The 57671-nt window shown below is 38.9% G+C and carries 40 protein-coding genes (2 of these 40 cut by a window edge); 16 read left to right on the plus strand and 24 right to left on the minus strand.

Annotated features, from left to right (window positions below; genetic code table 11):
• The 13 genes from IE867_RS01555 to IE867_RS01615 form a co-directional block, all read right to left on the minus strand.
• Positions 1 to 1594 carry the 5' portion of an RHS repeat-associated core domain-containing protein gene (locus tag IE867_RS01555; protein ID WP_192483022.1) on the minus strand. It extends 3575 nt beyond the left edge of the window, so 1594 of the gene's 5169 nt are visible here — the first part of the coding sequence; its start codon is at positions 1592 to 1594; the stop codon falls past the left edge of the window.
• Between the two features lie 3 nt (positions 1595 to 1597).
• Positions 1598 to 3340 carry a hypothetical protein gene (locus IE867_RS01560; protein WP_192483023.1) on the minus strand — a complete coding sequence of 581 codons (1743 nt, stop codon included), beginning with the start codon at positions 3338 to 3340 and terminating at the stop codon, positions 1598 to 1600.
• A gap of 654 nt (positions 3341 to 3994) precedes the next feature.
• The gene (locus IE867_RS01565) at positions 3995 to 5119 is read right to left on the minus strand and encodes a transposase (RefSeq protein WP_192483024.1); all 1125 of its coding nucleotides are present in this window, start codon (positions 5117 to 5119) and stop codon (positions 3995 to 3997) included.
• A 165-nt stretch (positions 5120 to 5284) separates the two neighbouring features.
• Positions 5285 to 8191 (minus strand): lactonase family protein, encoded by a 2907-nt coding sequence (locus IE867_RS01570; RefSeq protein ID WP_192483025.1) that lies wholly within the window; start codon positions 8189 to 8191, stop codon positions 5285 to 5287.
• Positions 8192 to 8313: 122 nt separating this feature from the next.
• Positions 8314 to 8562 (minus strand): hypothetical protein, encoded by a 249-nt coding sequence (locus IE867_RS01575; RefSeq protein ID WP_192483026.1) that lies wholly within the window; start codon positions 8560 to 8562, stop codon positions 8314 to 8316.
• Positions 8559 to 8780 (minus strand): DUF3943 domain-containing protein, encoded by a 222-nt coding sequence (locus tag IE867_RS01580; protein ID WP_203249645.1) that lies wholly within the window; start codon positions 8778 to 8780, stop codon positions 8559 to 8561. Before IE867_RS01580 ends, IE867_RS01575 begins: the two co-directional genes overlap by 4 nt.
• Before the next feature lie 306 nt (positions 8781 to 9086).
• A complete protein-coding gene (locus IE867_RS01585) occupies positions 9087 to 13163 on the minus strand; it encodes an Lcl C-terminal domain-containing protein (protein WP_192483028.1) in 4077 nt (1358 codons plus the stop codon).
• Between the two features lie 595 nt (positions 13164 to 13758).
• A complete protein-coding gene (locus IE867_RS01590) occupies positions 13759 to 14961 on the minus strand; it encodes a Hint domain-containing protein (RefSeq protein WP_192483029.1) in 1203 nt (400 codons plus the stop codon).
• Positions 14962 to 14966: 5 nt separating this feature from the next.
• Positions 14967 to 16163 (minus strand): ISKra4 family transposase, encoded by a 1197-nt coding sequence (locus IE867_RS01595; RefSeq protein WP_192483030.1) that lies wholly within the window; start codon positions 16161 to 16163, stop codon positions 14967 to 14969.
• Between the two features lie 111 nt (positions 16164 to 16274).
• On the minus strand, positions 16275 to 17522 hold the full coding sequence (locus IE867_RS01600; protein WP_192483031.1) for a hypothetical protein: 1248 nt from the start codon (positions 17520 to 17522) through the stop codon (positions 16275 to 16277).
• Complete coding sequence (locus tag IE867_RS01605) at positions 17516 to 19969, minus strand: TcfC E-set like domain-containing protein (RefSeq protein WP_192483032.1); 2454 nt, start codon at positions 19967 to 19969, stop codon at positions 17516 to 17518. The genes IE867_RS01600 and IE867_RS01605 overlap by 7 nt, the downstream gene beginning before the upstream one ends.
• 301 nt (positions 19970 to 20270) lie before the next feature.
• Positions 20271 to 21044 carry a hypothetical protein gene (locus IE867_RS01610; RefSeq protein ID WP_192483033.1) on the minus strand — a complete coding sequence of 258 codons (774 nt, stop codon included), beginning with the start codon at positions 21042 to 21044 and terminating at the stop codon, positions 20271 to 20273.
• Positions 21045 to 21080: 36 nt separating this feature from the next.
• Positions 21081 to 21902, minus strand: a complete 822-nt coding sequence (locus IE867_RS01615; RefSeq protein ID WP_192483034.1) for a fimbrial biogenesis chaperone — start codon at positions 21900 to 21902, stop codon at positions 21081 to 21083.
• A 235-nt stretch (positions 21903 to 22137) separates the two neighbouring features.
• On the opposite strand from IE867_RS01615, the gene IE867_RS01620 reads away from it, so the two are divergent.
• Positions 22138 to 22833 carry a response regulator transcription factor gene (locus IE867_RS01620; RefSeq protein WP_192483035.1) on the plus strand — a complete coding sequence of 232 codons (696 nt, stop codon included), beginning with the start codon at positions 22138 to 22140 and terminating at the stop codon, positions 22831 to 22833.
• A gap of 183 nt (positions 22834 to 23016) precedes the next feature.
• On the opposite strand, the gene IE867_RS01625 is transcribed toward IE867_RS01620, so the two are convergent.
• Together IE867_RS01625 and hrpA are read right to left on the minus strand one after the other, a co-directional pair.
• Positions 23017 to 24264 carry an ATP-binding protein gene (locus IE867_RS01625; protein ID WP_192483036.1) on the minus strand — a complete coding sequence of 416 codons (1248 nt, stop codon included), beginning with the start codon at positions 24262 to 24264 and terminating at the stop codon, positions 23017 to 23019.
• Between the two features lie 66 nt (positions 24265 to 24330).
• Positions 24331 to 28188: an ATP-dependent RNA helicase HrpA gene (hrpA, locus tag IE867_RS01630; protein ID WP_192483037.1), complete on the minus strand. Its 3858-nt coding sequence runs from the start codon at positions 28186 to 28188 to the stop codon at positions 24331 to 24333.
• A gap of 137 nt (positions 28189 to 28325) precedes the next feature.
• Here hrpA and IE867_RS01635 point away from each other — a divergent pair, with 137 nt between their 5' ends.
• Together IE867_RS01635 and IE867_RS01640 are read left to right on the plus strand one after the other, a co-directional pair.
• A complete protein-coding gene (locus IE867_RS01635) occupies positions 28326 to 28643 on the plus strand; it encodes a type II toxin-antitoxin system RelE/ParE family toxin (protein ID WP_192483038.1) in 318 nt (105 codons plus the stop codon).
• A gap of 1 nt (position 28644) precedes the next feature.
• On the plus strand, positions 28645 to 28956 hold the full coding sequence (locus IE867_RS01640; RefSeq protein ID WP_192483039.1) for a helix-turn-helix domain-containing protein: 312 nt from the start codon (positions 28645 to 28647) through the stop codon (positions 28954 to 28956).
• Here the strand turns inward: IE867_RS01640 and IE867_RS01645 are convergent.
• Positions 28953 to 30776, minus strand: a complete 1824-nt coding sequence (locus IE867_RS01645; RefSeq protein WP_192483040.1) for an RNB domain-containing ribonuclease — start codon at positions 30774 to 30776, stop codon at positions 28953 to 28955. The two genes, IE867_RS01640 and IE867_RS01645, sit on opposite strands and share 4 nt — an antisense overlap.
• Positions 30777 to 30907: 131 nt before the next feature.
• On the opposite strand from IE867_RS01645, the gene IE867_RS01650 reads away from it, so the two are divergent.
• Positions 30908 to 31699 (plus strand): SDR family NAD(P)-dependent oxidoreductase, encoded by a 792-nt coding sequence (locus IE867_RS01650; RefSeq protein WP_192483041.1) that lies wholly within the window; start codon positions 30908 to 30910, stop codon positions 31697 to 31699.
• Between the two features lie 78 nt (positions 31700 to 31777).
• Entirely contained in the window at positions 31778 to 32662 is an 885-nt protein-coding gene (locus IE867_RS01655) for a DMT family transporter (protein ID WP_192483042.1), read from the plus strand.
• Between the two features lie 122 nt (positions 32663 to 32784).
• On the opposite strand, the gene IE867_RS01660 is transcribed toward IE867_RS01655, so the two are convergent.
• The 3 genes from IE867_RS01660 to IE867_RS01670 all read right to left on the minus strand — a co-directional run bounded on the left by IE867_RS01660 (position 32785) and on the right by IE867_RS01670 (position 36709).
• A complete protein-coding gene (locus IE867_RS01660; protein WP_192483043.1) occupies positions 32785 to 34197 on the minus strand; it encodes a peptide MFS transporter in 1413 nt (470 codons plus the stop codon).
• Positions 34198 to 34452: 255 nt separating this feature from the next.
• A complete protein-coding gene (gene tdh / locus IE867_RS01665) occupies positions 34453 to 35502 on the minus strand; it encodes an L-threonine 3-dehydrogenase (protein ID WP_192483212.1) in 1050 nt (349 codons plus the stop codon).
• A 13-nt stretch (positions 35503 to 35515) separates the two neighbouring features.
• Complete coding sequence (locus tag IE867_RS01670) at positions 35516 to 36709, minus strand: glycine C-acetyltransferase (RefSeq protein WP_192483044.1); 1194 nt, start codon at positions 36707 to 36709, stop codon at positions 35516 to 35518.
• A gap of 373 nt (positions 36710 to 37082) precedes the next feature.
• On the opposite strand from IE867_RS01670, the gene IE867_RS01675 reads away from it, so the two are divergent.
• From IE867_RS01675 to IE867_RS01690, 4 genes are all read left to right on the plus strand, one after another.
• Positions 37083 to 39482 carry a DNA translocase FtsK gene (locus IE867_RS01675; RefSeq protein ID WP_192483213.1) on the plus strand — a complete coding sequence of 800 codons (2400 nt, stop codon included), beginning with the start codon at positions 37083 to 37085 and terminating at the stop codon, positions 39480 to 39482.
• A gap of 3 nt (positions 39483 to 39485) precedes the next feature.
• A complete protein-coding gene (lolA, locus tag IE867_RS01680; protein WP_192483045.1) occupies positions 39486 to 40223 on the plus strand; it encodes an outer membrane lipoprotein chaperone LolA in 738 nt (245 codons plus the stop codon).
• A 78-nt stretch (positions 40224 to 40301) separates the two neighbouring features.
• The gene (locus IE867_RS01685; RefSeq protein WP_192483046.1) at positions 40302 to 41516 is read left to right on the plus strand and encodes a cation:proton antiporter; all 1215 of its coding nucleotides are present in this window, start codon (positions 40302 to 40304) and stop codon (positions 41514 to 41516) included.
• Position 41517: 1 nt separating this feature from the next.
• Positions 41518 to 42681 (plus strand): M20 metallopeptidase family protein, encoded by a 1164-nt coding sequence (locus IE867_RS01690; protein ID WP_404826246.1) that lies wholly within the window; start codon positions 41518 to 41520, stop codon positions 42679 to 42681.
• On the opposite strand, the gene IE867_RS01695 is transcribed toward IE867_RS01690, so the two are convergent.
• Positions 42664 to 44448, minus strand: coding sequence for a glycosyltransferase (locus tag IE867_RS01695; protein ID WP_192483048.1), 1785 nt, complete (start codon positions 44446 to 44448; stop codon positions 42664 to 42666). The two genes, IE867_RS01690 and IE867_RS01695, sit on opposite strands and share 18 nt — an antisense overlap.
• A gap of 178 nt (positions 44449 to 44626) precedes the next feature.
• On the minus strand, positions 44627 to 45010 hold the full coding sequence (locus IE867_RS01700; protein ID WP_192483049.1) for a hypothetical protein: 384 nt from the start codon (positions 45008 to 45010) through the stop codon (positions 44627 to 44629).
• A gap of 211 nt (positions 45011 to 45221) precedes the next feature.
• Here IE867_RS01700 and ettA point away from each other — a divergent pair, with 211 nt between their 5' ends.
• Complete coding sequence (gene ettA, locus IE867_RS01705) at positions 45222 to 46898, plus strand: energy-dependent translational throttle protein EttA (RefSeq protein ID WP_192483050.1); 1677 nt, start codon at positions 45222 to 45224, stop codon at positions 46896 to 46898.
• Here the strand turns inward: ettA and IE867_RS01710 are convergent.
• Both IE867_RS01710 and glpD read right to left on the minus strand, forming a co-directional pair.
• Complete coding sequence (locus IE867_RS01710) at positions 46888 to 48129, minus strand: pyridoxal phosphate-dependent aminotransferase (RefSeq protein ID WP_192483051.1); 1242 nt, start codon at positions 48127 to 48129, stop codon at positions 46888 to 46890. The two genes, ettA and IE867_RS01710, sit on opposite strands and share 11 nt — an antisense overlap.
• Before the next feature lie 157 nt (positions 48130 to 48286).
• Positions 48287 to 49846 carry a glycerol-3-phosphate dehydrogenase gene (gene glpD, locus IE867_RS01715; RefSeq protein ID WP_192483052.1) on the minus strand — a complete coding sequence of 520 codons (1560 nt, stop codon included), beginning with the start codon at positions 49844 to 49846 and terminating at the stop codon, positions 48287 to 48289.
• A gap of 229 nt (positions 49847 to 50075) precedes the next feature.
• On the opposite strand from glpD, the gene rpsT reads away from it, so the two are divergent.
• The 6 genes from rpsT to IE867_RS01745 all read left to right on the plus strand — a co-directional run bounded on the left by rpsT (position 50076) and on the right by IE867_RS01745 (position 54674).
• A complete protein-coding gene (gene rpsT, locus IE867_RS01720; protein WP_151194416.1) occupies positions 50076 to 50351 on the plus strand; it encodes a 30S ribosomal protein S20 in 276 nt (91 codons plus the stop codon).
• 72 nt (positions 50352 to 50423) lie between these two features.
• A complete protein-coding gene (lpxD, locus tag IE867_RS01725) occupies positions 50424 to 51446 on the plus strand; it encodes a UDP-3-O-(3-hydroxymyristoyl)glucosamine N-acyltransferase (RefSeq protein WP_192483053.1) in 1023 nt (340 codons plus the stop codon).
• A 22-nt stretch (positions 51447 to 51468) separates the two neighbouring features.
• Positions 51469 to 51921 (plus strand): 3-hydroxyacyl-ACP dehydratase FabZ, encoded by a 453-nt coding sequence (fabZ, locus tag IE867_RS01730; RefSeq protein ID WP_192483054.1) that lies wholly within the window; start codon positions 51469 to 51471, stop codon positions 51919 to 51921.
• A gap of 2 nt (positions 51922 to 51923) precedes the next feature.
• A complete protein-coding gene (lpxA, locus tag IE867_RS01735) occupies positions 51924 to 52697 on the plus strand; it encodes an acyl-ACP--UDP-N-acetylglucosamine O-acyltransferase (protein WP_192483055.1) in 774 nt (257 codons plus the stop codon).
• Complete coding sequence (gene lpxB, locus IE867_RS01740) at positions 52697 to 53833, plus strand: lipid-A-disaccharide synthase (RefSeq protein ID WP_192483056.1); 1137 nt, start codon at positions 52697 to 52699, stop codon at positions 53831 to 53833. The genes lpxA and lpxB overlap by 1 nt, the downstream gene beginning before the upstream one ends.
• A 76-nt stretch (positions 53834 to 53909) precedes the next feature.
• On the plus strand, positions 53910 to 54674 hold the full coding sequence (locus IE867_RS01745) for a cell division protein ZipA C-terminal FtsZ-binding domain-containing protein (protein ID WP_192483057.1): 765 nt from the start codon (positions 53910 to 53912) through the stop codon (positions 54672 to 54674).
• A gap of 17 nt (positions 54675 to 54691) precedes the next feature.
• On the opposite strand, the gene IE867_RS01750 is transcribed toward IE867_RS01745, so the two are convergent.
• Positions 54692 to 57671, minus strand: the 3' portion of a protein-coding gene (locus IE867_RS01750; RefSeq protein WP_192483058.1) for a hypothetical protein. The gene runs 1451 nt beyond the window's last position; the window shows 2980 of its 4431 coding nt (coding positions 1452-4431); its start codon lies beyond the right edge, outside the window; the stop codon is at positions 54692 to 54694.

The following is a 57671-nucleotide window of genomic DNA, read 5'->3' on the forward strand; positions in this document are numbered from 1 at the left end:
CTTTTGGATAAATAATCTCCTTAGAAATATATTGCTTAAAGCCATTGGGATCAGCAACACATCCGTCTGAGTTACTATTACTTGCGCAATAGATAATCTCCTTTTTTATCCCATAGGCATCTGTTGTTTCTAGTAAATTACCATAGTCGTCGTATTTACTGGTCACCACCAAGGAGCTACGTGAAGACTTAGTCTGCAAGTTTGCACGCTGATCCGCCAAGTTAAAGTAGCTTGTTGTCTCACTAATCGGGTATTGGTAGTTATTTGGCAATTGATCAAAAGTGGCATAAGGTGAAAAGTCATATTTCTTTTCTTCTTTAGTTAACAAACTGCCCTTGACATCAAAGGTTTCTGACTTTTCCAGTAAATGGAATTTATTATAGGTATATACGGTAGATACACCACCAGTAATCACTTTAACAGAGTAATTAAATTTATCACCCATCTCTGCTAGAGCATCTTTGCCCTGCACGTAACTTGCTGTTGGATAGCCTGTATAATTATTTAAATTACCATTACTTTGATCGCCAAATTGATAACGTGTTTGCATGGTGGGTTGACCATATCCTGGTACGATCTTATGCACATTGACAGCATAGACTTCACCACTATTTTGTGGGCGCAATAATCGCTGATACGTGATTTCCTCGGCGGCACCCGTTGGTGAAATCACTTTCTCAATCAAGCCTTTATTATCATAGAAAAACTGTGTCTTATAATCCTGCTCAGCTTGATAGGTAATGTTGTCTAAATATCCTTGGTTATCCTTATTAACCATTACTTTGCGCTCAACACCATGATGAGATCGACTACTAATGACCACTTGATTCTTTTCATAGCTTATAAAGATACTATTTTTACCTGTTTGTACTTGGGCAAGCCTGTCACCGTTGTAGTAAAACGAGGTTTTTTTACCATCTACACCAAAGGATGACTTAATCCGCCCATCGCTACCGATAATCTCATACGACCCGTCTTTAAAGACTACTTTAAACAAGTCGTCACCCGATAATGGCAGAATTTTAATATCTTTCAACTTATAGTATTGCGGCTTGTTGGTTGGATATTCGATGCGTTGCGAGAAGCCACCTGCCAAAGTCAAAGTCTGTGTATTTTGATCATAAAAAGACACACCAAGCGACCAACCTTTGCCAAAACCGCTATCGAATTTGTTACCTTGGCGATAATGCAGTCGTAATTGAAATGCTTGATTTAAAGAAGCGTTATCGATCGTTTGTCCAACGACATAGTTAAAATCATATGTCCCTGTACGCGCATCAACCCTGCCTAAAGTGGCGAAGCTAAAAGCATCCGACACGAGATCATCGCTTTGACCAGACGAACGCAATGATTTGCTTAGTAAATTATTATTTTCACCCTCTTTAAAATCACTGCTCTGACCACTTAACATATTTTGTTTTTCTGGGAGCTTGCCTAACGCGGCGACTTGCTGCAACAAATCATCATTATCTGCAGCATTTGTGATTGAAGCTGTCGCTTTGCCATTGACTTGTTTTGTATCATCTGACACTAAATCTTGGGCATAGGCCGGTGATAGCAATAAAAATATTGCTGATATTCTAAATTTAGACATAAATTAATTCCATACGTTTAAACAACGATAATCACTTAAGGGTTTACCTTGTTCCATTACCCAGTGATAAAGCTGCCCATAACCGAAATCAATGTCGACCTTTGATGTGTTACCATACTCATCCTCAACAACGAGTGGCGAATACTGATCATAACAGCCCCACATTGTTTGTAATGCACTGTTGTAAATACTAACATCACTTTTTTCCAACATAATTGTTCCGGGGCCTCTTGATCCTCCATATATGCTAAATTTTGTCACAGCTTCCTCAAATCGTTGTCGTGGTAACGGGTCATTAGGTTTCTCACCGTTTATTGAAGCATTTGGATTATAGATTGACTTAATTTTTACAGACGCATCAGTTAATCTATATATGTTTTCAGTCAAGTAATATGCACTAGCCCATCGCCAAAACATTTGCCACTGAAAGCTTGAGCGTGAAAACTGCAATGGCGCCTTTCCTTCCACCAGAGTTGTCTGTTTATTGCAAGTCCCACCATTTGATCGGTCTTGATCTTCCATATATTTAATACAAAGATTATATAAGTGATATTGCTCTGCTGCAGAAGTAAAATAAATATAACCAGATTTTTCAATCTTATCTGACGATTTTAATTCATAATTAACCAACTCACCTAACTCAACAGTCGAAGAGAGCGCTCGCGTTTGATTAAATGTGCCTAAAAGATAGTCATTGCGCTGCAACGAGAAGTGTTGAGGTTTCATGTCATCTTGCTGATCATACAACGTTAAAGCGCCCATTAACTGATTCATATCAAACTCATAATAAGTTCGATCATAATATTCATTTTCGCTATAGACACTTGCCTTAACTTTTAATCTCGCTTGGTTTTTGCTGTTATTATAAATTTTATATGTCCCGCCTAATAAACTCATATCATGTTCTAATGATAGGTCCACTTTTAAGCCATCGGCCAACCTAGGATAACTTGGTTCTTGATAAATACTATTTAGAGAAGCTTTCTTAAACTGCCACTGCACTGAAGTAGATCCAATCTTATATTGGGAACCATCTGCAAAAATAAAATAAATTTGATTAGATTGCTTATCGGGAGACTGATATGCAGCTATAGGAACACCCTTATCTGTTGGGTAATCTGGCGCATTCTTAATATTGCCGCCAACAAGATCTGGGTCTGCCTCAAACTTCCAATCCTTATTAAACCGATAAACACTACCATCTGCTAAGATAATCATGCGCCAAGAATTACCTGCTTTACTCCACTCAAATGCTGCAACAGGAAGACCTTTTGCAAGTGGATAACCCTCCATATCATAGATATTTTTTTGAGTATCAGACCACTCATGACCATAAAACGCCCATGCCTTATATATGGAGCCATCGGGAAAAACATAATATACATATAAATTATTTCCAGCAAAACCTGGCATTGCAAAACCTGCTACAGGAATTCCTTTTTCCTTAGGGTAACCAGTCATATTTTTAAAACTACCATGATAATTAAAGTTCCAAGAAGTATTAAACTCATAAGTAGAGCCGTCACGCATAACAATAATAGGATGTGACCACACATCATACCCATGCATATATGTAGAAGCCATAACTGGCACTCCTTTACCCAACTGAGCAATTGCAGTTGATACTGTTTGCCCCCCACTCATTGACTGACTATTTAAATCTACAGCATATCCATATCCATATCCATAGCAATTTACAAATCCCATCACTGCTATTGCTGTAACTATCTTCTTTAACCCTTTCATTTTGACTCCTACTTTGTTGATATTTAATAAAATCACGATGACAATGCATTGAAGTCACTGTGATCATAATGAAAATATTGTGATTAATTGAGCTTGGTATAAGTGCTCGTTTTATTTAATGTTTTTCAGGTAGAAACATATAACATTGGCAGATGGCATAAACCCATTAACAGTTGTTTAGCTAACAGGCGGTGGCAAGTAAACTCGTGATCCGTCTCCAATGTTTGCATTCACATTAAAGGGAGTAAAAGCAAAACATAATACCCCCACCCTCTCCACTTTCTTAATTACTTTATCGAAATTTAAACGCCCCATACGATCCCAAAAAGTTTGTACTATAAATTTCACTGATATGCTCAAGCCATGATGTAAGCATATCAATTAAAATTATAATATAAAGACAGATTAGGTTAATCACTGTTTACTTATCAACAAATTAGAGACAAATGAGCCACTTGCAAAATTAGGACATAAAGATTTGCTCTAACTGTGGATAACTCTATTTCAGCTGAAATAATATTCCTAGCTGAGATCAGCAAGAGACTTATAGCTAGGTATGATTTTATTTTGACCTAATTTACTGAAATCAAGACGTGATCAGTTTGTCTGAGTTAACAGAAGATTGCTATTTATTCATGTTTAGCTTGCTTTAATCTACCCCGGTTTTAAAAGACGAAAAATTTGCTTCACTGTTAAAGCAATGATACCAAACATTAAATGACACATGACCTTAGCATGTCCTCTGACACGCACACAACGCCCACCTAGATTATCCTTCAAATCAGAATTAACACGCTCAGCTGCACTTCTGTGTTTATAACGTTCTTTTTCAAATGACTCAAATTGTCGCTGATCATTTGAGCTACGACGATTAAAGTCAATAATTGGGACATGACCTAAATTCAAGCAATATTGGCGCAGTTGAATACTATCATATGCTGAATCCATTAATTCATAACAATACATTACCTGCTCATCTGTCATCTTTGCCAATGGGATGCTGACCTGACTATCATGTAATGATGCTGAAGTAAGGATACAGGATATCGGAATATCACCATCCGCCGTATCAATATGCAGCTTGTAACCGCACCATGTAAGCATATGACATTTACTGTTTGTCTTAGCGCCGACATCACATGATTTTGGCAGGTCATCTAACATTTCACCAGTGGAGGACATTTTAAGTTGTTTATCAATGCGAGTTAAGGCTTTTTCCACGGGAGGGTCATCTTTTTTAGGACGACCACGCTTGCGTTTAGGGTTAGTATTTCCTGCTTCTTCGATTGGTTTCTTTTTTGGCTTTTCTCTGGCAGAGATTGCCGTTGAATCACGAGAAATATGCTCAATAAGGCGGTCAGACTGATAGCTGTGTATCAATTTCTCATGAATTTTCTCGGTGAGTTTAGATTCGGCAAATTCAGCAAACACCCTTGAAAAAGTTGCTTCATCAGGTAAGGAGTCGTAATATTCCCAGCCACATAATTGCCTAAGTTGAGTATCCGCATTTAAACGCTCTATCAGTGAGCGTGTTGTTGGTAGATTATGAATTGCTTTAGCAATAGAAGCTCTAGCAATTGCTTGACGGTTGCATCGAGGTCTTCCTACTGATGGTTTTGGTGTGGGAATGAAGTGTTCAAGCTTGATCATTTCTAGAATGGTTACGAGTTGTTGATTCTTTTCGGTAAGCCTACCGATAGCAACTTCAATCCAAGGGAAAAGATTATATTGAATATGTTGCCATGAATGTGTTAATGTTTGCTTCAACTTAGCGCTCATGCTGCTGTCACCTGTTGTTTTTTTGCAAATATATTCTGACAGAATAAAGCAGCAAACTGTGCGCTAAGTCTCAATTAAATGCTAAAAACTCATGGATTTAGGTAATTTTGCAAGTGGCTCAAATGAAATATTATGACTGCTGAGCAAAATAATACTTAAAATATTTTATAAGCCATATAAGGAGTTACTGATCGGTTGAATTAAACCATCAACTACCGAAAGTTTTGTTTTACAGTTTATAAAGCCACCATCAATATTGACATCGCATCTTTGCAAGGTTGCTGTATATGAATTAGTTAGAAAAACTTGATTACCTTGTTTGTTAAATGCAAGATCAAAGATACCATTTTGAGAAGTAAGCACATCGATACAATTTTGCAACTGCCCATTACCTGAATCAACTTCACATTTTTTTACCACACCAGCGTCTGAGTCTGCAAAATACAAATATCCTAAGCTACTATTAAACTTAACACCTACAACTTTAGACAGACTCATACCTTGACTTGCATTCATACAGCTTACTATACCACCAAGCTCAAGATCTAATTCGCAAACAGCAATACTTCTACGAGCTGCATCAAAGACACTCGTACTCGAGTTTGCAACATACAAACGCTGATTATTTTTATCATATGTCAGCGATAAAGGTTCAGAAAAATAGCTTTTGACAGAGTTATTTTCAATACATGACGTAAACTGACCAGACGGATCAATCGTGCAGCTGAAAATGTTATTGGCGTTTACGTCACTTATATAAACCTTATCATTTATTATTAAAACATCGCTAGGCTGATCAAACGTAACACCTATTGTATTTAAAGTTACACAACCTTCAATATCACCTAGCCCAGCATATTGACAACTTTTTATATTTGCATTGCCAACTTCTAGAAGATAGACATTTGCTTTATCAAATATAAACCTAAACCCACTAGTAACAACACCTGACATAATTTTACAACCATAAAAATCATTACCATTCTGTTGGATATAACATTGACTAAAATTTGCTTGGTTAAAATGGCTAACAATTATAGTCCGCAGTTTCACATCTACTGTTTCACTTACCTCAACATTAGCCCCCTCTGCATAACTTAAACGATATACTATCGAAAAACTCCCTTGTTCTTTGGGAGTAAAAATGCCACTTATGCCACATGAAGCTTGAGGCATTAACGTATCAGATGTGCAGCTATTTTGTTGCTCAACAAACGCCCCATTTGACATTGATATTGGCAATAAATTCACACGGGAGGCAGATAAAAAACCATTAGTATTGGTAAACTCAAAAGTCAAAGGATAAGATTCAGTTAATAAAATCTCATCAGGCAACCCATTACTAACGCTACCGGTAACAATAACTGTAGTAGCAGTTGCAGTAGTACTTAACAGAATGTCAACTCCTTCTTTATATGATAAATTAACAGAAGCACTAATGTTTCCATCACTATTTGCAACTAACTTACCACTTACATAACATTTAGCTAATGGCGCTAGCTCGTTTGCATTACAGGTATTTTGTTGCAACTGAAAACCAGATGGCAGATTTAAAATGACAGTAACATCAGTTGCCCCAAACTGATCACTTTGATTCTCAAATTCAAAACTTACAGGATACTCAACACCTACTGCAATATTCTCAGGAAGACTTGTTAATACTTTGCCTATAATGTTTATATCAGCAACATGAGATGCTGTGCTGACCTGTACAGCTTGCCCCTGATCATACACCATAGCATAACTGACTGTATTCAATCCTTGAGCCTTCGGCAAATACTCGCCAATTATCTGACATGATTGAAGAGGTGATAATTCATTGATGTTACATGAATTACTTATTTCAACATAACCGTCGGGAAGGCTTTTAATTAAAACCACTCCAGTTGCTGCCAAAACATCATTTGTATTTACAAAAGATACACCCACAGGTAAAGGATCAATAATATCCTTTTCAATATTAATTGGTAAACCTTGTAGTAATGCCCCCACAACCACAACATCAGTAATATTTGCGTTTGTGACCAAGTTTACGTCAGAGCCCTCATCATAAGATAGCGTATATTTAACGCTAATAGCACCCTTGTCAATATTTGCCTTAAACCAGCCATTAATCTGACACGATTCACCTTGATTTAGTACGCTAATTAAGCTGCAAGTATTTGATGTTTCGACAAAGCCTAAAGGCAGTTGACTATTCACAACAATAGCGTTTGCTTTTGCATCTGCAGCTTGGCTACTATTACTAAACAATATGCTATATTGATAAACTGTATCTTTCTCAAGATTACTTGGTAAATCTTGCAAAATTCGCCCTATCACAGAAACAGATGTAATATAGGTTTCCAAGTTTGAAATAATTGGCTGCCCCTCATTATAAAGAAGCTCATAGCCTAAATGAATGGAGCCGATTTCTTCCGCTATAAAGCTACCGATGATCTGGCAACTTGATAAGGGTTTAATTTCATCAACACAGGTGTTCTCTTCCTCAATAAAGCCATTTGGAACGTCTGCTTTAGTCGTAACATCTGTCATGGAATGGTTTGGGTTAGTATTAACAAAGTTAAAGATAACCGGATATTTTTTACCGAGCGTTGCATTACGGGGTAAATTACTATTTCCAGTGCTCGGTATAATTGGTTCAAACTTAGAAAGTATAATGGTTTGCGATTCAGCTGATATAACGGTACCAGAATCATCGGTAACAACAATAGACATTACATGTGTTTCATCAGTCATTAAATCTTGAGCATTATTAACGCAAGTAAATTCTTGTGAAGGCATATTTACAGAAACTTGAAGGGCTTCTGGCGTACAAACGATAGGGTTATTAGCATTTTGATCTATCATACTGATAGTGTAACGCTGATTACTGAAACTTAGTGAGTCTTGATTTGATGAGGCTAATCCTATAAACACACTCATTTCCTTCCCAAGGCCCATTACTTGTGGAGCATTAATATTTAACCTTAGTCTGCCATCAGTGAGTGAAGCATTCTCACCACCTGATCCACCACATGAGCTGACCATAAAACAAAGCCAAACAAATAGAAAACTAAAAATTCCTTTCATCAAAAAAACCTAAAAAAGACTTACAAACAAACGAGTGCATTATCTAAAATATGTTTGTTAATATAAACAATCCAATAGTTAACTATAATTTACATGACAACGACGTTATTGCGTGACGCGAATTAAAAATTCATCGAAAAAGTTGCTTTGATATAACGATCATCCTGCGTTTTATCCAAATAAGAATTAGTATTGCTCGATTTATTAAATAGCGCTGTTTCAAGCTTCAGATAGCTTTTGGTATTAAATCCAAACAGGTGTGATAAATCAAGCATGGGATTTATGACAAACTTGATAATGCTACCAAATGTTTGTGACCCCATGAGTTCACCATTATGCTCCTCAATATAGCGATACAAAGGCATACTCACCCAACACCCAACAACCAACCATCAACAGGTGTCACAATCAAATCTTGAATTGATGGTACTTCGGCAAACGCCTCCACACCATACTCCCAAAAAAACGTTGAAATAAAAGCTGAATATAAAAATGACTCAAACTCACCAAAGCCTGAGTCACGTGCAGCCATATAATAAATCGCTCCAGCATACGGGTGACCAATATACTGGTATCGGATTCTCAGCAATATATGTATGATTTATTTGAGGCTTTGCCACACCAACCACCTTTTGATCAGAAACCAACGTCATAGTATCGGTACTATTTGGCAATTGGTTCAAGTTATTAGCGTATGAGTGTGTTGAAAAGAGAGTGAATAGATATACAAAAATAATTTGAATATATCGCATAATGGAAACCTTATAGAATTTAGTAAGAGTCATAAATTTCTTCATGATAGATATAGCCTCTGGCGAATATCTAAAATACTTTATCTCCTGACATCTTCCCTGATGTAAAACTCTAAAAGTAAGAAGTATTTATGTTTATAGTTCTATTTCTTTTTAACCCACATGCTTGCGCAGTTATTACTTGTTCCATACCCCAACCAGTTATATCTTACATCTGTTGTTGAGCTAACACCTGCGTTATCGGTCACAGTCAAACAGTAAGCTTGTCTATTATCTTTATCCGAGTAAGAAGGGTTAATCTCAGTCTCTCGATATGCCGGTAAATAAAGACTAGGGCTTTTACCATTATGACCATAAGTTCCCATCAACTGGTTAGAACCATAATCATGTGAAAAAGGTGGCTTATGCCAATGATATTTCACTATAGACCTGTTAAATTTATTAGCTTTAGCATGAGGCGTTATTGAATAATTCTTTGGCGTCCACCTACTTCCTTCTACACCACTATCATCACGTACAGAAACTGTAGGTTTTACTGTGTGATCCGGATTGATAGTGACTGTGATCTTAGATGGCTGACTTGAAATACCATAATCATCCGTTACAACCAAAGTCAATTCATATGCTTTCTCTTCAACGCTAGTATACACAGGAGCATTAAAAATTGGAGATTGGCTATTGACATCATTTAAATACTTTGCTCCATTGCCGCTCCAATGATAGCTCACAATTTTGTGCTCCCCTTCAGGAGTTCCAGAACCATTTACTTGAACTTTTTCTAATTCAGTTACTGCTTTACTGCTACCTGCATTTGCTACAGGAACGTATAAGGTTGCATCATATGTAACTTCATAAATAACAACTGATTGCTCACTGCGAATACCTGCACTATCGACAACCTCGAGAATCAATTCATAGCTATCATTTATTCCAGTATGTGACGGTGCAGTAAAAGTTGGTTTTAAGATATTCTTATTATTTAAATAAGCAGCACCATTACCGCTCCAGTGATAACTCTTAATAGTTCGCCCCCCAAGGGCTTCAGCACTTGCGTTAACAACAAAACTACTTTGTTCTGCTACTTGCTGATTATTCCCTGCGTTCGCTATTGGCACAATACTAACATCAACATCAACTGAATATTGTATTGTTGAGCCTTGACTTACAATGCCAACACTATCAGTAACGTGTAATGTTAGATCATAATTATTACTCTTATTAAGATCAAAGGCTGGTGCAGTGAATTGAGGGGTTGCAATATTTTTATTATTTAAATATTGCGCACCATTACCACTCCATTTATAGCTACTAATGACTCGCTGACCTTTGGCTTCTCCCTGACCATTTAACTGAGCGGATTGCCCTTCGGTTACGCGTCCATTTGCACCTGCATTTGCCACGGGTATTAACGCTTGATCTGGCGATACAGTATATGTTGCCACTGAAGAAGCGCTACTAATACCCGAGCTATCGACAACTACTAAGTTAAGCTCATAAACATCATTTGTACCACCGTAAGCCGGTGCCGTGAAACGAGGCGTTTGACTTGCTTTATTATCCAAGTATTGAGCACCAGAGCCAGTCCATTCATAACCAATAATCGTTCTATTACCCTTACTTTCTCCTTTAGCAGTTACGGTGATAGCATCACCTTCAGTGATTACTTGATCTGGTCCCGCATTAGCTATTGGTGTAAGCTCTGGATTTGCCGTAACAGTATATTGATATTGAATCTGATTCACTCTACCAAGAGCATCTTCAACTTTTGCGACAATAACGTATTCATTATTGCCATTGATATAGTCAGGCGCTATAAAGGTTGCACGCGATTGATCCTGAGTATTAACCTCAATTCCAGAAGCTCCTGACCAAGAATAGGTATATGGCTCAGCGCCTCCGGACACATTAACGCGCATAGTAGATTGCTCACCTTCTTGCAAGGCACCTTCCGAAGTACCATCAGCAACAATAAATAATTTAGCGTCATCTCTTTCAACTTCATAGATCACACTCGAAGTACCAGTATTACCTAAATTATCAGTTACTACCACTGTAAACTCATAGGTATTATTAGTTTCTTGATACTCTGGTGCTATAAAATCAGCTTGTGCCTGATCTGCATTATTAATGGTTATACCACGATCATTTGTCCACTTATAAGTATATGGCGCTTGACCATTTTCCACTGTCACAGAAAGATTAGCTGCTCTGTCTTCTACCACTTTCCCACCGATACCTGCATCCAATACTAAGCTTTCTACACTTTTTTGAGTCACTGTATAAGTGGTTGTCGTTGTTTGCTGTCTTTGTGCTGCATCTGTCACCATTACAGTGAAAGTGTATTCATTACTCTGACCTTCTTTGTAATCAGGCGCTACAAAGCTAGCTTCTCCTTTACTGTCATCAACATGCTTTATTGGAACGTCATCACTACTTAACCACGAATACTTATATGGCTCATCACCACCACTTGCTGTTGCGTTTAAAGCACCAGTTTCACCTTCAATTAACTCACCGCCATTATCAACATCGATCGCCAACAAATCATTATTTGGAGTGATCGTATAGCTTGTTATATCTCTACCGGTTATCCCATGGTTATCAGTTGCAATCAATACAAGCCCGTACTCATTATCACCATCAACGCTATATGCAGGTGCTGTAATGGTAGGTTCAATACTATTTACATCATCAAGGAACTTACTACCTACGCCAGTCCACAAGTTTGATTCAATTATTTTACCCTCGGCTGCCGTGATTTTAGAGCCCACAATTTGCTGACTTCTACCTTCTTCAATTTCTAATACAGCAGAACCTATCGCTACGATTGGGCGAGTACTCTCTGGTACGTTGGTATCATTTATCGGCAGATATGCATAAGGGGTTAATTTAGGATACGAGCTCCAAACACCCGTCATCATATTTAAGACTTCAGCATTATTAGGATTTCCTTGACTCTCAGTAGCACTCCAAGAATGCTGGGCTAAATCACTAAAACCTTGAGACTCCAGATACTCATTTGGCTGTTTGTAGCTCCCATCATTCCACCCTAAAATCAACTGACTTAAAGCAGCTTGCTCAGGTAACCGCCATCCAGTTAATCCGCAAACGCTCTCACTTGAGCTTGCATCATATGGAAACTTAGTCATTGCATCCACCCAGCTTCCTGCATATAAAGAACCATTTTTATGCCAGATCAAGCCAGTTTGGGTATCGAGCAAGCAATCTGTATCCTTGTACTGCACAAATCGATCTGTTGCCTCACTAGATATAGATAGACCACCTTCAGTCGCTGCATATGCCACATCTGACAGTATTGAGATATCATTAATTTTTGAACTTGCTAGACCATTATCAGCATTGTGATATTTCCAGTTATTTCCTAAATTATTCGATAATGCAACACCTGCATCCGTTGCCACAATAACCTGACCATTACTAGCAAATACACTGGCAATATTATTGCTAGGTAAACCACTATTTGTATCCTTTAGCACCCATTTAATATCATCTTCTTCATCTTCTTCTAACTTGCGATACTCAAATACGTAAAGTCCACTTGTGCTCGCTCCATATATGACACTTGCGTCTGCGCTAAAGGTGTTGATTAGAGTATTTGGTTGTCTAAGCATTTTTTCACAGCTTGCCCCTTGATAACAAGCCCATACATTCCCTGTTTGCCCAGAGGAGGCAAACTCCAGACCATTTACCATATCTGGATAGTACTCAATAATACCTGTATCCTTTAATCCTTGGCGCGACCCAATCGCTTTCCAACTTTGCCCACCATCTTGAGACCATTTAGCTACACCAGAGCTTGTCACAGCATAAAAATGAACGGCTGAAGTAACATGTATGCGTGAAATACCCTCATTTCCAAGTTGAGAGAATAGACTCCAGTCATCTCCAAAATTACTTGACACAAATAATCCCGCATTCGTTGCCAGATAGATATTCTGCTGAAAACTTGTTATATGGTTTATATTAGTAACACTACTTGATATATCAGAGAATGCTTTATCAGACCAACTTTCCCCATTGTTTTGCGAAATAGAAATACCCATTTGTGTCGTGACATAAAGCGCATTGTGCTCAGTATTAACATGATTTGTCTGCCCTTCTTTAATCGTACTCCATATTGTAGTAGCCGATGCTGGCACTCCCCCTGAAAGCCCTAACGAGACACACATAAATGCAGTCAGCTTCTTCATCTTATTCATTATTTACCCCTTTTTTTAGCTTGTGCTAATTGAATCACTGAAAGTTGCAACACCCAAATTTTGATTTAATTTGGATTGTTTGCAGCTCAAATAATACCCAGAATTATTTTTTTTAAAACCCTATGCGTGTTAATAGGCATTTACACATACCTATTCTATTTATGTGCTAAGACTGAATATTCACCCATAAGTGCTCACCGTGCACTGAGCGTCAGTCGAAGTGTGGTAGCTTGGGAAAACCATATCTCATAGAGGCTTCGACTTACGCTCAGCCAACGCTTACATAATCAAAATGGGTAGGAATATGGTCATAGCCCATTGATGAAAATCATGTAGAGAATATAAATGGGGTAGCTATATAAACACCCCTCACCCGCGCAGCTTATGCTGCACGACCTCTCCCACAAGGGGAGAGGTGAGAAATAGATCCCCTGCCTCGCAAGCTTAAGCACTCCTTTTGAAAGAATGGAATATAAAATTATCGTTGCCTAATTCCCCTCTTTTCAAGAGGGGTGGCAGTCGTAGGCTGACGGGGTGTTTATAAAGTCATAGTTTTTCTAAGGTGCGTAACGGGTATAGCCTTTAATTAATGTTGTTAGAGCCATTCCCAAGGTCTCCATATTGGCTTTACATAAACATTAATATTGCTGCCACTCCACTCTGCTCTTAAAGGTATTAAATCAAAGTCTCTAAGCATATATGAGGTATTCTTTCCATTTGGCGTTTCTTCCAAAAAAGTTTTTAAAAATTCACCAGTATTAGACTCTAATCTTGATAATTTTGAGAGTGTTATTTGATTTTGTATGCCATCACGAACTATAACATTTGGAACTATACCAACAAATCCTCCTTCTTTTGAAGCCAGTAAATACTGTTCCCTAATGATGTCATTTGCATGAAATTTTAGACTAGGAGACCTATTGTTATAGATCATTACCCATTCATCTGGAGAAAAGAAATTTTCAAATTGAGACACTCCGTCTGCATGCTTTGATATAACCCCTACAAATCCGCCTCCTTGATGCACTATTTCATGATTAAATTGTCCTAACTCAGTTTTGCTATCAATTGGCAACCCTTGAGAAATTGATTTTAGTTTCATTTCACAGATATTATGTACCAATAGTCTATAATCTCCGACAAAGTAAACATGCCTCTGATAAACCTCTAAATTATAAACAGCAACAGGCTTGCCATTTGTGTTATATGACTTGCCACACTGACTGCTTTTACCTTTGTCACAAATTAGTTTAACGGTTTGCCCACGATCATTAACCAATTGATCTGTTGATGTAACATCATCAATAGGCACAAACTTATCTTTATTCTTCACATAAAAAGGATGATTAGGCGTGGCATTAATGGTGTTAATTTCATCTGTTGCTATATCTTTAAAGGTATAGGTTTTGACCACTGAAGCATAACGTTTAAACTTCCCTATCACTGGTCTTGAGTCCATCTTTGACCAATCTATTTTTGAGGTATCTAATGTGGTAGGCTTAATTGCAGTAACAATTGCTTTGACATTGACTACACCAAACTCAGGGATCGATAAATTAACTTCATTTCTAACTTTGTCCATACCATTTTCTTCAAGCCATTCAATTGGTCGGAGTAGCTTAATCTCAGCAGGATATGATTTACCTTTGATTATATCTGTGTAGCTTAAATCAACCTCTTGCCATGTTCTTGATGTGATGGGAATCTTATCATATGAGGGAGCTTTAAAGTCTATTGCATATACAAGTGTTGATAATATAAATAATAGGATAACTGATACAACCTTATTCATCATCATAAATCCTATGCAGCTTTAATCTTAGCAAGGCCAGATAAGCCAGTCACATTTATTCTTTCCCAAAACTGATCAAATCTACTCGGCGTACATACTAAGGCGCGTAAGCATAAAAGTAATCTTGCGCCTTTCTCTCCGCATTTCATACCAGATTGGCATAGCCTTTGTTTTACTAACGTTTTACATGCAGCTTCAGTAACGCCTGAGCCAATGGGTATATTCATTTCACGATACTGATTGTAATACATGCGTGATTTCTGATTTGTAAAATAGCTAATAGCTGCTTTTAACTTATCTTTATTTTCACAGCTTAAGCCCTTTATTGAGATATCAGTTATTTCTTTAAGTAATGTGGTAGCTGCATTTTCCTCATGTTTAAGTGAATGACAAGCATCATCTAGCCATTCCTTGCGCTTAGCATCATCAGAGAACCCAGGAAATTTAGCTTTAGCCGCTTTAGCTAAATATTCAGTTGCATGATAAAAGTCTAAAATTTGGTATCTAGTATGCTTTTCTAAAAACTTTTGCTTTCCATATTCTGGAGCTGCACCAATATATATCGTGTGTAAACGCTCACCTTGTTTATTATATAAGGAAATATTGCCCGTCATTGCTTCTCTATAGCCATCTTTCCGCATTAAAACACACGTGCCATCTAAGCTAATTGCTACAGTAGCAACAGGTTCTTTTTGCGCAGGTGTAGCATACATCCATTCTTCTTCTGTTGCTTCTGCTATGCTGCCAATAACTTCAACCACATTTTGCAAAAAAGAACGAGCAACGTGACGGCCATGGTTGTTTGATAAATCGTCAGCAACTGATTTAGCACTTTCTTTGGCGTATTTATGACTAATTATCTTTGCAAATCTAGGCGTAGAGCTTGTAATTATTCGTGCTTTTTCATCTAGGGGACAATAAGTTTTACCACCTGTTGATGTTTGATATACATGCCTTTCTAGATCAACAGCACCATAAGGCGTTTCATAACGTTTTTTAACTTTTCCCTTTGATGTCATTTTAATGTTGCCTATCTGAATTGGCGCACCATTGGTATCAAAACAAGCTAAAGCTTGCTCAGTTGCTAATGTACCAACTTCATTCACGGCATCTTGAATGGATTGCTCCATTTCTAGCAGTGAACCTTTTAAATCGACTTCAATTTGTACTGTAATTTTACTTCCATCATTTTTAATTACGTTTGCCATCTAAACATCCTATTAATCTTGGTGTTATTGATTGTTATTATGGCAGGGTTTTGACATTAATATGAGGCTTTACCCTGCGTAACTTCAGTTACATATTGAAGTTTATTGAAATTAAAACTCTGCCTTTGCCATGATAGTGACTGTGCTTACATAGTCTCCCGAGGCATTTTTAGCTAATCCAGGCGCTAACATATTTAGCTCAAAAAAAGATGTATCAAGATGATTTAATCGTACTGTTTTGTGCGGGGATAGCCATTGCCCTTGACCATCAGCACAAACACCTAAAGCGTCACACTCATTTACTTCCAGAAGTAGTTTATTATAAGTATCTTTTTCCTTATTGTATAAGCCACACAACAGATCTTCATCATCTTCTATTTTTGTATCACATTCAACCATGATATTGACACCAATAATTGATTGATTGGTTTTAAAGTGTAGTAACCGATTTCCGGATAAACCACCTGTATAGTCTCCCTCGTTATTTAGCGAATTGATTAACTCTATCTGTGGTTGACTTTCACCTGATAAGGTTTGCAAAGTAGCAAAGTATGGAATATTAAGCGTTAAACTGTTCGGTGGAAAGTGAAAGCTAAATTGCATATTATTACCATCTGCTAACTTGGCACTTAGTTCCTTGCTATGTCTATTTATAATACTTTTTACTGCCAATGATATCCTTGGTGAGACGATTGCACTGACTAAACGCCATTGCCCTCCTTTTAGCTGCTTTATACCTTCTGTGCTCATACCAAAATAGATACCTTTTAATGCCTTTTTCCAGCCTTTATCACCACGTATCATCGCACTTTCAGATGCACATCCTGCCTTAAATGCAACTTGTATTTTTCCTTGCTGTTTCTGCTGCCATAGCACACAACTGCGCTCTTCAATATCGACCATGATCGATGAATGATCTGTACTGGAAAATTCCATAATATAGCCCAGTAATAAAATATCCAGATCTTTAATCTGGGCGCCATATCCAAAACGTGCGTTTAATTTTACTTTCTGTAATGTTTTGGTTTTTAGTGCTTGCCTTATCTCATCTTTGCCAAAGAAATCTGGTACTGATTTTAATAGTGGGTAAGCACTAACGTATTGCTTTTTCCACACGACATAACGGCCATTTTCTGTTAATGCTTGCTCACTGTTGCTTAGCATACTCACGTTTTGACCTGATACATTGGTAATTTGATCCATCGATTCAGAAAAATAAACAGTCGCAGGGTGCTGCATATCAACAATCTCTGGCGTAACAACTCGCACAGCCAAATAGCTCTTTTTAACATTGAGCATCAAAAAGACAAAAACGATCATAAAACAAATATACTTCATACGCGCTTCTTTATTCAACATCCGATTTCTCCAATCCACTGACCATTAACAATGGCATCACCATTAACTTTATCTTTAATGGAGATTTCACAACTAAAGCCATCTCCTGATATATTTAATACAGGATTTTCTTTATCTATACGTAGTAAAAAATAGCCATTCTCATCACTGTATGTCTTTAACCTGTCATCGCTTTGTAACTTTCCAAAAGCATATGGCTGATCGTTTCTCATTAACTGCCCGCTAACTTGCGTAACACGACGAATCTTTTTAACCACTGAGTAGATATTCCCAGGATAAAGTGCAAATGATTCTTTGGCATTATCCCAGTCATAGTTTGAACCATTTATCGTCGCTTGTAATACATAGGTTTCGTAGCTTTGATATGGGGCAAGTGAGATAAAGTTCGCACCAGAAGATACATTATACGTCGTATCATTCACTATCAATCGCATCTTAACCTCTTCGGGACTATCTAAATAGAATAAAAGTCCAGCTTCACCTGCCGACTCACTCAATGCCACACCTGCATTTTGAGCATATACCATACTACCATTTAAAGTAGCAGATAAACTTTGACCCACACCCTCTAAATGATCACTCGCTGTTGCATTAATGCTTCCTGAGATAAGTTGCGTACTAAAGTTTGCACCTAAATTTATCATTTCCAAATCAGGGCTTTCCATATAGCCGATATTTATTGAATCAAAGATAAACTCATTAGTTGTATGGTTATGTGTATAGTTAATATTATTGGCAAGCGTTTCACTTTTTGGCGTATATTGAGAACTAAGTCCAATGATACCGGCTTGATCTATTGTATATGATAAATTCAGACCAAATGAGTAATTAAACTCATCGATAACAATACTTCCTAAATGTTGCGAGTTTTGCCAGTCTAAATTGACATAGCCACTGATATTTAAGCCATATCGATTAAATAATGATAAGTTATAGCCAAGCGTATAATAGAAAACATCACTCATAAAATCATAATTGATTGAACCTGAAAAATCACCAAAACGTCCAAGTGCGACATTCGCTGCAAGGCCAATAGAACCAGACTTATAGCCTACGGCAAAAGGAGAGTCTTGTAGTTCACTTTGATATTGACTATATGAAATACCAATATTAGAACCATTGATAAAAGATGTATTTAAACTAGCTTGCAAACCGTAACCCAAGCTATTATCGATACCTAAACTTAAATTACCAAAGAGTGACCAGGGGAGCTTAAACTGATTGTTTAGTTCAAGCACAGTCAAGCTACCTGCTTGATATGCTGCCACATTTGAAAGCATATAACGATTCATCACCTTACTCATGCTACCACCTAAATAAGGTCTATCAAAATACGTCCCTCCAGTTGCCGAAGATGCAATACCTCCCCATACCGCATAGGCAAAGCCCAGTGTTGGATCCAGTCCCGATATAACAAATGGTTTTTCAATCAACTTATTTACTGTTGAAACATGCGTACTCCCTTGATAGATCTCTATTTTCACATTATAAACACCAACAGGAAAATCTTGCGTACTTAAGTCATACATCCCTGCATTAAAATTTTGCACACTAATAAGCTTATTATCTTTGTAAACACGCACCGTAGACTGCGCTGGAAAAAACAGTGTAATAGGATGAAGTGTATCACTCTCACTCGAGGTTGATAATCGACTATTAGAGTATAAAGATGCAGCGATCACACTGCCTGAATAGCCAAAATTTATTCTAGATAAAGCGCCTGCACCTAACAATCCACCACCATAACCAAGTGACACTGAGTTACTTTTAAGATCATGGGCTATTTGAATTTGATTCAAGATCGCATCAAAACCATTGCCATCATCATATGAAAAACCAAAAGAACTGGTGATATTGGTTTGCTCAAAACTCACTGTATTGCCCACGCCGAAATATAGTGATGAGTTACTATTGGTATAGGATGAGAAGTCCTGTGCAACATTAAGGCTATAGTTAAAAATTGATGAAAACCTATTAACACTTGGCTTTATAAAGCCATCATCAAAATAAATACTTTCCTTCGATCCACTGTTTATCAGTGCATCTGGGTTAATATCAATCGTTAAGGTTAATGCTTCAATATCTAGAACCGAACGCAATAACCATCTATTGTCACCTGGAAACAAGATCACTTCATTCAATGTGAGCCCCTCTTTCCCTAGCTTCGTTATAAGATAAGCTTTTAACGATGGCTTTACCTTCCATTGATTAAGTAACTTTGTAAGATCTATTATATATTTATCAGCATTGATAAATTGAACGCTATATTCATCAATGCTCTCCCCTTGATAAATAAGATCGACAACCAGCCCACTAGTATAGAGCATGTTCTCAAAACCAGATGGGACAAGCTCAATGAGTGATGCATTAGCCTTATTATTTCCTTCTGCATAAACCGCTAATGAGATACTCAGTCCAATGACACATGTTATAAACTTTCTTTTCAACTTCAGAGAATAATTCACTTTATTTACACTCACTCATATAAATAGTAATAAACAGCAACCCCAAAATGATCTATCACCCTGAATATATACCGCTCAAAACCCAAGAAAAAACCGCATAAAATATTTTTCACTATCTGGCAGCGAAGCGAGATGCATTGTCATGAATCAACAATAAGTTAAACTGTAGCCCCCACTCGTACAGCTTAAATGACATGACCTCTCTTACCAGAGGAGAGGTCCTACTAATGCAACTTATTTACAAATCATGACATTACAAAGTCATAGCCCTTTCTAATTCGCTCTAAGAAAAGGTTGCTTGTATTTGTATATTAATACCAGTAAAACTATAAGCGGCCGCATTCCCAAAAGCATTCATATACTCAATTTCCGTACTAACATCTTGACTACCCACAAGAAATGCCACTGGAATATATGCCACCTTGTCACTTGCTATTGAACTAGAAAGAGTCATCGTATCATCTGCTGATGCTGGATTCCAAGCATCAGCTTGTTTCGCTGCATTAATAGCTGTAGCAGGAACATCATCTGTACCTAAGGTTACTGCTGCTTTATCCTCAATGGTAACAACTGAACCATCATATGGGTAAAGTACATCAGTTTCTAAAGTTTTCCCATTAACAGTCTTTTTACTAGTATCTAGTCCAGTAAATTTTACTTTTAGTTGTGATATATTTTTCGCACTTTGCTCTTCATACACAGCAAGCCATTTTAGTGCTTCTGTATCAAAATGATTTATTGAGACAGCATCAGCATCTGTTAATGGTAATTTTAAACCTGTATAAACACCTTTAAGATTTGAACCAGCTTGATCATTAGCTATACTGACACTTGCGTTAGCACCTAGTGTCAATGGAAATGATGCAGCATTTTTCTGTGGGTTTTGCCCTAAACCATCATATAAAACAAAAGCCACATTTGACGAAAATGTAACTGGAACAGAAGCTGAAACAGTTGTTGTCATGCTAGCCGTTGGATTTTCAATAGCATTTACCTGCCCTGTTAAAACGATTGCCATCATTGATGAATACAAGGATAGTTTAATTGTTTTTTTCATATTTAGACCTTACTTATTTTAGATTAAACAACGTTATCAAAGGTAAAATGTTTTCTTGATGGATGAGCTTCCTGTTTTTATAAAAAGAAACACCTCCCCTTGATAACCCAAGAGACGGATGTCTCTAAGCTGATTTGGATATACTCTAATATCCTGATTACCACCCACAGCACACGGTATAACTGCATTATCTTCCGCATCTTGCGCTTCAGGTCGAAAACTACATTTTCCACTAATATCCAAAATAATGAGTGCATTACCTTGGTTTTGTAACGTAACTTTCTCACCCTCAACCACCTGTAAATCATACGTATAATCAGGGTTCTTTGGCTCAACGACAATTGCTGTGGAGACACCTAAGTTAAGTGTTGCTTCTGCTACGACCTTTTCATCAACATCAAAGCCATATTTTTTCTGCGGCAAAACCGGAGTAAATTTTAATCGATAGAACGAAAGCTTATCTGCACTGTTGATCTCTCTATTTATAATGAAATTAACATCTTCCTTACGCTTTGGACCTAAAATCATTTTTTGCGGTGAAACCAACAGCCCTGACAAAGCCATATCTTTAATTGTCATTTCTTCTTCAGCTGGCATGTTGTTTTTGTCTGCCTTATCATTACCTTTAGCAAACGGTTGATTAACCTTTTCTAGATTAATTAAATAATAACTGGTTTTACATGAGCTATTCGTAATACGCTTTACGAGCCCTAATTCATTTTTCTCATTCTTATAAACATAATCAAACATACCGCTAACTGTCACACCGCCATTGCAATCTTTAAATGGCACCGCATATGCCATGCTACCCACGACTAGTGACAACGTACTTAATATATGTTTTGCGAAAAATCTCATATCAATTCACCCACATTGTTTGTTATGCATCAAGCACTCCCCGAAACGCTTGGGCACATAATACCCAGTTAACGCATCTTTTAAACCCTCTCTTCGTTAACAGCCATTAACATAACCTGCGTTTTGATTGCTAACTATTCTCGCCAAAATACCGATATAATCATGCTTCACGAATCAAGTAAAAATGGCTAAACTTGGGTAACAAGCCATGGATATAAATGGGGCAAAAAAAGAAATGAATATTAATAAAGTGCTGATAATTGATGATGACAATGGGATCGCTGATGCAATAGCGCATTTCTTCGAGCAAAAACTCTTATTTAGCTCACATGCTAGTTGCGGGCAAGATGCTTTGGAGATGCTACAAAAAGAGCGCTTCTCGGCAGTCATACTAGATCTTAATTTACCTGATGTATATGGTATTGAGCTATGCAAAAGTATTCGCAAAGAGTTACCAGATATCCCGATTTTGATTCTTTCTGCCAACACTGGCGAGGTTAATCGTATTATCGGTCTTGAAGCTGAGGCCAATGATTATATGGAAAAACCGTTTAACATTCATGAGCTGTATGCGCGCGTTAATAATCTGATTAAATTCAGCATGAACAATACATCAAATCAAACAAAAGCCATAATCTTTAATTCATTAAGTTATCACTTACATGATAAGACACTGTCAAGCTTAAGTAATAAAATTAATCTCACACAAACCGAGCAGCGTCTGCTTGAGCTCTTTCTAACACGCCCAGGGCAAGTGATATCCAAGCATGAAATTGCCGATAAGTTTGGCATGGCGGATCAATCTGATAGCCGATCCCTTGATGTTATTATCAGTCGTCTACGTACCAAGATTGATGACAAACAAGCCAATCTCTTACAAACCATTCGTGGACATGGTTATGTTTTTGTCGGGCGTTTGCAGTATAAATAACTGAAGTTACGCACTTTAGAAAAACTATGATTTTACAAACACCCCGTCAGCCTACGGCTGCCACCCCTCTTGAAAAGAGGGGAATGGGGCGACAGTGATTTTAATTCCCCTCTTTTCAAGAGGGGTGGCGAGCTTGCGAGGCGGGGTGTTGAAATAGCAAAAGTTTGTAACTCCAGTAAATAATTACAAATATGATACAGGAATATATGAAACGGACTCTGATAGCAATCCATCACTTTCTTTTAGACAAATAACCGCACCTTCAGCAACCTTCTTATCCAGATTTTTAAGTACCGAAAAATGTTTTGATGCCGTTCGTGATGGCGTTGCTGTTTTTTTGAACTCCACAGGGTATAACTGATTATTTTGCTCTATCAATAAATCAACTTCTCTTTGATCTGCATCACGATAAAAATAAAATGGTGCTTGCTTGCCGTTATGCCAGTAACTTTTTAATATCTCGCTTAACATATACGTTTCTAGTATAGCGCCAGACATTGCACCTAACTCTAATGTTTCAGGAGAAGTCCAATTCGTAAGATAGGCACACAACCCTGTATCAAGCATATAGACCTTAGGCGTTTTAATCAGTCGCTTGGTGATATTATTGTAATAAGGTGGCAAAAGGTAAACAATTCCTGATGCCTCAAGAATAGATAGCCATGACTTAGCCGTCTTCTGGTCAATACCAACATCTCTAGCAATATCTGCATAATTCAATAACTGACTTGTTCGTGCTGCAACCGCTTTTAAGAATTTGTTAAATGATAAGATATCACCGACTTGCGTTAAATCCTGAACATCTCTTTGTAAATACGTTTGGACATAAGCGCTGTAGAACATATCTCTATCCATAGCACTTGCACTTAACGTCTGATTATCACCATTTTGCTGCCATAAACGAGGAAACGAACCTCGCCAAATATGCTGATAAACCTCCATTAGATCCTTTTTAACTGCATGAGCTCTCGCATATTCAATCCATGCCACACTGGGTAAAAAAGGTTGTGATTGATCTGCTTGATTATTTATCTCTGCTTGCGAGAAACCCAGCATATCAATAATAGCCACACGCCCTGCTAAGCTCTCAGTCACATTTTTCATTAAGTGAAACTTTTGTGAACCTGTCAGCCAAAACATGCCCGCTTTTTTCTCGCGATCAACAACGATCTTAATATAACTAAATAGCTCTGGTGCGTACTGCACTTCATCAATAATTAATGGTGGTTTATAACGCTGTAAAAAAAGGGCTGGATCACGCGTTGCTAATTCACGCAAATCTAAATCATCTAAGGTGACATAGGCATACTTATCTGTGCATGACTGAAGTAAAGTTGTTTTACCGATCTGACGCGCTCCTGTCACTAAAATAACAGGGAAACTTTGCGCGGCGTTATGTACCACATCATGTAACGTTCGCTGAACAATCATATATTTTCGTATAATCTGGAATTTGAATCCATATTATACGAAAATATATGATATTCAATAATTATATTACAATGATTGAATTCTTTTTCTCAATCGCGTTGTTGACACCGTTTCAATGGTTTTAACATCCTGACTATACCATGAGATCCATAGCTCATACATAAGCCAACGGATCTCATCAATCTCAAGGGTATTAATCACACCCTTTTGTTGCATTTTTTGTTTCAGCAGATGAGTGAGCTCCTCCTGTTCAATTTGATACTGGCGATCTTGCTTTGCTGCTCTTGGCGCCTTATCCAAGCGATTACTAAGTGCTTGTAGATAGAGTGAAATACGCTGTACCCAATGATAAGGCGTTTTAACAATAAATCCTTTATAAACCAAACCATCAACAATAGTACGCACTTCTTGGTAAAGTGCTAATAAATCAAAAGGCAACTTCTTGCGATTAAGTAACTTATGCAAGCTTTGATAGCTTAACATCAAGGCTTCAATATCACTGCATAGATTTTCGATCGTTGATACTAATTGCCCTCGTCCTGAGTCATACATTGCATTAAACTGCCCGCGCGTACGTACGACAGGCTTTTTCTCAATCGCAAAAGCAATATCATAAGCTTTGACAATTAACTCATCCTGCCATTTCGTCTCTTTGATAAGACTAAATAATAAATGTAAGTTCTTATTATGCGCGATACGTTCAACTAACGTGCGATTGATATGTGCGCATGAAAGCATCAATAACTTACGTGTTGCAAGCCTTGTTGCGATTTCGGCTTCCACTAGAGTTGATTTATGTGTCAACAGCACACCATCCTCACGTGTCTCAACACATGGATAAACACTTAGTTTAATGCCGTGTTCTGTGACATTACGCGTTAATGCAATCTCACCAAAATCCCACGTTTGATAAAGTGTATCATTGTTCTTTTTAGCCACGCTTACCTGTGGACGCTCAACACCACGCAATTTATCACGAATCACACTTAGGTCACGCCCTTCAGCTAGCACCTTATTTTGCGGATCAACCACACGATAATTCATATATAAATGCGCCTCAATTGCCGCATCCTGCCAAACACTTGAGTCAAATGAAATACCGGTAATACGCACTAATTGACGCACTAGAATATCATAGAAGTTAGCCGCTAGATCAATATCAATCGCCTCAATGACCGCTTGTGCATAATGTGGCACTGGCACACAGGCTTTACGAATATTCTTAGGAAGTGCACGCATCAAAGCAATAACTTTGTTCTCGAGCAATCCAGGCACAAGCCAGTCACACTGATTAGCATCGATTTGATCTAATAGCACTAATGGCACGGTCATCGTGACACCATCATCTTTCGCTGTGGGATCAAAATGATAACTCAAAGGTAATTGAAACCTGCCAAAATCAAAGAAATCAGGATAGGCATTGTCGGTGACATCACATGCTTCATGTTGCATCAGACTTTTTTTGTCAAAGATCAGCTGCTCACGCTCAAGCTTTGATAAGGATTGATACCATTTTTCAAATACCACACCATTATTAATATCTACTGGAATCAATTTATCGTAATAGCTAAATAAGGTTTCTTCATCAATGACAATATCGCGTTTACGCGCCTTATGCTCCAAGTCTTCAACTTCTTCTAATAGACTCAAGTTCTTTTGGAAAAACGCAGCATTCGTTGCAAACTCACCATACACCAAAGCATGACGAATAAATAACTCCCGCGAGACTTGTGGATCAACGTCACTGTATTGCACCTTGCGATTAACCACAATATCCAAGCCATATAATGTAATACGCAAGCTTGCCATCACTGCTTTGCGTTTTTGACTCCAATGCGGCTCGCTATAGTGCTTTTTGGTTAAGTGCTCAGCAATAGATTCTAACCAAGCAGGATCGATTTTAGCGATCATTCGCCCATAGAGTTTCGTCGTTTCAGTAATTTCAGCGGCACATAACCACTTTGGTGTGCGTTTGAATTGCGATGAGCCAGGAAATATATAAAACTTCATGCCGCGAGCGCCTAAGTATTCCTTAAGCTCATAATTAAAACCAATATAACCCAACAATCCTGATAATAACGCTTGATGAACTTGCGCATAGCTTGATTCGCTTTCTGAGATTGTCCATTTAAAGGTCTTAGCAAGATTCAGCAGTTGAAAATAAACCTCTCGCCATTCACGCATTCGCAAAGGAGATAAGAAATTCTTTTTGCAATATTCACGTGTTAAGCGATGAGACAAGCTTTTAGTTTCAGTATTAAAACGTTGCCATAGATTAACCACGCCCAGAAAATCTGAATCCTGATGATGGTCTTGTTTATGCATTTCATCTGATTTTTGTTGAAACTGCATCGGTCGCTCACGCGGATCTTGAATACTTAAAAAACTGACAATAATCAGAATCTCACGCAAAACACCAAGTTTGGCACCACTGACAAGCATGCGCGCCAATCGTGGATCCAATGGAAACTTGGCAATTTGTCGCCCTATTGGCGTGATTTGCAGATAATGTTTTTTCGTGTGCTCAGTTAATGCACCTATCTCATGCAGTAAGCGATAGCCGTCTTTGACCATGCGTGAATCAGGTTTCTCTAAAAAGGGAAACTTCTCGATATTGCCAAGCTTTAAGGTTTCCATTTGTAAAATGACTGATGCTAAGTTCGTACGTAAAATCTCAGGATCAGTGAATGCCGCACGCGATAGAAAGTCTTCTTCTGAATAAAATCGAATACAAATCCCCTCAGCGACGCGTCCACAGCGCCCCGCTCTTTGATTGGCACTGGCTTGTGAGATTGGCTCAATCGGCAAATGCTGCACTTTAGTGCGATAACTATAGCGACTAATACGCACATCGCCACTATCGATCACATAGCGAATACCAGGCACCGTTAATGAGGTCTCGGCAACGTTTGTTGATAAAATAATACGCCTACCAACACCGCGTGGGTTAAATATCTTATCTTGATCAGCATTCGACAATCGCGCAAATAATGGCAAAACTTCGGTATGTCTTAATTGCGCTTTTCTTAATACTTCTGCGGTTTCATGAATATCACGCTCCGTTGCAAGAAACACTAAAATATCACCTGGCTTTTCGTGATGTAGACTATGCACAGCACGCAAAATTTGATCCGCTTGTGATAACTCATCCTCAAAGTCCAATGGGTCTTGATAACGAATCTCAACCGGATAAGTCCGACCCGAGACTTCAATAATTGGTGCATTAAAATGCTCAGCAAAACGTGCCTGATCAATTGTGGCCGAGGTAATAATAAGCTTTAAATCGGGACGCTTTTTTAATATCTGATGGATATGTCCTAATAGAAAATCAATATTCAAACTGCGCTCATGCGCCTCATCGATAATAATCACTTCATATTGCGAAAGATATTTATCATTTTGAATTTCCGCTAACAAAATACCATCGGTCATCACCTTGATAAAAGTATTGTCATTGGTTTGATCACTAAAACGAATCTTAAAACCAATGCCTTGTCCCAGTGGCATATTGGTTTCTTCACTTAAACGATTGGCAATTGAGCGTGCAGCAAGGCGCCTTGGTTGCGTGTGTCCAATAAGCCCTTTGGCACCTAACCCTAAATCAAGACAAATTTTGGGTAATTGGGTTGATTTACCGGAACCAGTTTCACCGGCGATAATCACCACTTGGTTATCACAAATGGCTTTTTTAATCTCATCAACCCGCTGACTAACTGGCAAATCAGGATAATTAATCTTAGGCATACTCGTGCGATGCAGTGCCACCTTTTCTTTGGATTGATCGGCATCAGTGAGCAATTTTTGCCATTTATCATTATCCGTATGATGCACTTTGACAAGCTCGCTGAAGCGCATCATTAATCGCGCACGATCTTTTGTTTGTACATCATTGATGACATTGGTTAATGAATCAGTGAATTTCATAGTCTAAGGCATATTATTTTAATTTTTCTCACAAATGGGATCATAGCACATTTACCCATTCATAAAAACATTGAAAAGTACCAATTTTGGAACTATTATAAGTTACAATTCTTTTGGTTTATTTTGGTAAATAGTCAATGAATTATAAATACAAGGTTGAACTTGAAGTTGAGGTAGTTAAATACCTTAAAGCACTTAGCAAAAGTGAGCTGATAAAAGCCTACAAAGTAATAGACCTGCTACGAATGTTTGGACATGAGCTAAGCTTACCTTATAAAAAAGATATTCAAGGTAACAAGCATTTAAAAGAGTTGAGAACGCCAACAGGTACCAGAATCTACTACTTTTATTTCGATGGCAAAACTTACCGTTGTATATGGGCTGGTAGCAAGAAAACACAGACAAAAGATATCGAGAAAGCAAAACGCATTCTTAAAGATTTAATTGGAGGCTAAAATGAGTAAATATAACTTTGTTGATTCAGAAACCCTAAAAAAAGAACTCCTTTCAAAAGAAGAAATTGCAGCAATTGAAATAGATACTACTATCGAAAGCCAAGCAATTATTGCCCGTCAAGAGCTTGCTAATGATGTTATGGAATATAAAAACTCACAAGGTTTAACGCTTGAAGGCTTAGCAGAAAAACTAGGGACTAGTAAATCTCAAACCAATCGAATTTTAAAGGCAAAAGCATCCTATAGCTTGGAAACCATTTATAGGATTTGTCGCATTATTGGCAAAAAAGAACTTACTTTAAAAATATTTTAAACCCGAAAATAAATATCCTGTGCTGCAAGCTTTACATCACTTAAGGTCACTGTGATTGTTGTATCTAGCTCTGCAGACTCCGCCAATGTTAATTTCTTGGTCAATGACAAACCAGGGATAAACACCGTGACGCGATTGCCTTGTTGTTTCTCAATCACTACCGCCTCGCCTTGCCAATTAGGGTTTTGCATTAAATAGACACATTTCCAGTGATTATTGCTAAAACTCTCTGCTTGACGCGCAGCCTTTATACCTGACTCACTCTCACCAATCCGCATGAGAATCTCTTCACCTGAGAACAAAGTTTCAGATTTTAAAAATCGTCTTAACTGCTGATGCACCACCATATCCAAATAGCGTCTTAATGGACTAGTTGCTTGTACATAGGCATTAAGTCCCATACCTGCATGTCTATCAGCACTACTTTTGTATTGTCCTTTTTGTAAGCGTCTTCTAGTAGCAAACATTTCTGACATCAATTGAGGTGTTTGTTCTTCTTCGCTTAAATCATGCTCTGGTTGTGTTGAGAAAGGCAATGGGATTTCATGCTGATCAGCAAAAGTGGCAACTGCCACACCCGCCATTAACATCGCATCGCGTACGATATTGCGACTTTGTAATGTTGCCAAAGGAATGAGATCAACTTTCTTATCACGCAATTTGAGCTTCACCTCTGAAAACTGCAGCTCAACTGCACCATGCATTCGACGATAGCCGCTAAATTCATTAGAAAAACGTACAAAATGATTAAATGGTACCTCAGTTAATTTGTGCTCAGCTTCTTGATAACTTAAGCGTGTTACCTTGATGGTTGATAATACGATTTCAATATCTTTAACCTCTCCATCGATCAGCTTAAAGCCAATTGATAAAGCCGGAGATGTCGGATGAAGACCCAGTGCCAAGTCCTCGGTAATCTGATTTGGCAGCATAGGAATGACACCTTCAGGTAAGTAAAGATTGCTCCCTCGAGCGCGTGCTTCTTTGTCAATCTCACCATCAACACCCACCAAACTCGCAGGATCAGCAACATGCACCCATAGTTTTTGCGTTGTTTCATCAAAACTTAATGCATCATCCGGATCATGACTGCCCTCATCATCAATCGCATAACTGGCTAAATGCGTTAAATCAACACGCGACTCAGATTGCATTTCAGGCAAATCAAAAACAGGCGCTTGCAAAGCCGCATCTAAACGCATAGGGTAAGGATTAACAAACTCGTCCCAATAGCCAATTTCAAGCAGCAATACATGGGCATTAACTGGCGTCTCTTCTTTGTCAATTAATTTAAAAAAACGACAGCCTGTGGCTTGCCCTAAAGCATATGACTCAAGCTCTTTAATAAAAGGTTCATCCTCTGGAGCATAGGTTTTTTGCTTTAAGCGCGTGATAAAGTTCTCTAATGCTTGCGCTTTTTGTGCTTTCTCTTGTGCTTGCTTGATAATGTCATCTACCGCCTCAGGCGTATTAACCCCAATCTCATTCTCAAGGGAGAAGAAATGTAAGCCTTTTTGCACAATTTGCCATGTGCCATAGACTGTTGTGCAATTGTACTCACCATAAATAAGCTCACTCAACTCACTGTAATTGGTTTTAGTACCTTGTAATAAGCCCCAAGCATCAATGAGCTCACCTTCACCTAAATCCGGTGTTAATACTTCAAATTTCTTAAAGCCACCATCATGCAGCAGCAATAAATTTTTCTCAGGCAATTTAACGGTTTTCTCATCTTCTAATTGAATTTCAACTTTCTTATCAACAAACCCAATGACACGTGCTGGGCGATTTTTAAAAATTACTAAACTATCAAGCTGCATTAATACGACTAAACAAAGCTAATGATTCATTCTCGCTATGGTATCAAAAAAGCTGATCAACAGGGATGATTGTTGCACTTTTTTTTCGTACACTTTGTCTCTACTCACCGACAAACCAAGGTCGACACACCATGCATGACAAACCTACTAAATCATCTATTACCAACATTAAACCCGTTGTGTTTATCACAGGAGCAAGCTCGGGCTTCGGTGCTGAAATGGCACGCAAGTATAATGCCAACGGTCACCCCGTCATTTTAACCGCGCGCCGCTTTGGGCATTTGCAAGCATTAGCTAAAACACTCAATCAAGACTACCCCATTCATGTTGCTGAGCTGAATGTCACCGATAAAAATGCCATTGATCAAGTCATTGTTGCACTACCTAAACAGATGAAAAACATTGGCATTTTGATTAATAATGCAGGCTTAGCATTGGGGTTATCTTCTTTCCAAGATGCCGATGAGCTTGATTTTGAAACCATGATTAATACCAATATTAATGGTCTGTTATATGTTACCAAGCGCATATTGCCATTGATGCTTGATAACAACCATGGTCATATTATTAACATCGGCTCGATTGCTGCTAATTGGCCCTATCCTGGTGGGCATGTCTATTGTGCCAGCAAAGCATTTGTTCAACAGTTTTCACGTGCATTACGCTCTGATCTTCAGGGCAAAAATATTCGTGTCACCGATATTGAACCTGGACTTGCGCAAACTGAGTTTTCCGTAGTGCGCTTTAAGGGAGATGCTCAAAAAGCTAATCAAGTGTATGACCAAACTGAACCATTGCTTGCGCATGATATTGCTGAGATTGTTTATTTCACGACATCATTGCCTCAACATATCAACATCAACACACTTGAGGTAATGCCAACCTGCCAAAGTTGGGCACCATTAAATGTCACTAGATCATAACAATCGCTAGCATTACGCTCTTTGTGAGGTTTATACTTATTTTCTATAATATTTACAACGGGCACGGGAAAAGAGTTTATGTGGAGCATCTTATCATTAATCGTTGCGCAAATGGTGACAGGGATCAACATCACCGGCTCTAAATTTTTGGTGTCACACTTATCGATTATTGCCTTACTTGAAATACGTTTTGTTGTTGGCAGCCTTGTTCTTTTGGCATGTATCCCCTTTATCAAAAAAACCAATAATGCACAAAGCACCATTTCATCACTTAACAAGAAAGATTGGCTGATTGTGATTGCCCAAGCGCTATGTGCCGGCATGTTTTTTAATCTTTTGATGCTCTCGGGGATTCAATTCACCAGTGCCAGTATGGCAGGACTTATCAGCAGCACATTGCCGGCAATGATCATTATCTTATCTTTTATTATTTTCCGCCAACGCATTACTCGTTTTAAAGCACTATGTATTCTCTTTGCCACCATTGGCTTAATTGCGATTAATGGTTCAAGTCTATCAGGCAGTGACTTTTCAGCCTTATCTATTATTGGAGATATGATCATTTTTTTAGCGATGATTCCCGAGGCACTTTATTATGTCATTAGCAAATTTAAAAACGCTCAATTACCCGCAGTGAAATCAGCCTTTTTGATGAACCTCATTAATGCGATTGCAATGATTCCATTGTTGTTTTTTGCTAATTGGCACGAGCTCATTGGTTTAAGTTTCAATGCTTATTTTATTTTACTCTTAGTATCTGTTGCCTCTGCTTTATTCTATCTGTTCTGGTTTATGGGATGCGATCAGGTCAGCTCAAGTACCGCAGGGCTTGTGACTGCGGCAATGCCAATCTCAACATTGGCATTTTCATTTATTTTCTTAGGCGAGCATATCACCCTAGTACAAGGCATCGGTACTTTGCTGATTTTACTATCTATCGTATTTGGCGCCAGAAAAGGTTAATTATCGCTTAGTAACGATGTATAAACAAATTGCACCAGCTAGTACCTCTCCCCTTGCGGGATCGCTCGTGCGGCTTAAGCTGCACGGGTGAGGGGGAAATTAAAATACAAGCTATTCTTGATTCATCGCTTAGCAATCACAAATCGTCTTAACAATAAACATAAAAAAGCGCCGACTATCGTTAAGACAATAAACAACTGTAAACCTTCAGACATTCCAGTTTTAATACTATGGATATCACCAGTCACAGGTGCCCACTGAGCAATGACACCGGCAAGTTTACCGCCAATACCAAGGGTTACCAACCAGATCCCCATGTATAAAGAGACATAATTAGGTGGTGCTAACTTTGTGATAAGTGACAAACCAATTGCTGATAGTGATAGCTCACTGATTGCCATAATCAAAAAGGCGATGATCATGTATACTGCAGGAACGCCTTGACCTTTAGATGTTAACTGAATACCAACCCAAATAACTAGGAAAACAACGGCGAGTAAGATAAAACCGATATTAAATTTATCAATATCCTGCACTGCTTTGCCTTTGCGTTCTAATGACAACCACAGTTTCCCCATAAAGAAACCAAAGATGAGCACACCTGCTGATTCAAAGCTTAAAAACTGCGAGTCTAAAATATGCAACCCAAAGAAATCATTACTTACTCCTTTTGAGATAAATAACAACACTGAAATAAAGATCTGAAAAAATAGCGCCCAATATAAAATTGACAACACAAAAAAGATAAAGGCAACAATGACATTGCGCCAATATTTTTTTTGCGCTGAGACAAGCATAACAATAAAGCACCCCAATCCCGCAACTGTAATGGCAACATTGGCAATGATTGGGTTTTTCAACACCAAAAAGACCACCACAAAATACACTGCTAAGATTAGAGTGGTTTTAGCAACAATGGCTAAATTGATTCTCACTTCTTTGATATGCTTTGCCAAAATAAAAAAGCCGACGATCAAATTGATAAGCACCAACATTGATACGATCAAACTTGAGTAAAAAGGTGCGGCAAAGCCATAGGTTTCACTTAAGTAAGAGGCGACAAATAATGCGGCAAAGCCCCCTAAATTAATGCCAACATAAAAGATATTGAAGCCAAAATCACGCTGCCCTTCTGTCGCATTGGTCTTATCGTAAAAACGTCCGATAAATGAGCTTATATTTGATTTAATCAATCCCGTACTAATTGAAATAAATGAAAGACCCAGAAAAAGTAAGTTTTCAGAGCTTGCAATGGCTAGCACTAAGCTGCCAGCAATCATAAACATCACACCAAGTGTTGCCGCACGGTAATAGCTGATGAGCTTATCGGCAATATACCCACCAACGAGTGCTGAGATATATACCATGCTAAGCACCGTACCAACAAGAGAGGCACCCTTTGCCTCAGGTAAATTAAATTTATGAATCAAAAAGAAGATAAGTAATGACTGAATCACATAGTAGCTATAGCGCTCACCAAATTCAGTTAAGCTTGCGATGGTTAGGACACTACCTTGCCCTTTTAATACGTTCATATATTTCTCTAATTGTTTTCCCTAGAAAGGATAACATTCGATAACAAAAGTAAGTAAAAGGCAAGAAATATATACCCAGCACAAACCATTTTACAGAATTGCTTGCTTTGCACTTCCCGCGCTTTTACCAAGTTGAATTTTGGCAATAGTCCTAGCTATTACCTGCAATCCAACTTGGCAAAATCCTCACAAACTGCTTTGCAACTAAACACCGCAAAATGATTTATGATGGGTATAAAATATAAATTATTAGACTTATGCCCAGTTCAAAATAACTTTACCGCACTGCCCTGATTTCATCAGTTCAAACCCTTCTAAGAAATCATCAACATGAAATTGATGTGTGATTACAGGGTTTACATTTAAGCCTGAGCCAACCATGCTTGCCATCTTGTACCAAGTTTCATAGATCTCACGCCCGTAGATACCCTTTAAGTGCAAGCCTTTAAAAACGATATCATTCCATGGCACGGTGACTTCAGCACCACCAATACCTAACAAAGCAATGTTACCACCATTATTCATTGTCTGAATCATCGCATTAATTGCTGCTTGATGCCCTGACATCTCAAGACCAACATCAAAGCCTTCGGTCATACCAAGATCGTTCATTGTCTCTTGTAACGCATTAGCTTGCTCAGTTGCTGTTTTATAGTCTTTGACATTTAGGGCAACACTCGCCCCCATTTGCCTTGCCAGCTCTAAGCGATAATCATTAATATCAGTAATCACAATATGCTTAGCACCGACGTGACGCGCAATTGCCACTGCCATAATGCCAATGGGACCGGCACCTGTAATCAGTACATCTTCACCGGTAAGATCAAAAGATAGCGCGGTATGTACGGCATTACCAAAAGGATCAAACATGCTAGCAATATCATCACTGACATAATGAGGTACTTTAAAGGTATTCTCCGCAGGAATCGCTAAATACTCAGCAAACGCACCTTGACGATCAACACCAACACCGACAGTATTGCGACATAGATGACGCTTACCGGCACGGCAATTGCGACAAAACCCACAAGTGATATGCCCTTCACCTGAAACGCGATCACCAATTTTAAAGCCCTTAACCTCACAGCCTACGTCAACAATCTCACCAACAAACTCATGCCCAACTGCCATCGGTACTGGGATTGTTTTTTGCGACCACTCATCCCATAGATAAATATGCAAGTCCGTACCACAAATTGCTGTTTTCTTGACTTTGATCAACACATCATTATGCCCAACTTCAGGAATAGGTAGCTCAGTCATCCAAATACCCGGCTCAGCTTTGAGCTTAGATAATGCCTTCATTGTTTTGTGCATTTTAAATAATCCCCATTTCCTTACCAACTTCAGTAAATGCCTGAACGGTTCTATCAATTTGCTCAAGCGTATGTGCAGCTGACATTTGTGTACGAATACGCGCTAAACCTTTAGGAACCACAGGATAGGAAAATGCAATCACATAAATACCTTTTTCAAGTAACTTCTCTGCCATTTCAGCAGCTTTTTTCTCTTCATATAACATCACAGGTATAATTGGGTGTTCACCAGGAATCAAGTCAAAACCTGCTGCGGTCATTTTTTGTCTGAAATATTTTTGATTGCGTTGCAACACATCACGTCTGTCATCTGAGCTCATCGCCAATTTAATCGCTGCCATTGATGTTGCTGCAATCATCGGTGCTAAGGCATTTGAAAATAAATAAGGACGTGCTTTTTGTTTTAACATCTCAGCAATTGGCGCACGCGCTGCAACAAAGCCACCTGAAGCACCACCTAATGCTTTACCCAACGTACTGGTGATAATATCGACTCGGCCCTCAACACCGCAATAGCTTGGTGTACCACGCCCCTGTTCACCAATAAAACCGGTGGCATGCGAGTCATCCACCATCACAATGGCATTGTACTTATCCGCCAAATCGCAGACACCTTGTAAATTGGCAATAATACCATCCATTGAGAAAACACCATCAGTAACGATAAGCTTAAAGCGCGCACCTTTCTCATCAGCTGCTTGCAATTGCGCCTCAAGATCACTCATATCATTATTTTTATAGCGAAAACGCATTGCTTTACACAAACGCACACCATCGATAATACTAGCGTGATTTAACGCATCACTAATCACCGCATCTTCAGCAGTCAAGATAGACTCAAACACACCGCCATTAGCATCAAAACATGATGGGAACACAATCGTCTCTTCCATTTTTAGATATTGACTAATCAAATCTTCAAGTTCTCTATGTGGCGTTTGTGTGCCACAAATAAAACGTACAGATGCCGCCCCATAACCATATTGATCGAGTGCTTTTTTAGCAGTTTCGACTAGGTCCTTATTATCGGCAAGTCCTAGATAATTATTCGCGCAAAAGTTAATAACGTTCGCCCCATTTTTAAGGGTAATATCTGAGGATTGAGGTGAGTGGATAATACGCTCACCTTTGTACGTTCCTGCTTCTTTGATCTCATTAATCCCTTGACGTAAATGGTCATAAAATGCGTTATTCATCTTTAAGTTTCCTTATGTTAGTTTTTTATAGCAAATGAACTTGTGCCATTCTACCTGAGAAAACCTACTAGCGACAAGCAGAGAAAGGCAAACATCATTAATCTGTTAACATTCTATTAATTCTGGCAAAACGAGTTGCCTGCTTTGTTTTGCCCTTGGTATGATAGATGCGTTTAATCTCGATGAATATGAGGAATAAAGAGTGGCGCTGCTGCGTAAAAGTAAGAAAAACACATCACAAAAAGCGGATTCCAAGAAAACAAGAGCCGACAAAACAGCTAAAACAGCAAAACAATCTGCCAATCAAGCAACCGTTAAAAAGGAGCTTCATCCACTGTTGGTTGATCGCTTACGGATTACTTGGCTTGTATTAATGGGTGCAATTGCCTTGTTTTTATTGTTATCACTTTTTTCATATAACAGTAATGACCCCGGTTGGACGATCGCTCAATCACAAGATAAGGTCTACAACTACGCTGGCATTGTTGGTGCTTATACTGCCAACATTATCTTAAGCATCTGTGGCGTCTTTGGTTTTTTGATCCCCTTTTTATTGGTCTATGGCATTTGGCAGCTTTTCCTTGAGCGTAAAACCTTTGCTGAAAGTAGTATTCTGCTGATGCTTATGCGTTTTGCCGGTGCTATTTTACTCATCTTTGCAGGTAGTGGGCTTGCACAAATTGCCCTGTCTGTTTTTAGTGTCTACATGCCTGAAGGTGCTGGTGGCATTCTAGGGCAAGAAGTCGCTAAATATGCCATTTTATACCTGAGCACTGCGGGTAGCATTTTGGTGCTTATTGTTGCTTTCGCCTTAGGTTTAACCTTGTTCTCAGGTGGTTTTTGGATTCGCTCACTTGCCGCTCTTATTCGTTTTATTGTGATGACGCTAAAAGACTTCTTCACAAGCTCTGACGAAGAAAAAGAGCAAAGAGCACTTAAGCGCGCTGAACAAAAAGCACAAAAAGAAGCGCTAAAGCAGCAGAAAAAGGATGAAAAGGCACAATTAAAAGAGCAAAAATTACTGACACAAAATGCAAAGAAAGAACAAAAGCAGCAACAGCAAGATAATTTGATTGCTGAGCATGACACACTTGATCACTTACACTACAATGCCCCAGACATCAATCAACGCATAGATGATCGCGAGATCTCTTTTGAACCTTTTGATGATGAATTCACACCAAAACCCCTAACAAAAGCGCTGGATGATGAGGTATTACCTAAGATCGATGATATCCCTTTACCAGTACCTATAAATAAGTCATCAAAACCTAAAAAACCTAAAAATAAGACCGATAAAATTACTGGTCTACCATCATTAGATCTATTAGATGATCCTGAAGCAAAAAAAGAGCTTATCTCTAAAGAATTCTTACAAAAGATGGCGTTATTGGTAGAAGAGAAATTGGCCGATTTTGGTGTGCAGGTTAAAGTTGTTGGTAGTTATCCAGGACCCGTGATCACCCGTTTTGAAGTGGAACTTGCCCCAGGGGTTAAGGTTAGTAAATTAAGTGGTTTGGCGCAGGATTTAGCGCGTTCCCTATCAGCGGCACGTGTGCGTGTTGTTGAAGTCATTCCAGGCAAACCCTATGTAGGCCTTGAGCTACCAAATCAAAAGCGTGAAATGGTGCGTTTAAAAGAGGTATTGGCACATAAGAAGTTTATCGAATCTAGCTCCCCTTTGACCATGGGATTGGGCGTTGACATTGCAGGCACACCTGAAACAGCTAATCTTGCCAAAATGCCACATCTACTGGTTGCAGGAACCACAGGTTCTGGTAAATCAGTTGGTGTCAATGCGATGATTATCAGTATGCTGTATAAGTCAACACCGGATGATCTGCGTCTTATTATGATTGATCCAAAAATGCTTGAGTTATCGATCTATGAAGGGATCCCTCATCTTTTGACACCGGTTGTTACTGATATGAATGAGGCGGCTAATGCGCTACGTTGGTGTGTCAAAGAAATGGATCGACGTTATGAGCTTATGGCAGCCGCGGGTGTCCGCAACATTGCCGGATTAAATGAGAAAATCCTTGAGGCTGAAAAATCAGGCGAGCCAATGAAAGATCCACTGTGGCTTAAGCTGCGCCCAGGACACGATGAAGATGCGCCATTATTAGAGAAGCTACCTTACATCGTTGTCATTGCCGATGAGTTTGCCGATATGATGATGGTTGTGGGTAAAAAAGTGGAAGAGTTGATTGCACGCTTGGCACAAAAAGCACGAGCAGCAGGTATTCACTTAATCCTTGCAACACAACGCCCATCGGTTGATGTTGTCACAGGTTTAATCAAAGCCAACATTCCAACACGTATTGCCTTTCAAGTGTCATCAAAGATTGACTCACGCACCATTTTAGATCAACAAGGTGCTGAACAGCTTTTAGGTCATGGTGATATGCTTTATCTACCGCCTGGTTCAGGTGTACCTGCACGTGTGCATGGTGCTTTTGTCGATGATGATGAAGTGCATCGCGTGGTTGCCGCATGGAAAGAAATGGGCGAACCTGAGTATATCGATAGCATCACCGCTAGTGAAGATGAAGAAGGAGGTAACAGCGAAGGAGGTGCTGATAGCACCGACCCACTATATGATGAAGCCGTTAAAATCGTACTTGAAACACAGCGCGCATCAATTTCAAACATTCAGCGCCGCTTGCGTATTGGTTATAACCGCTCAGCACGTTTAATTGAGGAAATGGAAGCAGCTGGTCTTGTGAGTGAAATGCAAAGCAACGGTATGCGCGAAGTACTGGTAAAAAGGTGATAAATGAACAATATACAAAAAATACAGCCATTGATTAAATATGGCCTTTTAGGTTTAACCTCCGTTACCCTACTCTCTAGCGCACTATTAAAACCTGCGTTTGCAGCGGACAAAAACAACACACCAGTAGCAACTAAAACCACCTCCCTTGAGAGCACTAAAAATATTAAGAATACTGAAAATATCAAAAACAATGATGCTAATAGTACATTGTTTACGTTATTAACCAACCTTAAAAACATGCATGCCAAATTTCGTCAAAGTCTAGTTAATCCACAACAAGGCATTAAAGAAACGAGTATAGGTGAGTTATGGGTGAGCAAACCAAGCTTTTTTAAATGGCAGGTTGAGTCCCCACAAAAACAAATGCTGCTATCTAATGGTCAAAAACTTTGGAACTATGATGAAGATTTAGAGCAAGTGACAATTAGCGAGGTGCCTAAAAACATCTCGCAAGCGCCCTATTTACTGCTATTAACCGGTGATAGCAAAGTATTGCAAAAACTCTTTAGTATCACGCAAAATGGTGAGCACACTTATCGCTTAACACCTAAAGTGAATGATCAGTCTTTGATTAAATATATCAATATTACTTTCGCTGACAGCACACCAAAGTCCATGCTTATCCAAACAGAAGTTGGACAGTCCACGCATATTGAGTTTTATGATATTTCCACTGCAAAGATCCCCGCTAAAACCTATGACTTCACGCCACCTGAAGGAGTTGATGTATTAGGCTAGAAATAGCTTTGACGATAATAATGCCTACGTAGGGGCGTATTGCATACGCCCTATAAACATAATAAACAAGGATTATTCATGCATACGCTTGAAACGCTTAAACACCTATTTACCCTACCGCTAGATAATCCTGTGAGCATTTTTGCCGTTGTTTTAGCACTTATTCTTGCGGCCAAAGTGATTTGTCATTACAGTAAAATACCGAGCATCATCGGGCTGATTGTCACCGGTATTATCGTCGGCCCCCATGCTTTAAATATTTTAGATCAAAACCTTGCGGTAACGATTTTTGCTACCACGGGGCTCCTTTATATTATGTTTCTAGCTGGTCTTGAGCTTGAGATGAAAGAGTTTAAACTACATAAACGCAAGAGCATACTCTTTGGCATACTGACCTTTATTATTCCTTTTGCTATAGGTTTCCCCGTGTTTTATTATGCCTTTGGTTTTCAAGTTAATGCAGCCATTTTAGTTGCGATTATGTTTTCAACGCACACCTTAATTGCTTACCCGATGGTCAGTAAAAAAGGACATGCCAAACGCCAAGCAGTTGCCATTGCCGTGGGCGGCACCATTATTACCGATACGGTAGTACTACTTATTCTGGCATTGGTTACCGGACTTCATCAAGAAGGTAGCAGTATGATGATGCTGATAAGTCTTGTCATTGGTTTTATCTTTTTCAGTCTTATTGCCTTTGTTGTTATCCCCTATATTGCTAAAGGATTTTTTTATCTCTTTGCCCGCAAGAAAAGTCTGCATTACACCTTTGTATTATTAGTCGTTTTTCTGTTGGCATTACTTGCTGAGATCATTAGCGTTGATGCGATTATTGGCGCGTTTTTTGCAGGTCTGTCCTTAAATCGTTTTGTTGCCAAAAAGAAAAAGTTAAAAGCCGAAATTCATTTTATTGGTGACACCTTATTTATTCCGGTTTTCCTGATTAGCGTTGGTATGATTGTGAACTTACATGTGCTTGTTGATATTCATCATGTCTTAGGTATCGCGATTACTTTAATCATTGTTGCGCTTTTAAGTAAATGGCTTGCCGCAAAATTTACCCAGATTACACTTAAACTGTCCCCCCTTGATGGTCGTTTAATCTTTGGCTTAAGTAGCGCGCACGCTGCTGCAACTTTAGCGATTATTTTGGTCGGCTATAAAACGGGGATTTTAAGTAATGCGATTTTAAATAGTACCATTTTGCTGATTTTAATCAGCTGCTTAACTGCCTCATTGGTTACAGCAAACACACTGAAACATTTGTCAAAAAAGGAGACTCACGGTGGCTAATATCATTGATGACTTAACGATTGACCAAAACTATTTACGTGAAGTGCGTGAGCATATTCACCGCCACCCTGAGCTTGGATTTGATGTTGAGAATACTGCCGATTTTATCGCGGACAAACTGCAAACGCTTGGGTTAACGATTAAGCGCAACATTGGCAAAACAGGACTTATTGCTGATTTGATTGTCAACCCTGATTACCCGATGATTGCACTGCGCGCTGACATGGATGCGTTACCCATACATGAGCAAAACACGTGTGATTATAAGTCAACCATCGATGGTAAGGCACATATGTGCGGGCATGATGCGCATTGTGCGATGGTGCTCACCACAGCGCATACATTGGTTACTCACAAGGCCCAATTAAAGATTAATGTGCGCTTCTTATTTCAACCTTCTGAAGAGGTTTTACCCGGTGGCGCACCGGCAATGATCAAAGATGGTGCATTAGAGGGTGTTAGCGCTATTTATGGCATCCATGTCTTACCCTCGATTGATGAAGGAAAAATGCAAATTTGCCAACCTGTCGCCTTAGCCGGTGTTGATCTATTTGATCTTACCTTTATAGGTAAAGGAGGACATGCCAGTACGCCATGCACGACCAATGATCCGATGATTATGGCAACGCAATTTGTCAACGCTGTGCAAACGATTGCCTCAAGAAACCTTTCAAGCTTTGATCCTGCGGTGATATCCATCACTGCACTTAACATAGGTAGCGCTTATAATGTCATTGCCGATAAAGCTAAACTTAAGGGATGCATTCGCTATCTTAGCCAAGCTGCGCGCGAGCTCGTTAAAAAGCGCTTATATGAAATTGCCAATGGCATAGCTGCTACTTATGCCGGATCGGTTGATATCGATTATCTATCTGGTTACCCTGAAACGCAAAATGATGCCAACTGTGCACAAAAATCCATTGCCGCAGCCAATCATGTGGTCGGTGAGAAAAACACGCTACTATCTCATATCCCATGGATGGCATCAGAGGACTTCTCCTACTTTGCCAAAGAGATTCCGGCATGTTATGCATTTTTAGGTGTACGCAATGAAGCTTTAGGCCTCACCTCGATGGTGCATGAAACAACCTTTGACTTGTCTGTGAACGCTATGGTTTATGGTGTGAAGTATTACTTAGCGCTATGCTTAGCGCGCACCGACTAATGTATCCTCAAAGGCAATGCTCATTTTATTAATTTCCTCGACTTCCTGCATACGCTCTTGACCAAACACAGGCAAAGCAAGTCCTAAACTTAATACAAAGCTCAAACCACCAAGCTGAGAAATAAGCGGCACAATCATCTCGTGACCATTATAAATTTCAAGCGTCGTCTTTGTTACAAACGCCCCTATGGCAAAAGCACAATAAAATAAAATGCTCTTATAACTTATCAATACACTTGTCCAACTTTGGGCACTTTCTGCTGTTTTGCCCGTTGGTTTCCAACCTTGCGATATCCCCATAAGATAATTATAAACGGCTTTCATTGACACCCAGATGATAAAGGAGTTCATCACAAAGAAGCCTAAGTAGAGTTCCCAGACACGCCTCAAGATGGACTGATTGTTTTTAGATTTATTTTTAAGTCCATAGCCGATGGCATAAAGCACGGAAGGAATAAAGCTAAGTGCTAACATACTTAGCCATATCCCAGATTGCGCTGGGAAAAAGATACTCAATAATGCAATAAATGGCGTAAGCACAGTAGAGAAAGAAAACATCTGATTAAGAATATCAAGCTTCTCTTTGACGCTGATATATCTTGAGCGGCAAATTTTACCAATGTATTTATGCGTAATTTGCATATTGCCATATGTCCAGCGCATCCACATCGATTGACATTCTTTTAAAGAAGTCGGAACCCACTCACCAGACTCCACCCATATTGTTTTGCCATATGACCCTTTAAAATAACAGCGAACGGCTGCAGCCACATCTTCGACAATCATCGGCTCACCACGAAACTCTTCAAGCCAGTTACCGACTTTTTGTAACGCCTGCATGGACCATATCGAGTTATGCCCTTGGAAGATCACAAAACCTGCCTGCCCAATCAAACTCATGCTATAGCGCAGCATATTTTGCGAAATGCATCCGATTTTAGCAAAGAAGTTACATGATTGATTGGTTCCTTTGATCAGAAGTGACGCAAACCCCAGACTGGGATCTTTGACAAACTCGGGCATTGTTTTAAGCAATGTATCCTCTTTTAATGTCGAATCAGCATCTAGCAATAGCACATGATCTTTGGTGATATGCGCCATACCAATATCTAAATTCTTTGGTTTAAAGCCGTCCGTACCTTGCCTGTGAATAAATTTATAATTTGTCAGCGAACCACTTTGCGCATGTTCTTCAACATAGCTTTGCCATTTTGCAAGATCCGGATGATTCAGATCACTATTATCAACGACTATGATTTCTTTTTTATCCTCTTGATAAATCAGTGCATTGGCTGAATCAAACGTTAATTTACAGACATCAAACGGCTCATTTCTTGTTGCGATTAAAATACTACAACTTGGCAGTTCAGTCGCATCAACTGGCTCATTCATTGGCACCTTTGGGCGAAACAGCAAATAATGAATGCACAGTATGCTCTTATACATCAACTGGTAAATAAAAGGAATGGATATGAAAATCATTATCTTGCCAATCAAGAATGATATTGTCTCAGGGTTATTCAATGACTTTAGAAGCCCATATAAAACAGCTCCTGTCATCAGCGCGCTTAATACAACAAATAAATATTGGTAACGCTGCTTAAATCTTGTCTCAGATCTAGAGGCCAACCGTAAAGATACTAATAACGATACGATTAGCATCATAATAAATAGCATGGGCAATAAAATGGCAGACGAATTGATCACCACAAAATAACCAATAGCACTTAATAATGCCACAAAAAGTGCACACTTACTGTAAGTCACATAAGCTCCTTAATATCAATTCTATTTTGTTAAAAACATGCATTATCAAGTCATTAGTTTTCGAACAAAAGCTGAATAATTAATAATACATAGGATTAGAAAAACAATATTCGTGACGATATCAAGATCAAATTAAGTGAAACTTAAGTAGAGAAAAGAATTATTAAAGATTGAGAATTTAGATTTTTTGCGCTTTATTAAACCAACGCATGGCTTTTGGCTGATACAAAATATAAAATGCGGCAATGATTAAAATAATTTCAATAAACACTAACCAGAAATTAAGCGGATGACTGGCGTGCTCTGGCAAATAAAAGATTAAAAACGCATACCAGATAATCGCAAGGATTATATAAATCCATTTTGCCGTTTTAACCCCTAAGCTAATTATAAATGCTACGGCTATTAGCACAATATAAGCAACTACATCAAGCCAAACATGCTCCATTGGAACCATAACCAATGTTGATGAGGTCAGCAAATCTAGCAGTCCTAAAATACTTGCACCATAAAGCATCCAAATGGCAGCATACACACGTTTTGGCCTAATTACTTTATTCATAAATGTAAACTCCTTTTAAAGGTTGATTATTGAAATATCTTTGTAATTTAATTTCCACCCAAAGTGTAGCCTAAAAACCTGATCTTTGGCTAGTTGGTTTGTGTTAATATCTGGGATTTTTTGCAATACCACTCGTGCATTATTTTACAGTGGTATATAATCGCCTGCGTTATAGATTATCTTATTATAAAAACAAACTAAGGATTTTTAAATGTCTGAACAATATATTTATTCAATGCATCGCGTTGGTAAGGTTGTGCCGCCCAATCGCTATATCTTAAAGGATATTTCGCTATCATTTTTTGATGGTGCCAAGATTGGTGTCTTGGGTCTTAATGGCTCAGGTAAATCAACATTACTACGTATTATGGCAGGGCTTGATACTGAGATCGTCGGTGAAGCAGCACCTCGCAAGGGCGTTAAAATCGGCTATTTACCGCAAGAACCACAACTTGATCCAACAAAAGATGTTAAGGGCAATGTTGAAGAGGCCTTAGCCGATCTTAAAGCACTGGTGACACGCTTTGATGAAATTAGCATGAAATTCTGTGAGCCAATGTCCGATGATGAAATGAACAAGCTACTTGCCGAACAAGGTGAGCTACAAAACAAAATCGATGCCGCAGGTGCTTGGGAGATTGATCGCAAACTTGAGATTGCAGCTGATGCACTTCGTTTACCTGCTTGGGATGCTGATGTATCAAAGCTTTCAGGCGGTGAAGTACGTCGTGTTGCCCTGTGTAAACTGTTATTATCATCTCCGGATATTCTGCTCTTAGATGAACCAACAAACCATTTAGATGCTGAGAGTGTCGCTTGGCTTGAGCGCTTCTTACAAGAGTACAAAGGTACTGTTGTGGCAATTACCCATGATCGCTACTTCTTAGATAATGTTGCTGAATGGATTCTTGAGCTTGATCGTGGTGAAGGAATTCCTTTTAAAGGTAATTACTCAAGCTGGCTAGAGCAAAAAGAAGCGCGTCTAGCCCAAGAAGAGAAAAAACAAACAGCACATAGAAAAGCATTGCAACAAGAACTTGAGTGGGTACGTCAAAATGCCAAAGGTCGTCAAGCCAAATCAAAAGCACGTTTATCGCGCTTTGATGAGCTAAGCTCTCAAGAGTTCCAAGAACGTAATGCCACACAAGATTTATACATCCCGCCTGGACCGCGTTTAGGTAATAAAGTCATTAATATTGATGGTATCAGCAAGGGCTTTGGTGATCGCTTATTGATTGATCAGCTTGGTTTTGAGGTTCCAGCAGGTTCTATCGTTGGTATTATTGGACCAAATGGCGCAGGTAAATCGACATTCTTTAAAATGATATCAGGCATTGAAACACCTGATGCGGGCAATGTTGAGTTTGGTGAAACAGTTGAGCTTGCCTATGTTAATCAGTCACGTGACACCTTAGATGGTGATAAAACTGTTTGGGAAGAAATCTCTGATGGACTTGATGTCATTGCTGTTGGCAAGTACACGATCCCCTCACGTCAATACGTTGGGCGCTTTAACTTTAAAGGTTCTGATCAGCAGAAATTTATTCATCAGCTTTCCGGTGGTGAGCGCAATCGCGTGCATTTAGCGAAGTTACTACGCAAGGGAGGCAATGTCATATTACTTGATGAACCAACGAATGATCTTGATGTCGAGACATTGCGCGCACTTGAAGAAGCCATTCTTGCCTTCCCAGGTTCAGTGATGATCATCTCGCATGATCGCTGGTTCTTAGATCGCGTGGCAACACACATCTTAGCCTTTGAAGGTGAAAGTAATGTTGTGTGGTTTGAAGGAAATTACGAGGCCTATATTGAAGATAAGAAAAAACGCCTAGGCGATGACTCTGTCGACCCTCATCGCATTAAGTACAAGAAGATTACTGCGTAGCTTCCCTCAACATCTGTTGTATTCTATCCAAGCCTAGCTTGATCTCGTCAAAGCTAGGTCCAAAGCTTAAACGCACATATTTCTTTAAGCGTGTATTAACTACTTTGCGCCTTTGTCCTGGATTAACATCAAAGAACTCACCTGGCACACAAATCACTTTGTATTGTAATAACGCTTTAAAAAACTTCATACCATCAGCAAGACTCTCTGGCAGGTTCTCCAAAGACGCAAAGCAATAAAAGCCACCTTCAGGGACTCTTGATAATACAAAGCCCATTTCTTTAAGACGTGAGACCATATAATCACGTTTTTTGACAAACTCACTCTGAATTGAATCCGCTTCTTGATCAGCATGTTTGAGATCCAACAATGGCACAACTGCCTTTTGTATTGCGTGTACAGCACCTCCATCTAAAAATGATCCAGCTGAAGCAATACCCTCAATGACTTCTTTTGGACCCAATGTCCATGAAATACGCAAGCCTGGATAACGCCAGTTTTTAGTCAATCCATCAACAATTAAAATATTGTCTTTCTCAACATCCTTGATATACGCGGCAGCACTTAGTGTTTTTTGGTTTTGATCATATAAATAATGTGAATAAAATTCATCAAATATCATCGAACAACCAATTTTTTTTGCTGAGTCAATCAACCATTTTAACTCATCACCAACAATGATCTGTCCTGTTGGGTTACATGGATTAGATAACAGCATTGCTCCTAAACCCATGTTAATCATCGCTTTTTCCATCTCAGCAACATCGGGCTTAAAACCATCGGCAATGCGATAAGAAATTGGCATCGACACAAAGCCACCAAAGACATTTAATAATTCTTCATAAGCAGTATAATCTGGCAGGAAATGTCCAAGATTAATATTATTCATCGTCGCGGCAATCCGACAAAGCGCTGAGCGACCACCTGATGAAATGGCCACATTTTCATAGGTATATTGTGATTTTCTATCAAAGCGATAGCGCTGGTTATATAGCTCAGCCACTGCTTTTCTAAGCTCAATATCACCTGCGACAGGGCTGTATTCAGCTGAGATTTGATCTAATGATATATCTTTTAAACGCGCAGGACTCTCAGGCATGTCTCCAGTTTCAGGTGCGCCTTGTCCTAAGTTAGACCACTCAGGATTACCATAATAAAAACCATGCGCTTGCGCCTTGGACATAACATAAATCACCCCAGTTTTTGGGACTCTTTTAAAACTGCTTTCCATTTAATTTCCTTTGTTTTTCTATGTAACTAATCATATTAACCATCCCCTGAAAATAATCGAAGGGTAAGGATGAAAACAACAGATGGCTTCGACTAACGCTCAGCCAACAATGTCAACGCACCCTGAGCTTAGTCGAAGGGTACGTTTAAGCTTGCATTTACAGTGATTTCAAATGCTTTTCTAACCATTGCGTTAATTGCTCTACTTCATCTTTTTTCAACCATAACCCAAGCTTACTACGACGCCACAATAGTGCATCAACATCGCGCACCCATTCATGTTCAATCAAATATTCAACCTCTTGCTGATAAAGATTATAACCAAAGCATATACCTAGATCATCATAAGATGTTGCATCCTTTAACACATCAACACTTTGCATACCATACGATGATGCCAAACGATAACTGTGTTTGTCTTGAAGCCATGGATAAGTTGCATTTAGCTTCATTAAAATCTCAGCAAATGAGTTTGCCTCACCACCTGGTGTTACCACTTTATCAGTTGTGCACGCCCTCATTTCTGGAAAAAAAGGAGCCAACTTATCCACGACATGTTTGGACAACGTGCGATAAGTCGTAATCTTACCACCAAAGATTGATAATACCGGTAATTTACCCTGATCATCTTCAAGCTCCAGATGATATTCACGTGTGATTTTAGACGGATCCTTGGCATGATCATCATATAACGGACGCACGCCAGCATAGCTCCAAATAATATCTTTTGGTGTAATTTTGCTTTTGAAATACCCATTGATCAATTGACACAAATAATCAGTTTCTTCCTGACTAATAGCAATATCGCGTGGATCACCTTGATAATTAACATCCGTCGTGCCAATCAAGGTAAATTCATTGTCATGCTCACTGGTAAAGCCATATGGCAGCGCAAAGACAATACGGCCATCGGCATTCTGCAGGATATACGCATGATCACCTTCGTATAACTTAGGCACGACAATATGACTACCTTTAATCAAACGCACTGCTGATTTAGAGCTCGTCTCTAGTACATCATGAATGACATCGGCAACCCAAGGCCCTGCAGCATTAACAACGGCTTTAGCTAGCACCGTTACTTCATCCCCTTTGTCATTTACAAGTGTCGCTTGCCAGCTACTTTCTGCCTTTTTCACCTTTTTTACCTCGACACATTGATATGGCATCAAGATTTTAGCGCCATGCGCTTTGGCCTGTTGTGCATTAAGCATTGTCATACGCGCATCATCAATCCGACAATCAGAATAGGCAAAACCAACACTGAAGTCATCAATCAGATTCTCACCTTCTAACGTGTTGACTAATGATATTTTTTGCGACTTTTTCAATGACATTTTACCCGCGAGAAAATCATATAAAAACATACCGATACGAATCATCCACACCGGGCGCAAATGTTTGGCATGCGGCAACACAAAACGCAAAGGATGGATAATATGTGGCGCTTTCTTAAGTAATACTTCACGCTCTTTTAAGGCTTCTTTGACAAGCTTAAATTCATATTGTTCTAGATAACGTAAACCGCCATGCACAAGCTTACTACTGGCTGATGATGTCGCTGAGGCAAAGTCTTTTGCTTCACATAATGTAACATCTAAACCTCTTATTGTGGCATCAACAGCCACCCCTGTACCATTGACCCCACCACCGATCACCAAGATGTCGGTATGAATAATATTCTTTTCCTGCTTTTCTTGCTTTTGCTGTGCTTGCATGACTTTATTTTCGCCGTTTAGATTGATACGCAGTTTGCCATTGTAGCCAAAATTATGCCTTTTTTCTAATGATTAAAAACACAGTGTTGACATATCATTCAAATCGGTTCAAAATACGCTGCGATTTTAAATTAGCAGTTGATCCTATTTCAGAAAAGCGTGTCCGTTTCTTGATTGTGGTGATCTGTCACTTGATACCTAAATATAGATAAATAATCGGAGAAGAACATTGGCTAATAGTAAACAAGCTAAAAAACGTGTAAGACAAGCAGAGAAAAACCGTCAACATAACATGTCTCGTCGTTCAATGATGAGAACATTCATGAAGAAGACCATTAAAGCAATCGAAGCAAGCGATTTATCTTTAGCAAAAGATTGTTTTGCTAAACTTCAGCCAGTATTAGATCGTTATGCTACTAAAGGCTTAATCCACAAGAACAAAGCAGCTCGTCATAAGAGTCGCCTTGTTGCTAAGATCAAAGCATTGGAAGTTGCTGCTGCGTAATCGCGCACTAGCCAGTTGATCAAAAAGCTCCTTAATGGGGCTTTTTTTTTATACGAATAAGGATATATAAACATGTACTCACTTAAAACACTTGCCGAAGATCTTGGTGGTTATGTCCATGGTGATGAATCTATCGTCGTTGATCGCTTAGCGACACTCAAAGGTGCCAAATCAGGCCATCTTTCATTCCTAGCCAATAGCAAATATATCAATGACCTTAAAGACACCAAGGCTTCAGCGGTTTTATTAACCAAAGAGGCGCTTGAGCTTTGCCCAACCAATGCGGTAGTTCTTGATAACCCTTATCTTGCCTTTGCTAAGGTTGCGGCTTTGTTTGATCGCGCGCCCAAAGCGCGTTCTGGCATTCACCCAAGTGCAACAATCGCAAGCTCTGCCAAAATTGCCGCAAGTGCATCCATTGCCGCCAATGTCGTCATTGGTGAGCATGTCATCATAGCTGAAAATACTATTATTGGTGCTAATTGTGTGATCCTAGATAACTCAAGCATTGGCACAAAGACAGAAATAAAATCTAATGTCACGATTTATCACGGTGTACACATTGGTGAACATTGCATTATTCATGCCAATACAGTGATTGGTTCCGATGGTTTTGGCAATGCCAAAGATGAGAAAGGTAACTGGGTTAAGATTCCACAAATTGGCGGGGTGACTATTGGCAATCATGTTGAAATAGGTGCTTGTACCTCTATTGATCGAGGCGCGATTGATGACACCATTATTGCCGATGGGGTTAAGATCGATAATCAAGTACAAATCGCACATAATGTCATTATTGGTGAAAACACCGCAATTGCCGGTTCAACAGGCATTGCTGGATCCGTTACTATTGGCAAAAATTGCTTACTTGGCGGTCAAGTCGGTGTTAGTGGTCATTTGGAAATCTGTGATAATGTATTATTAGCAGCTGCCTCAAATGTTAGCAAAAGCATTACCGAACCTGGCTTTTATACTGCAGCATTTAATGCTCGTCCGCATATGGACTGGAAACGCACCAGCGCGCGCATATTTAGGTTAGATAAACTGGAAACTCGTGTTAAAATGCTCGAGAAGAAATGCAAAGATTCTGAATAAACCAACGTAAGGCACATTACACATGCAGCTTAACATTCAACAAATTAAAGAAATTTTACCGCATCGTTACCCTTTTTTATTGATTGATAAAATCCTTGAAATTAACATCGAGGAAGGCACGGCTATTGCTCAGAAAAATGTCACTGCCAATGAAGAGTTTTTCAACGGGCATTTCCCAAATCAACCGATCATGCCTGGCGTTTTAATCGTTGAAGCCATGGCGCAAGCCATTGGTGTTTTGGGCGTTAAGATGATGGCAAGTGAACAAGATCAATTAGATCATAAGAAGCTTTTTGTACTTGCAGGGATTGATAACGTGCGTATTAAGCGCCCTGTTGTCCCAGGTGACGTCTTAAAATTCCATGCAAAAATGGGCAAAATCAAGCGCGGTATGTGCAAAAGTGAAGCTCAGGCTTACGTTGATGGCGAGCTGGTTGCAAGCGCTGAGTTTCTTGCAGCTTATAGGGAAGTATAAACGTGATTGATGAAAGAGCAGTTATTCATGAAACAGCAGAAATTGCTGACAATGTCACGATAGGCCCTTATGCCATTATTGGTGAAAATACCAAAATTGGCGAAGGCTGTAATATTTCTGCTCATGCGGTTATAGGTAAAAATGCCATTATTGGTAAGAATAACCGTATATTTCAATTTGCCTCCGTCGGTGAAGAACCGATTGACCGCACTTTTCATGGTGAGTTTTCACAGCTTATTTTAGGTGATAACAATATCATTCGTGAATGCGTGACGATCCATGGTGGCACTGCCAAAGAAGACGGCATTACGCGTGTTGGTAATAACAACCTGATTATGAATTATGTGCACATTGGGCACGATTGTCATGTTGGCAACAATGTTACTCTTGTTAATAATGCAGCACTTGCCGGACATGTGCATGTCGATGACTTTGCCACGATTGGCATTAACTCAGGCATTCACCAATTTTGTCGCATTGGAGCGTACGCTTTTATTGCGCATATGGCACTAATCACACAAGATGTTCCGCCTTATTTGATGGTGACGGCATCGCCTACTACCTCACCTTGCGGCATTAATGTCGAAGGTTTAAAAAGAGCAGGTTTTTCCTCGCAAGATATTCGCCAGATACGTGAAGCTTATAAAGTCATTTATCGTCAAGGCTTACGTTTAGTTGAAGCCATTGAAAAACTTAAAGTCATGCAACAAGAAACACCCGCGATTGAGCGATTTGTTACATTACTAGAAAGCTCCAAACGTGGGATCATTCGCTAATGCGTATTATGCTTGTTGCCGGTGAGCTCTCTGGTGATCAGCTTGGTGCTGGTGTTGTACGTTTATTAAGACAGCATTATCCAGATGCTATTCTAGAAGGCATTGGTGGTCAGCAAATGATTGATGCCGGACTTAAAAGCCTTTATCCCATTGAAACACTATCCGTCATGGGACTTTTTGAGGTATTAAAGCACCTTCCTGCTATTTTAAAGGTGCGCAAAGGTATTCTTAAACATTGCCAAGATAATCCACCAGATATCTATATCGGTATTGATGCACCTGACTTTAACCTACCGATTGAAGCTAAGCTTAAAGCGCGTGGCATCAAAACTGCGCACTATGTCAGCCCTTCTGTTTGGGCATGGCGCGAAGGGCGCATGAAAAAGATCAAACGCGCTACTGATGTCGTTTTTGCCATTTTGCCTTTTGAAGAGGCTTTCTATCAAAAACATAAGCACAAAGCGATCTTTGTCGGGCACCCTTTAGCCAATAAAGTTGCTATGAATGAAGATACTGTTGGCGCACGTAAACAGCTTGATATTGATACAAACCCCAATAGGAAAGTTATTGCGTTACTACCAGGCAGCCGCACACAAGAGATCATTCGCATCCTGCCGACTTTCTTACAGAGTATTGCCCAGTTAAAACGCCAAGGTTATGAGTTTGATACCTTGCTGCCTGTAGCGAAAGAAAGTTTATATGGTGAGATTAATAAACATCAAGAACTGCTTGATAAACTCAATATTCAGAAATTCAATGGTAATGCACACATGGTGCTACAAGCCTGTGACTTTGCCTTGGTTGCCTCAGGTACCGCGGCACTTGAAACGATGCTTTATAAAAAACCAATGGTTATTGGTTATCAAATGTCAACAATCACAGCAACCATTGTTAAACATATGCTAAAAACAAAATTTGTTGGCTTGCCAAACATCCTTGCTGATAAAGAAATAGTACCAGAGCTTTTGCAAAAGAATTTCACAGCCAATCAAATCACTCATGAATTAAAACGATTCTTTGACGATCAAGCATATACTCAAGAGATTAAAGCAACGTTTCACAGCCTACATCAGCTATTAATGCTTGACGCTGATCGCAAAGTCAGTGATGAAATTATAAATTTATTAGATTCTTAGCGCTTTTGTCTTTTTAATTAGGCATGCATTGATTAGAATAAGCCTTTATTGAAATACCATTATATAGATTATAAACATGACTCAAGTTCAATTGATTTTATTGCTCAGTATTATCATCGTAATTTTACTGTTGATTGACGCATTTCGCCGTAGTAAGCGCAAGAAATATAAGCGTGAGATGGCAGAGTTGCAAGCGATTCAAGAAAAAGAGAAAGCCGTCAAAAAAGCGCAAAAATCAGAAAAAACAACACATAAACAAAAAGCTGAAGCCAAGCAATCACATAAAGATGCAACATCACATGACAAAGATGCAGTAGACGTTGCGCAAAAAATTGAGCTTGGTGCCGATATCAAGCTCGATCCATTAGCCGATACACCGATTAGTGAGCTTGAAGCATCTCATGCGGATTACTCACAACTTGAAAAAGGTATTGTCAGTTACTTTATTAGTGCGCCGCGTGGTTACGTATTTAATGGTGAAGATCTAGATACTTTGTTTAAACACAGCGGTTTAAGCTTTAACGCTGAAGATCAAAGCTTTGAGCTGTTAACTCAAGACAAAGACGTACTCTTTAGCATCAAAGCTGACGCGCCAGTCAAAGGATTTGACCCTGAGAGCTTCACGCAAAAAGATTACACACGCTTATTATGCCGTTGTGAAATCGCTGATCTTGTACAATTTTATGAGCCACAAGTGTGCTTTGATCACTTCACCAAAAGCATTGAGAAAATTAACATGCGCTTAGGCGGTACCCTACTTAACGAGCATAAACGCCGCTTTACCAGTCATGATCAAAGTGCTTATAAACAACACGTTAAGCAGTTTGAAGCTAAAAAATAAACTGTCATCATATACCTTTAAGCACTTTTTGGTGTCCACGAGTTTGCCAACATATTTTTGATTTCATCTTGTTGATCTTGGCTTAACAAATCTTCACCAACACCACTTTCGACATTAAAGCTTGCCAAAGTTTGGATAATTACATCGATTTGTTTATTACTAAGCACAAATTGCTCAATCTCAATCTCATCAATTTGATGATCTTCAGACTCAAACCAGTCTTGAACTACAATCTCTTTCGGTTTATTTTTGTCTGCCAAATTTTTGATCATTAAGTTGCTTACCTCGCGATAAAAGCGTAAATCTGTCGTTTTAATGCCATTGAGTTTCATAAAGTCACTACTGTTATCATTATCATAGTTATCAACAATTGTTTTCTGTGTTTGTGTAAAATCAACTTCATAGCTATCTTGACCATTACCACCATGAAGATAGCTTAGATCACCATTTGCAACCAAAATATCGTTATTATCACTACCTGATTGCACACTTTCTCTTTTAATCATCATGCCATCGGCAAATTCAAATCCACCCACTTTGGTACGGGTATAGCCACTTGTCGCATAAAAACTCTCTATGAGCACACGATTAGTTGCATCATCCCCAACCTGAATATCCAAGTTATTTCCTTGTTTGCTTAAACTTAAATCCTCAAAGCTAATGCCTGCACCAAAACGCAATACATCATTAAATCGATCATATGGATAGCTGCCGCCACGACGAATCGTATCAATGCCATCACCTACTTCATAGACATAAGTCGTTGTCGTGTAATTATAAGTAATAAGCAAATCATCTCCTTTGCCACCAATCAGTGTATTATGCTGCCAGTTTCCTTGTGACAATAAGGTGTCATCACCGTTACCTCCATAAACTTCTGAATTGTTGCCATGACCATATAGGGTGTCGTTACCTTCCTCGCCATATAGTTGATCAAAGCCTCCTTGACCATGCACTACATCATTGCCCGCACCTGCATGCACAATATCATTACCACTCCCTGCATAAATGACATCATCACCTTCTCCTGCTTCAATAACATCATTACCAGCACCTGCATGAATCACATCATCTCCAGCATACCCAAAAAAGCTTTCACTAAAATCTGTGCCCGATAACGTATTTGCTAATTCATCACCAATAATATCTGGATTCAAGCGCGCATCTTCACGCTTAATTACTGTACCATCGGCAAATTCAAATCCACTAACCTTTGTACGGGTATAGCCACTTGTTGCATAAAAATTCTCTATGAGCACACGATTAGTTGCATCATCCCCAACCTGAATATCCAAGTTATTTCCTTGTTTGCTTAAACTTAAATCCTCAAAGCTAATACCTGCACCAAAACGCAATACATCATTAAATCGATCATATGGATAGCTGCCGCCACGACGAATCGTATCAATGCCATCACCTACTTCATAGACATAAGTCGTTGTCGTGTAATTATAAGTAATAAGCAAATCATCTCCTTTGCCGCCAATCAGTGTATTATGCTGCCAGTTTCCTTGTGACATTAAAGTGTCATCACCCGCGCCGCCATATAGATAGTCATCACCATTGCCATAAAGTTTATCATTTCCTAACCCACCGTATAAATAATCACTACCACCTCTTCCTTCTAAAGTATCATTACCGGCTAAACCATAAATATTTTCATTACGATGATTACCAATCAAATAATTATCAAGATCTTGCTCAGATTGAGATGCACTGACAAAATGATATGCTCTCCCCATAAACTTAAGTTCATCAAGTGATGATAATTCAGCCATCATTTTGTTACTTGGTGCAGCTAACATGTCATTGGCAAGCTTTAACGCGTCAAAACCCAATTGTTGAAATGCTTTCTGTTGACGATCAATAATCATTTCTAGTCTTGAGAAGCTCTTTTCAGGATTATGCTCTGCCATCTCTAGGAAATAATTCTCCAATCGTTGCCAATTATATTGGGCGACACCTAATGCATCCTGCTCTATTGTTATATAAGGTAGCATTTGTGTTAACACTGCTTGATAGCGATTAGCTTGCTGATGTTCTTTCATATTCTCAATCATCAGCTGAAATGCTTCACTAATCACCGCACTCCTTTGCCCATTGACAAGCTGAAAAAAGCTTTGATCAACCATTGTCACAGTGCCACCTTTAGTCACATTTTGCCAGCCAAAGGTCACATCACCTGTTTTAATACCAACGCTATAATAACTCCCCTTATCAACAATACTATAATCTAATAATCGCCGCCCATTGACCCGCTCTAAATACGCTGTTTGCTTAATTTTCTCGACAACTCCTGTGCTTATATTCATTTGTATTTGAGTACCATCTTGCAAGGTCAAACCATCAAGCATACTCTCTGCCGATACAAAATCACTGCCTGCTTTCGTCCATAAATCAATCTGCAAATTAGAGTCATAGCTACCACCATTAACTAGAATAACCTTAGCATCTCTTAACCCTTGGCTTACTTGCAAAGATTGGCGCATTGAATTAACCGCTCCATAACCTCTATAAGTTATAACCTCTTTAACCCCAACAGCTCCCTTAACATCAGCAGTTGTAATTTCAAACATACTATTCATATCAAGTTTATAAAAGTTATTTTCGGTAAAGTTTGCGGCAACGATTTGATAGCTTTGACCACTACTATTTTGATAACTTGACTCAAAGGCTAAAGTAGCACCCAGAACCTCTTTATTGATCGATTGTTTATTCAATGAAATATGATTAATTCCGGCTTCGGTTAACGTCTTAAGTTCACTTGCTGTTGAGAAGCCATTTTGATCAGCATCTTGCCATATTTTGACACTATTAAAGGCTGCATCTTGTGCATTAAACACCCCATCATGATTGTCATCCAAATCCGATAGCGCATCAAAACCATCTGTGGCATTTTGTCCATTTTGTTTTATGGTATTTTCGCCAAATAACTCTAATCCATTATCAATTCTGCCATTGCCATTGATATCACGCACTAATAATGCATCATCTTTG

The organism is Cysteiniphilum marinum, from assembly GCF_014857925.1.
In the GTDB taxonomy this organism is placed as follows: Bacteria; Pseudomonadota; Gammaproteobacteria; order Francisellales; family Francisellaceae; genus Caedibacter; species Caedibacter marinus.

What these genes read in the sequence shown, in the direction of transcription:
- fabZ (WP_192483054.1), top strand. Translation starts at nt 51,469, where the DNA reads ATGCAGCTTAACATTCAACAAATTAAAGAAATTTTACCGCATCGTTAC.
- IE867_RS01615 (WP_192483034.1), bottom strand. Translation starts at nt 21,902, where the DNA reads ATGAGATTTTTCGCAAAACATATATTAAGTACGTTGTCACTAGTCGTG.
- IE867_RS01585 (WP_192483028.1), bottom strand. Translation starts at nt 13,163, where the DNA reads ATGAATAAGATGAAGAAGCTGACTGCATTTATGTGTGTCTCGTTAGGG.
- lpxB (WP_192483056.1), top strand. Translation starts at nt 52,697, where the DNA reads ATGCGTATTATGCTTGTTGCCGGTGAGCTCTCTGGTGATCAGCTTGGT.
- IE867_RS01645 (WP_192483040.1), bottom strand. Translation starts at nt 30,776, where the DNA reads ATGCAGCTTGATAGTTTAGTAATTTTTAAAAATCGCCCAGCACGTGTC.
- hrpA (WP_192483037.1), bottom strand. Translation starts at nt 28,188, where the DNA reads ATGAAATTCACTGATTCATTAACCAATGTCATCAATGATGTACAAACA.
- IE867_RS01635 (WP_192483038.1), top strand. Translation starts at nt 28,326, where the DNA reads ATGAATTATAAATACAAGGTTGAACTTGAAGTTGAGGTAGTTAAATAC.
- IE867_RS01570 (WP_192483025.1), bottom strand. Translation starts at nt 8,191, where the DNA reads ATGAAAGGAATTTTTAGTTTTCTATTTGTTTGGCTTTGTTTTATGGTC.
- glpD (WP_192483052.1), bottom strand. Translation starts at nt 49,846, where the DNA reads ATGCAAGCACAGCAAAAGCAAGAAAAGCAGGAAAAGAATATTATTCAT.
- IE867_RS01595 (WP_192483030.1), bottom strand. Translation starts at nt 16,163, where the DNA reads ATGGCAAACGTAATTAAAAATGATGGAAGTAAAATTACAGTACAAATT.
- IE867_RS01710 (WP_192483051.1), bottom strand. Translation starts at nt 48,129, where the DNA reads ATGGAAAGCAGTTTTAAAAGAGTCCCAAAAACTGGGGTGATTTATGTT.
- IE867_RS01610 (WP_192483033.1), bottom strand. Translation starts at nt 21,044, where the DNA reads ATGAAAAAAACAATTAAACTATCCTTGTATTCATCAATGATGGCAATC.
- IE867_RS01625 (WP_192483036.1), bottom strand. Translation starts at nt 24,264, where the DNA reads ATGATTGTTCAGCGAACGTTACATGATGTGGTACATAACGCCGCGCAA.
- tdh (WP_192483212.1), bottom strand. Translation starts at nt 35,502, where the DNA reads ATGAAGGCATTATCTAAGCTCAAAGCTGAGCCGGGTATTTGGATGACT.
- lpxD (WP_192483053.1), top strand. Translation starts at nt 50,424, where the DNA reads ATGTACTCACTTAAAACACTTGCCGAAGATCTTGGTGGTTATGTCCAT.
- IE867_RS01700 (WP_192483049.1), bottom strand. Translation starts at nt 45,010, where the DNA reads ATGAATAAAGTAATTAGGCCAAAACGTGTGTATGCTGCCATTTGGATG.
- IE867_RS01675 (WP_192483213.1), top strand. Translation starts at nt 37,083, where the DNA reads ATGGGTGCAATTGCCTTGTTTTTATTGTTATCACTTTTTTCATATAAC.
- IE867_RS01640 (WP_192483039.1), top strand. Translation starts at nt 28,645, where the DNA reads ATGAGTAAATATAACTTTGTTGATTCAGAAACCCTAAAAAAAGAACTC.
- IE867_RS01565 (WP_192483024.1), bottom strand. Translation starts at nt 5,119, where the DNA reads ATGAGCGCTAAGTTGAAGCAAACATTAACACATTCATGGCAACATATT.
- ettA (WP_192483050.1), top strand. Translation starts at nt 45,222, where the DNA reads ATGTCTGAACAATATATTTATTCAATGCATCGCGTTGGTAAGGTTGTG.
- IE867_RS01660 (WP_192483043.1), bottom strand. Translation starts at nt 34,197, where the DNA reads ATGAACGTATTAAAAGGGCAAGGTAGTGTCCTAACCATCGCAAGCTTA.
- IE867_RS01590 (WP_192483029.1), bottom strand. Translation starts at nt 14,961, where the DNA reads ATGATGATGAATAAGGTTGTATCAGTTATCCTATTATTTATATTATCA.
- IE867_RS01670 (WP_192483044.1), bottom strand. Translation starts at nt 36,709, where the DNA reads ATGAATAACGCATTTTATGACCATTTACGTCAAGGGATTAATGAGATC.
- IE867_RS01685 (WP_192483046.1), top strand. Translation starts at nt 40,302, where the DNA reads ATGCATACGCTTGAAACGCTTAAACACCTATTTACCCTACCGCTAGAT.
- lolA (WP_192483045.1), top strand. Translation starts at nt 39,486, where the DNA reads ATGAACAATATACAAAAAATACAGCCATTGATTAAATATGGCCTTTTA.
- IE867_RS01560 (WP_192483023.1), bottom strand. Translation starts at nt 3,340, where the DNA reads ATGAAAGGGTTAAAGAAGATAGTTACAGCAATAGCAGTGATGGGATTT.
- IE867_RS01620 (WP_192483035.1), top strand. Translation starts at nt 22,138, where the DNA reads ATGAATATTAATAAAGTGCTGATAATTGATGATGACAATGGGATCGCT.
- IE867_RS01650 (WP_192483041.1), top strand. Translation starts at nt 30,908, where the DNA reads ATGCATGACAAACCTACTAAATCATCTATTACCAACATTAAACCCGTT.
- IE867_RS01600 (WP_192483031.1), bottom strand. Translation starts at nt 17,522, where the DNA reads ATGTTGAATAAAGAAGCGCGTATGAAGTATATTTGTTTTATGATCGTT.
- IE867_RS01745 (WP_192483057.1), top strand. Translation starts at nt 53,910, where the DNA reads ATGACTCAAGTTCAATTGATTTTATTGCTCAGTATTATCATCGTAATT.
- IE867_RS01655 (WP_192483042.1), top strand. Translation starts at nt 31,778, where the DNA reads ATGTGGAGCATCTTATCATTAATCGTTGCGCAAATGGTGACAGGGATC.